Raw genomic sequence first — 57,671 nt, 5'->3', positions numbered from 1 at the left:
CGACATGCTGATCGCGGTGACCAACTCCGACGCGGTCAACATGATCGCCTGCCAGGTCGCTTACACCATTTTCCATACCCCGACCCGGATCGGCCGGGTGCGCGGGCACGACTACCTGGCGGACAAGGACAAGCTGTTCTCCGACAAGGCCGTACCGATCAACGTGCTGATCAGCCCCGAGCAACTGGTGACCCGCCACGTGAAGCGGCTGATTCAGCACCCCGGCGCCTTGCAGGTGCTCGATTTTGCCGAGGGCCAGGCCCAGCTGGTCGCGGTCAGAGCGTACTACGGAGGCCCCCTGGTGGGTCACGAGATCGCCTACCTGCGGGCCCACATGCCGGCGGTGGACACCCGGGTCGCAGCTATCTTCCGCCGTGACCGTCCCATCATTCCCCAGGGCGACACCGTCATCGAGGCCGACGACGAGGTCTTCTTTATCGCCGCCCGCAAGGATATCCGCGCGGTGATGAGCGAGCTGCGCCGCTTGGACCACCCCTACAAACGCATCATCATCGCCGGCGGCGGCAATATCGGCGCCAACCTGGCCCGCAGCCTGGAGCGGGACTACCAGGTCAAAATCATCGAGCGCAATATCAAGCGCTGCAACCAGCTCGCCAACAACCTCGATCGCACCATCGTGCTGCAGGGCAGCGCTTCTGACCAGGAGCTGCTGCTGGAAGAGAATATCGAAGGCACCGACGTGTTCTGTGCTCTCACCAACGACGACGAGGCCAATATCATGGCCTCCATGCTGGCCAAGCGACTCGGCGCCCGCACCGTGATGACCCTGATCAACAACCCGGCCTACGTGGACCTGGTGCAGGGCGGCGTGATCGACATCGCCATCTCCCCGCAGCAGGCCACCATCGGCAGCCTGCTTACCCATGTAAGGCGAGGAGACGTAGTAAATGTTCACTCACTTCGCAGAGGAGCGGCCGAAGCCATGGAGGCGATCGCCCACGGCGACCGCCGCTCGTCCAAAGTGGTAGGCCGCGCTATCGAGGAGATCGACCTGCCGCCGGGCACCACCATCGGCGCCATCGTGCGCAACGATCAGGTACTGATCGCCCACGATGACGTGGTGGTGGAGAACGGCGACCATGTCATCCTCTTCCTTGTGGACAAGCGCCGCATCACCGAGGTGGAGCAGCTGTTCCAGGTCGGATTGACCTTCTTCTAAACGCGAGGCGGAGCATGCATTTTCGAGTCATCCTGCGCATTCTCGGCATTCTGCTGATGCTGTTCAGCTTCAGCATGCTCCCTCCGGTGCTGATCTCCTGGCTCTACCAGGACGGCGCTCACCTGCCGTTTCTCATCGCCTTCGGCATCACCCTGATCACCGGCTTTTTGATGTGGGTCCCGGTTTACCGGGTGCGCCAGGACCTTAGAACCCGCGACGGCTTTCTGATCACCGTGCTGTTCTGGACAGTACTGGGCCTGTTCGGCTCCATCCCCCTGCTGCTCTCCCAGGAACCGCATCTGAGCGTCGTGGATGCGGTCTTTGAGTCCCTGTCCGGGCTGACCACCACCGGGGCCACGGTCATCACCGGCATCGATGCCCTGCCCAAGTCGATCCTCTGGTACCGGCAGCAGCTGCAGTGGTTCGGCGGCATGGGGATCATCGTGCTGGCGGTGGCGATTCTCCCCATGCTCGGTATCGGTGGCATGCAGCTCTACCGGGCGGAAACCCCCGGGCCGGTCAAGGACTCCAAGCTGACGCCGCGCATCACCGAGACCGCCAAGGCGCTCTGGTACATCTACCTGTCCCTCACAATACTGTGTGCGCTGGGCTACTGGTTGGCCGGCATGAGTCTGTTCGACGCCGTGGCGCACGCCTTCTCCACCGTCGCCATCGGCGGCTTCTCCACCCACGACGCCAGTATCGGCTACTTTGACAACGCCCTGATCGAGACCGTCGCGGTGTTCTTCATGGTGATCTCGGCGGTCAATTTTGCCCTCCACTTCGGTGCCTGGCGGGTGCGTAGCCTCCGCACCTACTGGCAAGACCCGGAGTTCAAGTTCTACCTGGGGATCCTCGGCGTCACCACGCTTTTCACCACCGTGGTCCTGGAGCTGACCGGCACCTTTGCCGGGACCGAGGCCTTTCGCAAGGCGATATTCGAGGTGGTCTCCATCGCCACCACCACCGGCTACGCCACCGCCGACTTTTCCCAGTGGCCCACCATGCTGCCCTTTATGCTCTTCATCGCCGCCTTTGCCGGAGGCTGCGCTGGCTCCACCGGCGGCGGCATGAAAGTCATCCGCATCCTGATTATCCTCAAGCAGGGGCTGCGGGAGGTGAAGCGACTGATGCACCCCAACGCAGTTATTCCCATTAAAGTCGGCAACCGCCCCATCTCCGATCGCGTTGCCGAGGCCGTCTGGGGCTTCTTCTCCGTCTACCTGATCGTGTTCGTGATCATGCTGATCGCCCTGCTCGGCACCGGGCTGGACCAGGTGACCGCCTGGACCGCGGTCGGCGCTACGCTCAACAACCTGGGACCGGGACTCGGTGAAGTAGCCGGCCATTACGGCGACCTCAACGACACCGCCAAGTGGATCCTCTGCTTCTCGATGCTGCTGGGACGCCTCGAGGTGTTCACCCTGCTGGTGCTTTTTACCCCCGTGTTCTGGAAGCGCTGATGACTCTGTTGCAGGGGGCTCCGATGGACCTGCTTCAGGCGGCGCCGATGGCTCTTTTCCGGAGGTGCCGATGACACCCGCCGTCAACCTGCTGAAAAAAGCCCGCGTGGCCTTCCAGGTCCACCAGTACCACCACGAGCCCGGTGTCGACTCTTACGGTGCCGAAGCAGCCCGGGAGCTGGGCGTCGACCCGAGCCGGGTCTTTAAGACCCTGCTGGTAGCGCTGGACAACAGCCCCAAACAACTCGCGGTTGCCATCGTGCCGGTGGACGGCACCCTGAACCTCAAGGCCGTCGGAGAGGCCTTGAAGTGCAAAAAAGTCGCCATGGCCGACGCCCTCGAGGCCCAGCGGGCCACCGGCTACCTGGTGGGCGGTATCAGCCCCCTGGGGCAGAAAAAACGCCTGCCGACCCTGATCGACAGCAGCGCCGAACAGCTCGAAAGCCTCTTCATCAGCGGCGGTAAGCGGGGGCTGGATATCGAGCTGGCGCCCAGCGATCTCGCTCGACTGACCGGCGCACGGTTCGCCCCCATTGGCCGTGGCTGAGCACCCCCGCCAAATGCGCTGGGACCGGCGCTATCAGGAGGCCGAGGCACCCAACAGCCCGGCCCGGGTGCTGGTGTGCAACCTCCACCTGCTTCCGCCCAAGGGAGATGCCCTGGAGCTGGCCTGCGGGCTCGGTGGCAACGCCCTGGCCCTGGCCCGCCATGGCCTCAGCACCCAGGCCTGGGACCTGTCGCCGGTGGCGGTGGACAAGGTCAACGCCTTCGCCGCTGCCGAAGGCCTTCCCCTGGCAGCCCGCGTCGTCGACCTGGAAGCCAGCCCCCTCCCCTCCGGCGCCTTCGACGTAATCTGTGTCAGCCGCTACCTGGAGCGCGCCCTCTGCCCGGCGATTGTCGAAGCCCTGCGGCCCGGCGGGCTGCTGTTCTACCAGACCTTTACCCGCCAGCGACTCGGCACCAGCGGACCGGACAACCCGGCCTTTCGCCTCGCACCGGGCGAGCTGCTGCGGCTTTTCGCGGCCCTTGAGCCGCTTGTGTACCGGGAGGATCGAGACTGCGGCGATACCACCCAGGGACTGCGCGACGAAGCCTACCTGGTTGCCCGACGCCCCTGACGGCGCGCTCCGTTTCACCACTTTTCCACGCTATTTCACAGCTTATCCACAGGGCGACCTTGGTCGTCCTGCGGCCGCAACCCCGGGGGAATCATGTATAATGCGCGGTTTCCCAACAGCCCTACAAACGACCATAGATGGTGAATTAAGTGAGTGACCAGTTAACCGCAGACGTCAGTACCTTCCAGGGTCTGATTCTCGCCCTTCAGCAATACTGGGCCAACCAGGGTTGCGTCATCGTGCAGCCGCTGGACATGGAGGTGGGCGCGGGCACCTTTCACCCGGCCACAACCCTGCGCGCGGTTGGCCCGGAGAGCTGGAACGCGGCCTATGTGCAGCCGTGCCGACGCCCCACCGACGGGCGCTACGGCGAGAACCCCAACCGTCTGCAGCACTACTACCAGTTCCAGGTGGTGATGAAGCCCTCCCCGGACAACATTCAGGAGCTCTACCTGGGCTCGCTTAAGGCCCTGGGTATCGACCCGGCCGTCCACGACATTCGCTTCGTCGAGGATAACTGGGAATCCCCCACCCTGGGCGCCTGGGGCCTGGGCTGGGAAGTCTGGCTCAACGGCATGGAGGTGACCCAGTTCACCTATTTCCAGCAGGTGGGCGGACTCGAGTGCTACCCCGTGACCGGCGAGATCACCTACGGCCTCGAACGGATCGCCATGTACCTGCAGGGGGTGGACAGCATCTACGACCTGGTCTGGACCGAAGGGCCCCAGGGCAAAGTCACCTACGGCGACGTTTTTCACCAGAACGAGGTGGAGATGTCCACCTACAACTTCGAAGAAGCGGACGTCGAATTCCTGTTCCAGTGCTTTGACAACTACGAGAAGGAGAGCCGGCGCCTGGTGGAAAAGAACCTGCCCCTGCCCGCCTACGAGATGGTGATGAAGGCCTCCCACACCTTCAACCTGCTGGATGCGCGCCACGCCATTTCCGTCACCGAACGCCAGCGCTACATCCTGCGGGTTCGCACCCTCGCCCGGGCGGTTTGCGAAACCTATTTTGAAGCCCGAAAAGCCGCCGGGTTCCCGCTCGCCAGCGAGGCCCTGAAGGCTGAAGTACTCGCTGCCCAAGGGGAGGAAAAGTAATGTCCCAGCGTGATTTTCTGGTCGAAATCGGCACCGAAGAGCTACCGCCCAAGGCGCTGAAATCCCTCTCCGAGGCCTTTGGCAACGGTATCCGCCAGGGGCTTGAAGAAGCCAACCTGGACTACGCCAGCGTCAAACTCTTTGCCAGCCCCCGACGTCTGGCCGTGCTGGTGGAGGGGCTCAGCGAAGCCCAGCCCGACCAGCAGATTGAGAAGCGCGGCCCCTCGGTCAAGGCACCGGAGCAAGCCATCCTGGGTTTCGCCCGTTCCTGCGGCGTCACGCCCACCGAGCTGGAAACCCTGAGCACCCCCAAGGGCGATTACTTCCTGTTCCGCAGCGAGCAGCCCGGCCAATCCAGCCAGGCCCTGCTGCCGGAAATCGTCCGCCACAGCCTGGCGCGTTTGCCCATTCCCAAGCGCATGCGCTGGGGCGCGCGCCGGACCGAATTCGTACGCCCGGTCCACTGGGTGCTGATGCTGTTCGGTGACGAAGTGGTGGAGGCCGAGATCCTCGGCCGCCCCACCGGGCGCAAGACCTTCGGCCACCGTTTCCACTACAACAAGCCCATCGAGCTGATCGCCCCCGGTGACTACGAACGAGTCCTCGCCGAAGACGCCTACGTGATCGCCGACTTCGCCACGCGACGGGCCAACATCGAGGAGCAGGTTACCCTTGCTGCCCGGCAGCTGGACGGCGAGGCGGTCATTGATCCGGACCTGCTGGACGAGGTCACCGCGCTGGTTGAATGGCCCGTGGCCCTGGCCGGTCGCTTTGAAGAGCGCTTCCTGGCGGTGCCCGCCGAGGCGTTGGTCTCCTCCATGAAGGAGCACCAGAAGTATTTCCACGTGGTCGACGCCGAAGGGGCCATCAAGCCCTACTTTATTACCGTCTCCAATATCGAGAGCCAGGATCCGCAGCAAGTGATCGCCGGCAACGAGAAGGTGATCCGGCCCCGCCTCGCGGACGCCGCCTTCTTCTACGAGACCGACAAGAAGCGCAGCCTTGAGTCCCGTATCGAGCAGCTCAAGCCCATCGTATTCCAGGCCCAGCTCGGCACCGTCCACGATAAGGCGCAGCGTGTGGCCACTCTCGCCGCCGCCATCGCCGAACGCATCGACGGCAACCCGCAGTGGGCCGAGCGCGCCGGGCAACTGGCCAAGACCGACCTGGTCACCGAAATGGTGCTGGAGTTCACCGACCTGCAGGGGCTGATGGGTTACTACTACGCCCTCAACGACGGCGAGCCCGAAGAGGTGGCCAAGGCCCTGCTCGAGCAGTACCAACCCCGCTTCGCCGGCGACCAGCTCCCCACTACCCGCACCGGTAGCGCCCTGGCCATCGCCGATCGTCTGGATACGCTGGTAGGCCTGTTCGGCATCAACCAACCCCCCACCGGCAGCAAGGACCCCTTTGCCCTGCGCCGCGCGACCCTGGGCGTACTGCGGATCATCGTCGAGCAGCAGCTCGGCCTGGACCTGCGCGAGCTGCTCGCCCTGGCCGCCGACCAGCACCGGGAGCTGCCCGCCCGCGAGGGGCTAGAGGAGACCGTACTCAGCTTCATGCTGGAGCGGTTCCGCGCCTGGTACGCCGACGAGGGCGTGCCCGCCGAGGTGTTCCTGGCGGTCATGGCCAACCCCTCCAGCAAGCCCCTGGAGTTCGATAAGCGGGTCCAGGCGGTGAATCACTTCCGCACCCTGCCCGAGGCGGAGGCGCTGGCTGCCGCCAACAAGCGGGTCGCCAATATCCTCAGCAAGCAGCCGCAGCTGGACGGACAGAGCCCTGACAGCCGCCTGTTCCAGGAGGAGGCCGAGCGGGTACTGCACCAGGAGATCGAGGCTCTCAACGCCACCGTCGACGCCCTCGCCGAACAGGGTGAGTTCAAAGCGATCCTGGAGAGGCTCGCAAGCCTGCAGCCCACCGTCGACCGCTTCTTCGACGAGGTGATGGTCATGGCGGAGGATAGTGCCGTGCGGGACAACCGCATGCGCCTGCTCGACCAATTGCGCCAACGCTTCCTCAAGGTCGCGGACATCGCCCTACTGGGGTAAGCGGCAGGGAACTCGCTCCATACAGCCGGCGCTTCGCGCCGGTTTTTTTTGCCTACTCGTTGAGTAGCCTTCTTCCCTCCTCCCCCGCTCCACCGCGAGCGCTCCCCTTTATCGGTGGGTCGCTGCGATTCGCGCTTAGGCTAAGCAACTGTTGTCGACGGCGGCTAGCAAGACCATCGCTGCCCATGACATTCCGGTTGTGGCAGAATGGCTCGATCTTTTCTGGCCACCGATGTTTGATTGACCATGAACCAGCTGCTTATTCTCGACCGCGACGGCGTTATCAACGAAGACTCGGACCACTACGTAAAGAGTGTCGACGAATGGATTCCGATTCCCGGTAGCATCGAGGCGATTGCCCGCCTGTCGCAGGCCGGCTACCAGGTCGTTGTTGCGACCAATCAGTCAGGATTGGCCCGTGGCTATTTTCAACTCGACGACCTCGTCGCGATGCATGAAAAGATGAGCCGACTGGTCGAGGCTGCGGGCGGCAAACTGGAAGGCGTCTTTTACTGCCCGCATGGCCCAGACGACGGCTGTGATTGCCGCAAACCGGCGCCAGGCCTCATTGATCAGATCGAGCGGGCGCTGAACTGCTCGGCGAAGGATTCCTTTATCGTCGGCGACAGTCTGCGCGACTTGGAAGCCGGCCTGGCCAAGGGCTGCCGGCCGGTTCTGGTGAAGACGGGTAAGGGTAAACGAACCCTTGCCAAGGGCCTACCCTTCCCCGATGTTGCTGTCCACGAGAGCCTCACGGACTTCGTCGACCATCTACTCCGCTAGTCGGCGCGGTCACGGGGCGGGACCAATTGGGCTCATAGGTTTCACGTGAAACATGGCTTATCCATATCCAGGCAGGAGAGGGTTCCACGTGAAACACCCCGACCTCCCCATCGTCTATAGCCCCCACTACAGCATCCCATGGGACCCGAAGCACCGTTTCCCGATGTCCAAGTACCAGCGCCTGTATGAACTCCTGGTAGCGGAAGGACTCGCGCACAGGGGAAACGTCAAGGTGCCTTCCCCCTGCCCGAGAGACACCCTCGCCCTCGCCCATAGCCTGCCCTACATCGATCGATTCCAGCGGGGGGAGCTAACCGAACGGGAGCTGAAGCATTTGGGGCTGGTCTGGTCGGAGCCCCTGGTAAGAAGAACCGTCACCGCCGTAGGGGGCACGCTGTTGACCTGCCGGCTCGCGCTCGAGGCTGGCCTGGCTTGCCACTTGGCCGGCGGCACCCACCACGCGTTCAGCAACCGTGGCAACGGATTTTGCGTGTTCAACGACCTGGCCGTCGCTGCCCGATATTGCGTTGAGCACCTGGGCCTGAACCGAGTTCTGATTCTCGACTGTGACGTACACCAGGGAGACGGCACCGCAGCCATTCTGGGTAACGAGCCCCGCTGTTTTACCTGCTCGATCCACGGTGCCCGAAACTACCCCTTTGAGAAGCAGCGCAGCGACCTGGACGTCCCCCTCCCCTGCGGAACGGACGATACGGGATACCTGGCGGCGCTGGAGCAGACATTGGCGCAACTGGATCAGAGCCCCCTACCAGAACTCCTGATCTACGACGGGGGATCCGATGTCCACCAGGAGGATCGCCTGGGCCGCATGAACTTGACTGATCGGGGCGTCATCCAGCGGGACCACCGCGTCCTGGCGTGGGCCCGAAAGCGGGGCATACCGGTCGCCTGCGTCATCGGCGGTGGTTACGACCATGACCACCAGCGCCTCGCCGAGCGTCATGCACTGCTAGTGCGAACGACCCACCGCTTTTACCGGGACTATTTTTCCCAGTCTGATTTCGCCAACTAAACTCCGCCGACGCCTGCCTGTGAAGCATCGATGCAGGCGCCGCATTGCACATGGAGCAAGTGGACCCTGACCGGGTCTACTCGCCCTACCCCGAACAGGCCTTTCCGAACACGGTGTATTTCGGTGATACCCACCTGCACACCTCCTATTCCGTGGATGCCGGTATGGCCGGGAACACGGTAACGCCAGAAGGCGCGTACCGGTTTGCCCTCGGCTATGAAGTGGAGAGCAGTACGGGCCTTCACGCCAGGCTTAAACGGCCTTTGGATTTTCTTGTGGTCGCTGATCACGCCGAGAACCTTGGCCTGGCGCCGCTGATCGACAAGAGCGCCAGATCGTTTTGGACAACCCCCAGGCCAAGCGCTACCACGACATGGTGAAAGCCGGTAACGGTTACGACGCTTTCCTCGACTGGCTGAGTTACCAGGGGCGCGCAGAGGACCCGATCAAGGACCTGTCGATGACTCGCACCGCCTGGGACGAGATTCTCGACATGGCGGAAAAGTACAACCAACCGGGCCGCTTTACCGCGATGATCGGCTTTGAATGGACCACCAACGTCGAGGGTAACAACCTCCACCGCAACGTGCTGTTCCGGGGTGACAAGACCAGCGCGTCCCAGATTGTCCCTTTCTCTCAGTACGACAGTCGCGACCCGGAGGATCCTTGGGCCTGGATGGCCGAGTACGAAAAAAAGACCGGCGACCAACTCTTGGCGATCCCCCATAATGGCAACCTCTCCAACGGCATGATGTTCGCGTCGACCACCCAGACCACCAACGAGGCGTTGGATGCCGACTACGCCGTGCGGCGCAGCCAGTGGGAACCGGTGGTCGAGATTATCCAGCCCAAGGGCTCCGGTGAAGCACACCCCTTTCTCTCGCCAAACGACGAATTCGCGGACTTTGCCCTGATTGACGGCACCAACCTCAACGGCACCGCGGCCAAAACGGACGAGATGTACCAGTACGAGTACGCCCGGGAAGCCCTCAAGCGCGGCTTGGCCTAAGAGGAGAAGCTCGGTGCAAACCCGTTCAAGTTCGGCATGATCGGCAGTACCGACGCCCACGGCGGCCTCGCCTCGACTGAAGAGAGCAACTGGTTGGGCAAGGCCAACATCGTCGAACCCAGCCCGGAGCGATGGAAAGATGTGTCGATCAAATCATCGGTGGATGACAGCCTCTCCATCACCGCACTCAAGCTCAATGCCTCGGGACTCGCCGCGGTCTGGGCCCGGGAGAATACCCGCGAAGCGATCTGGGACGCCTTCAAGCGCGCGAGGTGTTCGCCACCTCCGGCACCCGCATCCGGGTACGGGTCTTTGCCGGCGTCGACTTCAACGAAGAGGACCTCTACAAGTCGAACCTCGCCGAATATGGCTATGAACACGGTGTGCCCATGGGCGGGGACCTCTCCAGCGCGCCCGCCGGCAAAGCGCCGGGTCTCCTTGTAATGGCGCTTCGCGACCCCGACGGCGCCAACTTGGACCCTGTGCAGGTGATCAAGGGCTGGCTCGACGCCGACGGCAATCCCCAGGAGAGAATCTTCGATATCGCGCTATCCAATGATCGCAAAGTCGGCAGAGACGGGCGGGCTAGAAAAGCCGTGGGCAATACCGTCAATATTGACGAAGCCAGCTATGACAACTCCATCGGCGCAGCGAGCCTGGGCGGCTACTGGAAAGACCCCTGATTTCGATCCCGCTCAGCGGGCGTTCTACTACGTGCGGGTCATCGAGATTCCAACCCCGACCTTCTTGGCCTACGACCGAAAGTTCTACGGCCTAAGGGACGAGATGCCGGAAGATGCAACCTACTTTTCCCAAGAGCGCGCAATCACCAGCCCAATCTGGTACACGCCCTGAGGGGGAGGCTGAAAAAGCACAAAGCTGCGACAGAAAAGCCAGAGCCACGTTCAGGGTTTTTATCTGGGGGCGGCTTGTCGGGGGCCGGGGGCCGCGCCGTATTGGACGCCGCCTCTCATAAACGCCCCATTTGCCAGTGTTAAAGCCGATAAATTCGCTTTGAGGAATCAGAGACTGCGGAAGTGGTCGGGTCCGCCCTTGGAACACCGCTGGCCCAAACGAGAAAAGCCCGGCATCGCCGGGCTTCTCCTGAGCCTGTCAGCCTGTAAAGAGGGCTAGACGTCCAGGTTGGTGACGCTCAGGGCGTTGCTCTCAATAAAGTCACGCCGCGGCTCCACTTCATCGCCCATCAGGGTGGTGAACATCTGGTCGGCCGCGATGGCATCCTCGATGGTCACCCGCAGCATGCGGCGCGAACCCGGATCCATGGTGGTCTCCCACAGCTGCTCGGGGTTCATCTCCCCCAGCCCCTTGTAGCGCTGTACGTAATAGCCGCGCTTGGCCTGGTTCATCAGCCACTCCAGCCCTTCGTCAAAGTTCGCGATCGGCTTCACCCGCTCGCCCCGACGGATATAGGCCCCCTCCTCCAGCAGCCCGCTCAGAGTCTCTCCCAGCTTCACCATGGCCCGGTACTCGGCGGAGAGGAAGAAGTCGTGGCCAAAGGTGTGCACGTGGGGCACGCCGTGGGCCACCACGGTGATCTGGGGCAAAAAGAGTTTGCGCTCTTCGTCTACCGCGACACCGGACTCGAAGGTACTGGCGCTGCTCTGAGCGATATCGATGGAATCCACCAGGTTGCGGGTCCAGGCGGCGACCTTTTCCCGGTCCCTGAGGCCCTCTTCATCGAGTGCCGGGGCGTAGACAAGCTGGTTGAGCACGTCCCGCGGGTAGATCCGCGAGATCCGGCCGATCAGCGACTGCACACTGCGGAACTCCGCGATCAGGGTCTCCAGCGCTGAGCCTGTGATGCCCGGGGCGGTCGGATTGACATGCAGGTGCGCGTCGCTGAGCGCGGCCTGGATCATGAAGTTCTCCAGCGCCTCGTCATCCTTCAGGTACTGCTCCTGCTTGCCCTTCTTGATCTTGTAGAGGGGCGGCTGGGCGATAAAGACGTGACCCCGTTCAACCAGCTCGTGCATCTGCCGGAAGAAGAAGGTGAGCAGCAGGGTCCGAATGTGGGAGCCGTCGACGTCGGCGTCGGTCATGATGATGATGCTGTGGTAGCGCAGCTTGTCGGGATTAAACTCCTCCCGACCGATGCCGCAGCCCAGGGCTGTGATCAGGGTGCCCACTTCAGCGGAAGAGAGCATCTTGTCAAAGCGCGCCTTCTCCACGTTGAGAATTTTACCCTTGAGGGGAAGGATCGCCTGGGTCTTACGGTCACGGCCCTGCTTGGCGGAACCACCGGCCGAGTCACCCTCCACCAGGTAGATTTCAGAGAGTGCCGGGTCCTTCTCCTGGCAGTCGGCCAGCTTGCCGGGCAGGCCGGCAATATCCAGCGCCCCCTTGCGTCGAGTCATCTCCCGGGCCTTGCGCGCCGCTTCCCGCGCCCGCGCCGCGTCGATCATCTTGCCGACGATGGCCTTGGCCTCGGCGGGCTGCTCGTGGAGGAAATCGGTGAGCGACTTGTACATCGCCTGTTCGACCGCGGTCTTCACCTCGGAAGAGACCAGCTTGTCCTTGGTCTGCGAAGAGAACTTGGGATCCGGCACCTTCACCGAGATGATCGCGGTCAGGCCTTCACGGGCGTCGTCCCCGGAGGTGTTGACCTTGGACTTCTTCTGCACCCCTTCCTGCTCGATGTAGCTGTTGAGCGAGCGGGTGAGCGCTGCGCGAAAGCCCGAGAGGTGAGTACCGCCGTCCCGTTGCGGAATGTTGTTGGTGAAGCAGTGAATGCTCTCCTGGAAACCGTCGTTCCACTGCATGGCGACCTCCACCGCGATGCCGTCCTCGCTGGTCTCGGTGAAGTGGAAAACACGGTTGATGGTGTTCTTGTTCTGGTTCAGATACTCCACGAAGGCGCTGACCCCGCCCTCATACATGAAGGTCTCTTCCTTGCCGCTGCGCTCATCCTTGAGGTTGATGCAGACACCGGAGTTAAGGAAGGAGAGTTCGCGCAGGCGCTTGGCCAGGATATCGTACTGGAACTGGATGTTGGCGAAGGTCTCCGGTGAAGGGTCGAAGTGAATCCGGGTACCGGTGCTGCTGGTCTCGCCGACCACCTGCATGGGCGTGGCGGGAACCCCCTGGTTGTAGACCTGCTCGTGGACTTTGCCTTCGCGGCGGATGGTGAGTTTGAGCTTGCTGGAGAGGGCGTTGACCACCGACACCCCGACCCCGTGCAGTCCACCGGACACCTTGTAGGAATTATCGTCAAATTTCCCCCCGGCGTGCAGCACGGTCATGATGACTTCTGCCGCGGAAACCCCCTCCTCTTCGTGGATGTCCACGGGAATACCGCGGCCGTCATCCGCGACGCTGATGGTCTCGTCGGGGTGAATGATCACGTCAATCTTGGAGCAGTGGCCGGCCAGCGCCTCGTCGATGGAGTTATCCACCACCTCGAACACCATGTGGTGCAGGCCGGTGCCATCGTCAGTGTCGCCGATATACATGCCAGGGCGTTTGCGTACGGCATCAAGCCCTTTCAACACCTTGATACTGGATGAGTCGTAAGCGTTAGTGTTGGCGTCGCTCATTCTTTGCTCCCATTGACAGGGTTGTTCGCCAGTTTCCCGTCGCGAATCGGGAACTCCTGGACATCGGTATCGTTACTCCAACAGCCGGCAAAAGCACTGGCGTCGGTGCAGGTGACGAGCACCTGGGTATTCATCCGTTCGAGCAGCATGCACAGTCGCTGTCGGTGCTGTGCGTCGAGCTCCGCCGGCAGGTCGTCGATCAGGTAGATGCAGTGGCGACCCATCAGCTCCTTGAGCAGGTAGCCCTGGGCCACCTTAAGTGCACTGACCACCAGCTTCTGCTGTCCCCGGGAGAGAATCTCTGCGGCGGCAACCCCGCCCACCTTGACCCTCAGGTCCGCCCGCTGCGGCCCCTGCTGGGTAAAGCCCTGGGCACGATCCCGCTCAAGCCCCTCGGCCAGAACCTGATCAAGGGGGCGGTTTCGATCCCAGCCCCGGTAATACTGCAAACGCAGTCCTTCAAGCTCTACCAGCTCGGCCAGCAGTCGCTCAAAACAGGGAATCAGGGCTTCGATATAGCGGGTGCGGTAGCCATCCAACTCCTCGGCCCGGGCCACCAACTGGGCATCCCAGGCGGCTCGAACGGAAGGCTCAAGTTTACCATATTTCAATAAGCTATTGCGCTGCTTAAGGGCCCGCCGAGTGGCCTTCCAGGCACTAAAAAAGCGCGGTTCCAGGTGAAACCCACCCCAGTCCATAAACTGGCGCCGAACCCCCGGACTCCCCTCCAGAAGCGCAAAGGTGTCGGCATTGATCAGCTGCACCGGCAACAGTTCTGCAAGGGTGGCCAACGACTCCACGGTCTCCCCGGCAATGCGCACTTTCAGTGTCCCGCCCTGGTCACGCTGCACCCCCACCGGCAAGACGCCCCCCTCTGGAGCCGCCACCCGACCAAACAGGGTACAGTGCGGCTCTTCGTGACGAATGTAGTGCTTGTACTTGCTGGTGCGAAAGGAACGGGCCAGGCTCAACAGGTGAACCGCCTCGAGAATGCTGGTTTTGCCGCTGCCGTTGGGGCCACTAAAGATATTGGTTCGGGGAGCGAGCACCAGCTGCAGGGAAGCGATGTTGCGCAGCCCGCTGATGGTGAGCGATTGCAGGCTCATAGGAGCGGCTCAGACAAGGTAGGCAGGAGTAAAGCAGCAGCAAAAGGAGGGGCCTGCCGTGCAGGCCCCTCAAGGTTCACATGCGCATCGGCATAATAACGTAGAGGCTGTCGGTGGCCTCGACCGCTTCCACCAGGGCACTGCTGTTGGGGTCCTGCATGGTGAGCTTGACCATCTGCTCAGGCAGAATCTGCAACGCATCCAGCAGGTAGTTGACGTTAAACCCGATCTCCAGGGAAGGCCCTGCGTAGTCCACCGCCAGGGTCTCCTCGGCCTCTTCCTGCTCGGGATTGTTGGCGGTGACCTGCAGGTAGCCGTCGCTGAGCGCCAGCCGCACGCCGCGGTACTTCTCATTGGAGAGGATAGCGATCCGGCTCAACACCGAGCGCAGCTCCTGGCGGTCGGCGATGAGCAGCTTGTCGCCCCCACGGGGAATCACCCGCTCGTAATCGGGAAACTTGCCGTCCACCAGCTTGGAGGTGAAGATGAAGGTGCCGGTATTGACCCGGATGTGGCTGCTGCCCACCACAAGCCGCGCTTCCTTATCGCTGTCCTCCAGCAGGCGGCCCAGCTCCAGGATACCCTTACGGGGCACGATCACCTGCTGCTTCTGATCGATTTGCGCTTCCACATCGCAGATGGACGTGGCCAGCCGATGGCCGTCGGTGGCCACCGTGCGCAAGCGGGTGCCTTCCAGCTCCAGCAGCATGCCGTTGAGGTAGTAGCGGACGTCCTGCTGCGCCATGGCGAAACTGGTGCGTTCGATCAGGTGACGCAACTTGTCCTGGGGGATGCCGATCTCCAGGTTCTCCGGACCGTCTTCCACGTTGGGGAACTCGGCCGCCGGCAGGGTGGCGAGGGTGAAGCGGCTACGCCCCCCCTTGATGGTGACTTTCTGTCCGGTCAGGGTCAGTTCGATATCCACGTGATCGGGAAGCGACTTACAAATATCCATCAGCTTCTTGGCAGGCACGGTGATGGAGCCCGACTCGGCCTCCTGCTCCAACTCGATGCGCGCCACCATCTCCACCTCGAGATCGGTACCGGTCATCGACAACTGGTGCCCCTCGACCACGATCAGGATGTTGGACAGCACCGGCAGGGTCTGCCGCCGCTCCACCACCCCGGCCACCAGCTGCAGGGGCTTCAACAGTGCTTCTCTGGATATCGTAAATTTCATGCTTCCTACCCTTCGATAGAGGTTCCTCAAGAGGACAGCAGCCTCAGGAGATTCTTGTAATCTTCGCGAATATCGGTGTCGGTTTCCCGCAATTCTGCCACCTTACGGCAGGCATGCAATACCGTGGTGTGATCCCGGCCACCGAAGGCATTGCCGATTTCCGGCAGGCTGTGGTTGGTCAGCTCCTTGGAGAGCGCCATGGCCACCTGCCGGGGCCGGGCCACGGATCGGCTGCGCCGCTTGCTGTGCAGATCCGCGACCTTGATCTTGTAGTATTCGGCCACGACCCGCTGAATATTATCGATACTGACCAATTTATCCTGCAGGGCCAGCAGGTCCTTGAGCGATTCGCGGATAAACTCCGTGGTGATGCGCGAGCCGGTGAAGTGAGCATTTGCTATCACTCTTTTTAGCGCACCTTCTAACTCACGTACATTTGAGCGTATTTTCTGAGCGATAAAAAAGGCGGCGTCGTGCGGCAGTCGGACCCGCGCCTCCTCGGCTTTTTTCATCAGGATCGCCACCCGGGTCTCCAGCTCCGGCGGCTCCACGGCCACGGTAAGCCCCCAGCCGAACCGGGACTTGAGCCGGTCCTCCAGACCGCTGATCTCCTTGGGGTAGCGGTCACAGGTCAGGATCATCTGCTGCCCACCCTCCAGCAGCGCGTTGAAGGTGTGGAAAAACTCCTCCTGGGAGCGGTCCTTGCCAGCAAAAAACTGAATATCATCGATCAGCAGCGCGTCGACCGTGCGGTAATAACGTTTGAAGTCATTGATGGCATTGAGCTGCAGCGCCTTGACCATATCCGCCACAAAGCGCTCGGAATGCAGGTAGACGATCTTGGCGTTGGGGTTGCGCTCCAGCATCGCGGCACCCACCGCGTGCATCAGGTGCGTCTTGCCCAGCCCCACCCCGCCGTAGATAAAAAGCGGGTTATACGAGCTGCCCGGGTTCTCTGCCACCTGTTGCGCGGCGGCCAGCGCCAGCTGGTTGGATTTACCCTGGACGAAGGTTTCAAAGGTAAAGAGGTTGTTGAGGTGGGTCTGGTGGCGGATACCCCCTTCGACATCCGCCTGCCGCTCCTTCTTCTTGGCACTGGCCCCGCTCTCTTTCATCAACATGTCCGGCTGCACCGGCTCGCTGGCCTGTCGCAGCTGGTCGGCGCTGGGCTGGACCCGCTCCACCCGACTGGGGGCGCGAGGGGCGCTGGTACGCGCCGGACTGGTGCTCGCCGGACGAGCCCGCTGCGGAGTTCGAGCCGGGCGGCGGGCGCTGGACGCGGCCCCGGTGCGGACCTCCAGCACCACCTCGGTTACCCGGTCGCCGCCCACCTCGGCCAGCAGTTCGCGAATGCGCTGCAGGTACTTGTCCGAGACCCAGTCCATCACGAACCGGTTGGGCGCCAACAGGCGCAGCTGGCGGTCACCACCGCTTTCCGCCTTCAAGGGACGGATCCAGGTATTGAACTGTTGGGAGGGAAACTCTTCCTGTAGATAGCCCAAGCAGGTTTGCCAAAGTTCAATCGCCATGCAGCCGGTCCCGAGTCCTCGCCGAAAAATGAGGGGGACATTCTATCGCCTCGGGACCCAGTTATCCACAGTGAAAAGACCCTTCACTGGAAACATTTTTACCTTTTTGCCGCTCGGCTAATTTTCGTCGCCCCCTAGGTAACGCACGGCTTTGCAAGGCTTTATCACAGCTTTATCAGATCTTATCAGCAGCAAGCACACACATTTATCAACAGCGTTAATGGCGATATATCCACGTAAATTTTCGCTTATCCACAAAAAGCATTAAAACGAGACACGGGTGCTGCTTGACTCTGCCATTCCTCTATAGCGACGAAACAATTGCAGTTGGCTGCGGATTTCACTAGAATTCCGCTCTTGTTTTCACGTGGTGGGGAGAAAGCTCCCTGTTAATTAATGTAGGACTGAGTGATGAAAAGAACCTTTCAACCCAGCGTATTGAAGCGCAAGCGTACCCACGGCTTCCGTGCCCGTATGGCCACCCAGAACGGCCGCAGCGTACTGCAGCGCCGTCGCGCCAAAGGCCGCAAGTCTCTCGCCGCCTGATCGGCTACGGTGACTGATTCGGCCGTTTAGTTGATGACCAGTTTCGGCTTCCCCCGCTTTTCGCGCCTGTTGAACGCGGGGGACTACCGACAGGTCTTTAACGGCGCCAAGATAAAAGTATCGGATAAGCATCTGCTTATTCTGGCAAGTCCGAACCCTCTTTCCCGTCCCCGCCTTGGCTTGGTGATTGCGAAAAAAAACATTCGCCTGGCCGTTCACCGCAACCGGGTCAAACGCCTGGTTCGTGAGACATTCCGGCAGCAAGATCCGGCACTTCCGCCGCTGGATATTGTGGTACTGGCACGCAGAGGGTTAGGCGAGCTGGATAACCAGGCGCTGCACCAACTGCTCAACAGCAGCTGGAAGCGGTTAGTAAAATACTCTCGCCGGCATCTGGACAGACCCACGCCGACATGAGACGTTGCCGTTTCCCCGCGGGCTTAGCCGCGATCGCAGCCCGACTCAAATTCTAAAATTACACGGCATCGGCAAATTCAAGCATGGATATCCAACGTATCATCCTGATCGGCGCCCTGGCCGTCATTTCCTACGTCCTGGTTCTTCAGTGGCAGCAGGATTATGGCCAGCCCGCTGCGCCTTCCGAACCGGTCACCTCGGTCTCCTCCTACAGCGGCGCACCCGAGATCAGCACGCCCCAGGCCGGGAATAGCGCAGCCTCAGATGTGCCCAGCAGCGCCAACGACAGCGGGGCCTCCTCCACCCCCACGACCGCCTCCAACGAGAGCGGCGAGCTGATCCGGGTTCAGACCGACGTCCTGGATCTGCGCATCGACCCCTACGGCGGCGATGTGATTCATGCCGAGCTCGAGGCGTACCGGGCCGACCTCAACTCCGAGCAGCGTTTCGTGCTGTTGGAGCAGAACGCAGCCCGCACCTACATCGCCCAGAGCGGCCTGACCGGTCGCAACGGCCCCGACGCTTCGGGTAAACGTCCGCTGTACCAAAGCGAAGGCGCGGTGTTCGAGCTGGCCGACGGCCAGGACGAGCTGCAAGTGGCGCTGACCTTTACCCAGGAGAACGGCGCGCAAATCACCAAGCGCTACACCTTCCACCGCGGCAGCTACCTGGTGGAGCTGAGCTACGAGATCGACAATAAGAGCGATCAAAGCTGGGAAGGCGCCCTGTTCGGGCAGATCAAACGCGACGCCAGTGAAGATCCCTCCTCGCAGACCAGCATGGGGATGCAGTCCTACCTGGGCCCGGCCTTCTCCACCACCGAGAGCAACTACGAAAAGGTCAGCTTCGAGGATATCCAGGACGACGGTAAGTTCGCCCGTAAGTCCGAGGCCGGCTGGGTCGCTATGCTGCAGCACTACTTTGTCAGCGCCTGGATCCCCGAGAAGAGCAGCGCTCACAGCTACTTCGCCCGCGAGCGCAACGGCAACTACTTCGCCGGCTTTGTCTCGCCGACCATGACCGTGCAGCCCGGTGCGCAAGGCGTAACCTCCGCCGAGTTCTATGTCGGCCCCAAGATTCAGGACCGCCTCGCGGAAGTGGCCCCGAACCTGGAACTGACCGTGGACTACGGCTGGCTCTGGTGGATCGCCCAACCCCTGTTCTGGCTGCTGAAGACCATCCAGGCCGTGGTCGTCAACTGGGGCGTGGCCATCATCCTGGTCACCGTCGTGGTCAAGGCCTGCTTCTTCCACCTCTCGGCAAAGGCTTACCGCTCCATGGCCAAGATGCGTGCCGTGGGACCGGAGATGCAGCGCCTCAAGGAGCTCTACGGGGATGATCGCCAAAAGATGTCCCAGGCGATGATGCAGCTCTACCAGAAAGAGAAGATCAACCCGCTGGGCGGCTGCCTGCCCATTCTGGTGCAGATGCCGGTCTTCATCGCCCTCTACTGGGTGCTCATGGAGAGTGTGCAGCTGCGCCACGCGCCCTTCATGCTCTGGATTCAGGATCTGTCCCGGATGGATCCCTACTTCGTGCTGCCGATCCTCATGGGCGCCACCATGTACGTCCAGCAGATGCTGAACCCCACCCCCCCCGACCCCATGCAGGCGAAAGTGATGAAGATGCTGCCCTTTGTCTTCACTTTCTTTTTCCTCTGGTTCCCGGCGGGACTGGTCCTGTACTGGGTGGTCAACAACATTCTCTCCATCGCGCAACAGTGGGTCATCACCCGCAAGATCGAAGGGGAGACGGCGACCAAGAAGGCCTGACCCGTACGTCAAACGTGACAAAGGCTCCCCCTGGGAGCCTTTTCTTTATGCCCCGCAATGGGCACTATGCCGCGAGAGACCCTGAACGGCCGGAACAGCTTTGGAGCTTGTCATGAGCCTGATCAATACCGACACCATCGCCGCTTTAGCCACGCCCCCGGGGCGTGGCGGGGTGGGCATTATCCGGGTCTCGGGACCCAAGGTCCCGGCCATCGCCAGCGCCATACTGGGTGCGCCCCTGCAAGCGCGCTACGCCCACTACGGCCCCTTCCTGGATGCCGACGGCACCCAGCTTGACCAGGGGATTGCCCTCTTCTTCTCCAACCCCCACTCGTTCACCGGCGAGGATGTGCTGGAGCTGCAGGGCCACGGGGGTCCGGTGATTCTCGATCTGCTGCTGCGCCGGGTGCTGGAACTCGGCGCCCGCGCGGCCCGGCCGGGCGAATTCTCAGAGCGCGCCTTTCTTAACGACAAGCTCGACCTGGCCCAGGCCGAAGCCATTGCCGACCTGATCGACAGCGCCTCCGAACAGGCCGCGCGCTCAGCCCTGCGTTCGCTCCAGGGGGCTTTCTCGGCCCGCATCGATGCCCTGGTGGAGTCCCTGGTCCAGCTGCGGATTTACGTCGAGGCGGCAATCGACTTTCCCGAGGAGGAGATCGATTTTCTCGCCGACGGAAAAGTCGCCTCGGACCTGGACGCCGTCTACGGGTCACTGGAGGCCGTGCTGGCCGAAGCCCGCCAGGGGGCGCTACTGCGCGAGGGCATGAACGTGGTGATCGCCGGGCGTCCCAACGCCGGCAAATCGAGCCTGCTCAACGCCCTTGCCGGCCGGGCTTCAGCCATTGTCACCGACATTGCCGGCACCACCCGGGACGTGTTACGTGAACATATCCACATCGACGGCATGCCCCTGCACATTATCGACACCGCCGGGCTGCGTGAAGGCGCGGACGAGGTGGAGCGCATCGGCATCGAGCGCGCCTGGAAAGAGATTCAGCAGGCCGATCGGGTACTGCTGATGGTGGACGCCACCCGTACCCCGGAAACGCGGCCTGAACGCATCTGGCCGGAATTCATCAACCGCCTTCCCGATCCCGATAAAGTCACGGTGATCCGTAACAAAATCGACCTCAGCGATGAACAACCGGGGCTGGACGACCAGGCCGACTGCCACCTGATCCGACTCAGCGCCAAGGAGCAACGGGGGATCGAGCTGCTGCGCGAACACCTCAAGCAATGCATGGGCTTTGACAGTACCAGCGAAGGGGGTTTCATGGCCCGACGGCGTCATATCGAGGCACTGCACCAGGCTCGACGCTTTCTGGAGAACGGGCGCGACCAGCTCGAAAGCTTCGGCGCCGGAGAGCTGCTCGCCGAAGACCTGCGCCAGGCGCAAAACGCCCTGAATGAGATTACCGGTGAATTCAGCAGTGACGATCTGCTGGGCCGCATCTTCAGCAGTTTCTGCATCGGCAAATAGCCGTAAGCGAACACTCACACTTTTGGCGAGTGTTCGCTCACTTTGACTAGAAAAGCCATATTCAGGCTACCGTGCGGACAAGCAGCTTCAATTGGGTCAGGATTCTGTCACCGGACTGACACCTGGCTACACTACCCTAGGGAACTGAAGGAACAGGACTTCGGACTAATCAATGTCCGACCAATAAAAGGAGATACCCACCCCATGCTCGAGATCAACGATCAACTTCGATTGGTATGCCATCCGGGAAAAGCCGGTGGTGTCTGGCGCATTGAGGAGCGCCTCGAGACCCACAGCGGTACCTTCAAGGGCGCGCTCTGGAAGCCTGTAGGCACCTTGCTGACCCCCGAACAGGCTGAACACTGGCTCATCAGCACCCAACCCATGCCGGAAACCGCCGTCGCCCGTTTCCGGGCCTGCAACGCCTGAGCCCACTCCTCTTATCCCAATAAACGGCGGCCTTACGGCCCTCCACCGGCTTTACTCGGTCCGCCACCTCCCCCGCCTTACCGTCATCGCTCTACCGCCTTATTTAAGCGGCCGTTCGCCCACAAACAACGGTTTACCCCTATATTTTATCCACAGCCCCTTGTTGGTAATATGTATAAGTACGCAGGTAGAACTCCGTCCCGAACCTGTGAACAAAATCAGCCTGTGCATAACCACCCCACTTATCCCCGCTTCACCCACAATCCACACAGAGGCATTCAACCAGGATCCCCCGTGTTTATAATAGACGCATGTAACTGTTTTGTAACGATAATTATGACTTACACACAGATTAGCGGGGGACTATAAATAACAAACATAATCATCTCTTCTTCATATACATTTCTTAATCTATTTTTTTATTCAGCAGGCAGAGACATTTTTTGGATGGATGAACAAACGAAGACATGACCTGTGCCGCCTTAGATAGCTTTTCCCGGCCTTGGACAAACCGATATAATCAGCCCTTTTCTTCTTCGGGTGCCGAGGCGCCAACGAGGTTCTAGTGGATTTTCCCAACGGTTACGACGTCATCGTGGTCGGCGGAGGTCATGCGGGTACTGAAGCTGCCCTGGCTGCCGCCCGCACCGGTGCACAGACACTGCTGTTAACTCAAAACATCGAGACACTGGGTCAGATGTCATGCAACCCGGCCATCGGTGGTATCGGTAAGAGTCACCTGGTCAAAGAGATCGACGCGCTTGATGGGGCCATGGCCCGTATCACCGACCGTGCCGGCATTCAGTTCCGTACCCTCAACTCCCGCAAGGGGCCAGCGGTACGTGCCACCCGTGCACAGGCTGACCGCCAGCTCTACCGCCAGGCGTGCCGTGCAATCCTGGAATCCCAGCCCAACCTGGAGCTGTTTCAGCAAACGGTGGACGACCTGATCATGGAGGGCGAGCGGGTTACCGGGGTCGTGACCCAGATGGGACTGCGCTTTCATGCGCCCTGCGTGGTACTGACCACCGGTACCTTTCTCGGCGGAATCATCCATATCGGACTGGAGAATCATGCGGGCGGTCGTGCAGGCGACCCGCCCTCTTCCACGCTGGCACGGCGGTTACGGGAAACCGCGCTGCGCATTGATCGCCTGAAAACCGGTACGCCGCCGCGGATAGATGCCCGCAGCGTCGACTTTTCGGTGCTCGAGGAGCAGCCCGGCGACACGCCGCTGCCGGTGATGTCCTACCTTGGCAGCGTTGATGAGCATCCCCGGCAGATCAGTTGCTACATCACCCATACCAATGAGCGCACCCATGACATCATTCGCGGCGGCATGGATCGCTCACCGCTCTACACCGGGGTGATCGGCGGCGTTGGGCCCCGCTACTGTCCGTCCATCGAAGATAAGATTGTGCGCTTTGCCGACAAGCAGTCGCACCAGATCTTTGTCGAACCCGAGGGACTCAACAGCCAGGAGCTCTACCCCAACGGCATCTCCACCAGTCTGCCTTTTGACGTGCAGCTGGAGCTGGTGCGCTCCATGAAGGGCTTTGAGAACGCCCACATCACCCGCCCTGGGTACGCGATCGAATACGATTACTTCAATCCTCAGGATCTCAAGCACAGCCTGGAGAGTAAAGTCGTACCGGGGCTGTATTTCGCAGGCCAGATCAATGGCACCACCGGTTACGAAGAGGCCGCGGCCCAGGGGCTGCTGGCCGGCCTTAACGCCGCCCTGGCCGCGCAGGGGCGTGAGCCCTGGTGCCCGCGTCGCGACGAAGCCTATATCGGGGTGATGGTGGATGACCTGATTACTCTCGGCACCTCAGAGCCTTACCGCATGTTTACCAGCCGCGCCGAGTACCGGCTGATACTGCGCGAGGACAATGCCGATATGCGCCTGACCGAAAAGGGGTATGAACTCGGGTTGGTGGGAGAAGAACGTTGGCGGGCCTTTGGTGAAAAGCGTGAGGCGATTGAGCACGAGACTCTGCGCCTTAAGCAACGCTGGGTGCAGCCCCAGAGTCCGGAAGCGGAGGCCCTGGCGCCCCGGCTGAAAGCACCCCTGGGGCGTGAGTACAACCTGCTTGACCTGCTCAAGCGGCCGGAACTTGGCTACCGGGACCTGGCCGCCATCGACGCTGCTGCAGCGGTGGATGAACGGGTGGCCGAACAGGTGGAGATCCAGGCCAAGTACGCCGGCTACATCAACCGTCAGTCCGAGGAGATCGAGCGTCTGCGCCGGCAGGAGGGCACCGCCCTACCCGATACCCTGGACTACGAGCGGATCGACGGGCTCTCCAATGAGATCCGTCAGAAGTTGGCCCAGGCGCGGCCGGAGACCCTGGGCGCAGCCGCCCGGATCCAGGGGGTGACCCCCGCCGCGGTATCGTTGCTGCTGATCCATCTCAAGAAACTCAACAAGCTCGCGCCGCGGGCGGAGGGTAGCTGAGTGGATCCCCGTTGGGAGTCGCGCCTGAGACAGGGGCTTGAGACACTGCAGCTGGCGCTCAGCGATACCCAGGTGGCGCAATTACTGCGCTACCTGGCCCTATTGCACAAATGGAACCAGGCCTATAACCTGACGGCGGTGCGTGAGCCCATGCAGATGATCGAGCGCCATCTGCTGGACAGCCTCAGCGTCGTCCCCTACGTGCAGGGCACGCGCATTGCCGATGTCGGAACAGGCCCCGGCCTGCCAGGCATTCCCCTGGCCATCGTCTATCCGGACAAGGCCCTGGTGTTGATGGACAGCAACGGCAAAAAAACCCGCTTTTTGCAGCAGGTAAAGCTGGAGCTGGGACTGCAGAATATCGAGATTTACCATGGCCGCGTGGAGCGTTACGAAGCCCCGGGCGGTTTCGATGCTGTTATCTCCCGTGCGTTTGCCTCCCTGGCCGACATGCTCACCTGGGTTGGCGATCTCTGCCATGAGGACGGTGTCTTTATGGCCATGAAAGGACTTTACCCCGAGGCTGAGCTGGCCCAACTGCCGTCCGGCTTCGCGTTGCGCGAGAGTCATCGTCTGCAGGTGCCCGGTTGCGATGGCGAACGGCACCTGCTGTTGCTGCAGCGCTCTTGAGTCTGACCCCGAGCGAGGAGGAGATATCCGCGGTGGTTCATATACTGGCTGTGACTAACCAGAAAGGCGGGGTGGGTAAAACCACATCCTGCGTTAATCTGGCCGCGTCGCTGGCGGCGACCAAGCGCCGGGTGCTGCTGGTGGACCTGGATCCCCAGGGCAATGCCACCATGGGTGCCGGCGTCGACAAGAGTGATCTGGAACTCTCCGTTTACGACGTCCTCACGGGGCGGGTCGATATCAACGAGGCGATCCGCAGCGACACCAGCGGCGGTTTTGACCTTCTTCCTGCCAACGGAGACCTCACCGCCGCTGAAGTGGAGCTGATTCCGGTCAAGCGTAAGGAGTTTCGCCTCAAGCAGTCCCTTAACCTGGCCCAGGAAAAGTACGACTACGTTCTTATCGACAGTCCCCCCTCGCTGAACATGCTCACCGTTAACGCTCTGGTGGCCGCCAACGGTGTGATCATTCCCATGCAGTGCGAATACTACGCCCTTGAAGGGATCTCGGCGCTCATGGGCACCATCGAGAAAATCCGCCGGGCGCTGAACCCGCAGCTGAAGATCGAGGGCATCCTGCGCACTATGTTCGATCCGCGCAACGGCTTGACCCGGGATGTCTCCAGCCAGCTGCTCGAGCACTTTGGCGACAAGGTCTACCGCACCGTCATCCCCCGTAACGTGCGCCTGGCCGAAGCCCCCAGCCACGGTCTGCCGGCGGTCCAGTACGACCGTTATTCCCGCGGTGCGGTGGCCTACCTCGCCCTGGCCGGCGAAGTTAACCGGCGCTGTGATGCGGCGACTGTCCAAGCTGAAACTGTCTGATACGGAAACCCTGAGAAATGGTCAAAAAACGTGGTCTTGGTCGTGGTCTGGATGCGCTTTTGGGCAGTACCGGTGTCGAGGACAGCCCGGTGGAGCTGGCGGCGTCCGGTGGCGAAGAGGCGCTTCGGCATATGGCCGTGGACAAGATCCAGCGGGGCATCTACCAGCCGCGCCGGGACATGGACCCGGACGCCCTGGAGGAGCTGGCCAATTCCATCCGCGCTCAGGGGGTGATCCAGCCCATCGTGGTCAGGCCGGTGGATATGGGGCGCTACGAGATCATCGCCGGTGAACGGCGTTGGCGGGCGGCCCAGCTGGCCGGACTCACCGAAATCCCCGTGACCGTGCGCGAGGTGCCGGACGAGGCCGCCATCGCCATGGCCCTGATCGAGAACATTCAGCGCGAGGACCTGAATCCCATCGAGGAGGCCACGGCCCTGCAGCGGCTGATGGACGAGTTTGAGCTGACCCAGCAGAAAGTCGCCGAAGCGGTGGGTAAGTCCCGCACCACCGTGACCAACCTGCTGCGGCTGATCAAACTGACCCCCGAGGTCAAGCGGATGCTGGAGTACGGCGACCTGGAGATGGGTCATGCCCGCGCCCTGCTGGCGCTTAACGATCACGACAAGCAGGTCACCACCGCCAAGGAGGTGGTGGGCAAGGGGCTTTCCGTGCGCCAGACCGAGGAGCTGGTCAAGAAAGTCCAGGCCGGCAAGACCAAGCCGGCCAGACCCGAGCCCGATCCAGCCCTGGCGGCGTTGGAAGAGCGACTGGCCTCCAGCCTGGGCCTCAAGGTGAAGATCAACGCCGGGGAAAAGGGCGACGGGCGCCTCACCATCCAGTACCAGTCCCTGGCCGAGCTTGAGGCCATTCTGGGCCGCATCCAGTAGTCCTGTTGACCCCGCGTCAATCCCGCATGAGCCGTGGCGAAAGCCCCGGTTTGCGGGGTTACGACCTTAGTGCTAAAAGCCAGTTTTAAGTTGATGTGCCAAGGCGAACTCCCTATAATCGCTGGTCGGTTGAGGGGGGCCTTGGGGCTCCGAACCGTGAAGTTTACTGCTCGGAACGCGCGCGTGGGATCGAATCTAAAGCCCCAGTTCAGAGGCAAAACGACCCGCAGGCAGGCGCGTTTGATTCAGCGGATTCTGGCTGTCCAGGTTCTGCTGACGCTGTCCATCAGCGCCGCCATCGCGGTACTGAAAGGGGCCGTTCCGGGGTACTCGGCACTGTTGGGTGGATTGATTTATCTGCTGCCTAACCTCTACCAGGCGAAACAGGTTCTGACCGCTCGCCACTCAGACAACGTTCGTCAGACCCTGCGGGATCTGTATAAAAGCGAAATATGGAAAATGGCCCTGACCATGGTGCTGTTCGGCACCGTCTTTACCCTGGTCGAGCCGGTTGAGCCCTTTTCCCTATTTGGCGTTTTTATATTGATGCAAGTGATCGCATGGGCTGCGCCGGTAATACAGAATCAACAATTTTTAAGATAATTGACTGAGAGGAAATCATGGCTGCAGAAGGCGGACTCACGACTTCCGGGTATATTATCCACCACCTGACCAACCTCACCTTCGGCAAGCTGCCCGAGGGCTTTGTCCGTTATAACGGCGAGGTGGTCGGTGAGGGCGGTACCTGGACCATTGCGCATGGCAACGAAGCGGCAACGATGGGCTTCTGGGCGATCAACCTGGATACCATGTTGTTCTCCGTAGGCTTGGGCATGCTGTTTATCTGGCTGTTCAAGAAAGCGGCAACCAAGGCCACCACCGGTGTGCCCGGTAACCTGCAGAACTTCTGCGAGTGGATCGTCGAGTTTGTTGACGAGCAGGTTAAATCCTCCTTCCACAGCCGCAACCAGGTGGTCGCGCCCCTGGCCCTGACCATTTTCGTCTGGGTTTTCCTGATGAACCTGATGGACCTGATCCCGGTTGACTGGATTCCCTACCTGGCCCAGCAGATGGGCGTGCCCTACCTGAAAATCGTGCCTTCCACCGACGTCAACGCCACCATGGGCATGTCCCTGAGCGTGTTCGCGCTGATCATCTACTACAGCCTGTCGGTCAAGGGTCCCAAAGAGTTTATCGGTGAGCTGACCCTGCAGCCGCTGGGCAAGTGGGCGCTGCCCGCCAACCTCTTCCTGGAAGGGGTTAACCTGCTGGCCAAGCCGGTCTCCCTCGGCCTGCGACTGTTCGGCAACATGTATGCCGGTGAAATGATCTTTATCCTGATCGCGTTGCTACCGTTCTGGATTCAGTGGGTGTTGTCCGTACCCTGGGCGATCTTCCACATTCTGGTGATTACGCTGCAGGCGTTCATCTTCATGGTGCTGACCATCGTGTACCTGAGCATGGCTCACGAGTCGCACTAAGCGTTCAAACTAACTAAACCTTTAACTTTCAAAACTTAACTCTTAATAGGAGAAAACAATGGAAGCTGCTCTGCTATACCTGGCTGGTGCTCTGGTAATGGGTCTGGGTGCAACTGGTGCTGCAATCGGTATCGGTATTCTTGGTGGTAAGTTCCTGGAAGGCGGCGCCCGTCAGCCTGAGCTGATCCCCATGCTGCGTACTCAATTCTTCATCGTTATGGGTCTGGTTGACGCGATCCCCATGATCGGCGTTGGTATCGGTATGTACATCATGTTCGTGGTTGCTGCAGGCTAAGCCGATACTTTTCAACTCACATAAACGAGAAGAGGTGTTGGTGTGAATATCAATGCAACCATCATCGGCCAAGCCATCGCGTTTTTCTTCTTCGTCTGGTTCTGCATGAAGTTCGTATGGCCCCCCCTGACCGGGGCCCTGCGCGAGCGCCAGAAGAAGATTGCCGAAGGTTTGGACGCGGCAGACCGCGCCTCACGTGACCTGGAGCTGGCCAAAGAAAAGGCCACCCAGGCACTGCGTGAAGGCAAGGAAGAGGCTGCGGCCATTATCGAGCAGGCCAACAAGCGTGCTAACCAGATTGTCGACGACGCCAAAGAGCAAGCGATCGAAGAGGGCAACCGCCTGAAAGAAGCTGCCAAGGCTGAAATCGAGCAGGAAGTAAACCGTGCCAAAGAGGCCCTGCGGGCCCAGGTCGCCGTTCTGGCGGTCGCCGGTGCGGAGAAGATCCTGGGTAAATCGGTAGACAGCAAGGCCAGTGCAGAACTTGTCGACAAGCTTGCAGCGGAGCTTTGAGCAACTGGAGAGGTGAACGATGGCTGAATTAAGCACAGTCGCTCGACCCTATACGAAAGCTGCGTTTCAAACTGCCCTTGAGCAGAAGGCTTTGGACAAGTGGTCAGAGATGCTCTCCCTGGCAGCTCAAGCAACCCAGGATGAACAGGTCGCCCAACTGCTGGCCAACCCGGGGCTTGCCGCCGCGGAAAAGGCCGGCTTGGTCCTGGACATCTGTGCGGAGAAGCTGGACGAGCAGGGCCGGAACTTTATCAACCTTCTGGCCGAGAACAAGCGCCTGCCCGTACTACCTGAAATTTCTGTGTTGTTCGATCGGCTCAAGGCCGAGCAGCAAAAGAGCGTTCAGATCCAAGTGACCTCTGCGTTCAAACTGACTAAAGAGCAACAGACCAAGCTAGCTCAGGCTATTGGTAAGAAGCTGGACCGTGAAGTAGAGATCAGTGCCGAGGTAGACCAGGCCCTGATCGGCGGTGTGGTGGTTCGTACCGAGGACCTGGTAATCGACGGTTCGGTGCGCGGCAAGCTGCAGAAGCTGGCCGAAGCCATGAACTCCTGAGCGAGAGGGATTAAAGCATGCAGCAACTGAATCCATCTGAGATCAGCGAAATTATCAAGAAGCGCATCGAGAAATTCGATGTGTCTTCTCAAGCCCAGAACGAGGGTACCGTCGTCAGCGTGTCTGACGGCATCGTTCGTGTCCACGGCCTGGCCGACGTCATGTACGGGGAGATGGTTGAATTCCCCGGCAGCATCTACGGTATGGCCCTGAACCTGGAGCAGGACTCCGTCGGTATCGTTGTCCTGGGTGACTACCTGGGCCTGAAAGAAGGGATGACCGCCCGTTGTACCGGCCGCATCCTGGAAGTACCGGTGGGTGAGGAACTCCTGGGTCGCGTCGTTGACGCCCTGGGTAACCCCATCGACGGTAAGGGCCCCATCGACGCCAAGCAGACCGACGCCATCGAGAAAGTGGCGCCGGGCGTTATCTGGCGTAAGTCGGTCGACCAGCCGGTCCAGACCGGTTACAAGGCCATCGACTCCATGGTGCCGATCGGTCGTGGTCAGCGTGAGCTGATCATCGGCGACCGTCAGACCGGTAAGACCGCCGTGGCTGTTGACGCCATCATCAACCAGAAAGGCACTGGCGTTAAGTGTGTCTACGTGGCCATCGGCCAGAAGCAGTCCACTATCGCCAACGTGGTGCGCAAGCTCGAAGAGCACGGCGCTCTGGAGCACACCATCGTAGTTGCGGCCGGCGCTTCCGACTCCGCCGCCATGCAGTTCCTGGCCGCCTACGCCGGCTGCACCATGGGCGAATACTTCCGTGACAGCGGTGAAGACGCCCTGATCGTCTACGATGACCTGACCAAGCAGGCCTGGGCCTACCGTCAGATCTCCCTGCTGCTCAAGCGTCCCCCGGGACGTGAGGCCTACCCCGGTGACGTGTTCTACCTCCACAGCCGTCTGCTGGAGCGTGCGGCACGGGTATCCGAGGAGTACGTCGAGAAGGAGACCGAGGGCAAGGTGAAGGGCAAGACCGGTTCTCTGACCGCTCTGCCGATCATCGAGACCCAGGGTGGTGACGTATCTGCGTTCGTACCGACCAACGTAATCTCCATCACCGACGGTCAGATCTTCCTTGAGACCGACCTGTTCAACGCCGGTATCCGTCCTGCGATGAACGCCGGTATCTCCGTATCCCGAGTCGGTGGTGCGGCCCAGACCAAGGTGATCAAGAAGCTGGGCGGTGGTATCCGTCTGGCCCTGGCCCAGTACCGCGAGCTGGCGGCCTTCTCCCAGTTTGCATCTGACCTGGACGAGGCGACCCGCAAGCAGCTTGAGCACGGTGAGCGCGTCACCGAGCTGATGAAGCAGAAGCAGTACTCGCCCATGAGCCTGGCTGAAATGGGTCTGGTCCTGTACGCGGCCAACGAGGGTTACCTCGAGGATGTCGAACTGAACAAGATTCAGGATTTCGAAGCCGCACTGCTGGCCTACTTCGCCTCCGAGCACGCTGACCTAGTCAAGAAGGTCGACGAGTCCGGCGATTATAACGACGATATTGCTGCCGAGTTCAAGGCCGGTATCGAGAAGTTCAAGAGCACCCAGACCTGGTAATTGGCCGGGGGCTCAGGCCCCCGCTTTACCCGCGGGTAGAACTTCAACGTATATAAAGGCAAAGAGATATGGCAGTCGGAAAAGAGATCAAGACCCAGATTGCGAGTATCCAGAGCACGCGTAAGATCACCAGCGCCATGGAAATGGTGGCTGCGTCGAAGATGCGCAAGGCTCAGGACCGCATGCAGGCGAGCCGCCCTTACGCGGACCGCATGCGCGGTGTGATCGCACATCTGGCGAAATCGAATCCCGAATACAAGCACCTGTACCTGCAAGAGCGGGACGTGAAGCGGGTTGGCTATATCGTTGTATCAACTGACCGTGGACTCTGCGGTGGCCTGAACATCAACGGGTTCAAGGCCATGGTCAAGTCCATGTCCGAGTGGCACGAGAAGAATGTCGAGATCGACATCTGCGCCATCGGCTCCAAGGCGGGCGGTTTCTTCCGCAGCTACGGCGGGAACGTGGTTGCGGCCACCTCCGGCCTGGGCGACGCCCCGGAGATCAGCAGCCTCATCGGCAGCGTCAAGGTCATGCTGGACGCGTACGGTGAAGGCAAGCTGGACCAGTTGAACATCGTATACAACAACTTCGTTAACACGATGACCCAACAGCCGGTCGTTGAACAGCTCCTGCCCCTGAAGGCGGAAGAAGACGACGACAGCCTCAGCCACCACTGGGACTACATCTACGAGCCCGACGCCAAGGAGCTCCTGGATGGTCTGCTGACTCGCTACATCGAGTCACTGGTCTACCAGGCCGTGGTTGAAAACAACGCCTGTGAACAGGCTGCGCGAATGATCGCGATGAAGAACGCCACCGATAACGCCGGCAACCTCATCGACGATCTGCAGATGGTTTACAACAAGGCGCGTCAGGCTGCGATCACTCAAGAGATCTCCGAGATCGTGAGTGGCGCGGCAGCTGTTTAACAGGTGAAAAAGGTTTAAGAGGAAACAAACATGAGTAGCGGACGTATCGTACAAATCATCGGTGCCGTTATCGACGTTGAGTTTCCGCGCGAAGATGTACCCAAGGTATATGACGCGCTGACGGTAAACTCAAGCGACCTGACCCTCGAAGTCCAGCAGCAGCTGGGCGACGGCGTCGTTCGCGCCATCGCCATGGGCCAGACCGAAGGTCTCAAGCGTGGCCTGGAAGTAAGCAACACCGGCGCACCGGTTTCCGTACCCGTTGGTAAGGAAACTCTGGGCCGGATCATGGACGTACTGGGCAACCCCATCGACGAGGCGGGCCCCATCGGTGAGCAGGAGCGCCTGCCCATCCACCGCAAGGCGCCCTCTTACGAGGAGCAGGCCGCGTCCAACGAACTGCTGGAAACCGGCATCAAGGTAATCGACCTGGTTTGTCCTTTCGCCAAGGGCGGTAAGGTCGGCCTGTTCGGTGGCGCCGGTGTAGGCAAGACCGTAAACATGATGGAGCTGATCCGTAACATCGCCATCGAGCACAGCGGTTACTCAGTATTTGCCGGTGTGGGTGAGCGGACTCGTGAAGGTAACGACTTCTATCACGAGATGAAGGACTCCAACGTACTGGACAAGGTATCCCTGGTTTACGGCCAGATGAACGAGCCCCCCGGAAACCGTCTGCGTGTGGCCCTGACCGGCCTGACCATGGCAGAGAAGTTCCGTGACGAAGGCCGCGACGTACTGCTGTTCGTCGACAACATCTACCGTTACACCCTGGCCGGTACCGAGGTATCTGCACTGCTGGGCCGTATGCCCTCAGCGGTAGGTTACCAACCCACTCTGGCTGAAGAGATGGGTGTACTGCAGGAGCGGATCACCTCCACCAAGACCGGTTCTATCACGTCTATCCAGGCGGTATACGTACCGGCGGACGACTTGACCGACCCGTCTCCGGCAACCACCTTCTCGCACCTGGATGCGACCGTGGTACTGTCCCGTGACATCGCGTCTCTGGGTATCTACCCGGCTGTAGACCCGCTGGACTCCACCTCCCGTCAGCTGGATCCGCTGGTGATCGGTCAGGAGCACTACGATGTGGCCCGTAACGTTCAGGGCACCCTGCAGCGTTACAAGGAGCTGAAGGACATCATCGCCATCCTGGGTATGGACGAACTGTCCGAAGAGGACAAGCTGACCGTATCCCGGGCGCGTAAGATCCAGCGCTTCCTGTCCCAGCCCTTCTTCGTGGCCGAGGTCTTCACCGGTTCTCCCGGTAAGTATGTGCCCCTGAAGGACACCATTGCCAGCTTCAAGGGTATCCTGGCCGGCGACTACGACGACATGCCCGAGCAGGCATTCTACATGGTTGGTGGCATCGAAGAGGCGGTGGAAAAAGCCAAAGAGATGTAATCTCTGAGCGACTTCCACCTGTGGTGAGGGCCCTGGCCCTCACTTCACCCCAAAGAGGCAACTAAACATGGCTATGACTGTTCACTGCGATATCGTCAGCGCCGAGAACGAAGTGTTCTCCGGTCTGATCGAGTTCGTATCTCTGACCGGCAGCCTGGGCGACGTGGGTATCACCCCCGGTCACGCCCCGCTGCTGACAGAGATCAAGCCCGGTCCGGTCGAGCTGAAAAAGCAGGGCGGCGCCGAAGAGGTGTTCTACGTCTCCGGTGGTTTCCTCGAGGTTCAGCCTCACAAGGTCACCATCATGGCGGACACCGCGCTGCGGGCCCACGACATGGACGAAGCGGCGGCCGAAGAGGCCAAGAAGCAGGCCGAGCAGGCGCTCAAGAACCAGAACGCCGAGTTCGAGTACTCCCTGGCCAGCACGCAACTGGCGGAAGCCTCCGCCCAGCTGCGTACCCTGCGCGCCATTCGTAAGAAAATGGGCAAATAACGGGACCTTTGGTCTCCAATTTGCTAAAAAGGCGGCCCACAAGGCCGCCTTTTTTCGTTCCGGAGCGCCCGTCGCCGGGGCGAATGCTATTTTAAAGCGGGCGGCGTTTGTCTGAGTATGCCAAGCGCGTCACAATCACTGCCGAGTTGAGTTCAAAGGATCTTTTCTATGTCCCTGGAAGTGATCATCCTGGCCGCCGGCCAGGGAACACGGATGAAATCACAGTTGCCCAAGGTGCTGCACCCCCTGGCCGGAAAGCCCATGGTGGGCCACGTTCTGGATACCGCCGCCGCCCTCAAACCCGCACACATGCACCTGGTGGTGGGCCATGGCAGCGACCAGTTGCGCGGTTACTTGGCCGGACGGAAAGATGCCGATGCAATCAATATCGTGGAGCAGACCGAGCAGTTGGGAACCGGTCACGCGGTGGACCAGGCGATGCCCCAGGTCGACCCCAACAGCACGGTGCTGGTGCTCTATGGCGACGTTCCCCTGACCACCCTCGCCACCCTGCAGCAGTTGGTTTCTCTGGCCGACGCGCAGCGCCTGGGACTGCTCACCGTGACCCTGGAGGATCCGACCGGCTACGGACGCATCGTCCGCGACCACGATCACCAAGTGGTGGCTATCGTCGAGCACAAGGATGCCAGCGAGGCGGAGCTGGCCATTGCCGAGATCAATACCGGCATCCTGGCCCTGCCCGCGGCCTGGCTCAAGCAGTGGCTGCCGGCGCTCTCGGCCGATAACGCCCAGGGCGAGTACTACCTGACCGACATCATCGCCATGGCCGCCGCTGCCCGGCACACCATCGATGCGGTGCAGCCCGGCGCCGAGCAGGAGGTGCAGGGGGTCAACAACCGTCTGCAGCTGGCGGCGCTTGAGCGCTGGTACCAGCAACAGCAGGCCGAGCACTGGATGACCGAGGGGGTCACCCTGATGGATCCGGCCCGGGTCGACTTCCGGGGCGACATCCACATCGGCCAGGACGTCACCCTGGATGTGAACGTGATTCTCGAGGGACGGGTGCGGATCGGTGACGGCGTGGAGATCGGTGCCAATTGTGTGATCCGAGACTCCGAAATCGCCCCGGGGACGGTAATCAAGTCCCACTCCCTGCTGGATGGCGCCAGCGTCGCCGAGGGCTGCGACGTGGGCCCCTTCGCCCGCCTGCGTCCCGGCACCGAACTGGCTCGCGGGGCCAAGGTAGGGAATTTCGTTGAGACCAAGAAAGCGAAAGTTGGCGAGGGTTCCAAGATCAACCACCTGAGCTACGTGGGGGATGCTGACCTTGGCCGCGAGGTCAACGTGGGTGCCGGCACCATCACCTGCAACTACGACGGGGTCAACAAGCACAAGACCGAGATCGACGACGGCGCCTTCATCGGCTCCAACACCTCCCTGGTGGCGCCGGTGCGGGTCGGCAAGGGGGCTACCACCGCGGCGGGTTCCACCATCACCAAGGCGGTGGCCGACGGTGCTCTCGGGGTCGCACGGGGCCGGCAGGTTTCCCTGGCCCAGTGGCAGCGGCCCAAAAAGCAACAGTAAGCGAGGCAAGAGTTTATGTGTGGAATCGTGGGCGCCATCGCGCAAAGGAATGTGGCCGCCATTTTGTTGGAGGGGCTGCGTCGCCTCGAGTACCGGGGGTACGATTCGGCCGGGATGGCGGTACTGGACAACGGCACCGGGCAGCTGGGCTGCACCCGCCGTTCGGGTAAAGTGGCGGAGCTGGCCGCGGCGCTGGAGGCCGCGCCCCTGAACGGTACCCTGGGGATCGCTCACACCCGTTGGGCCACCCACGGAAAACCCGAAGAACGTAATGCCCACCCTCACCTGGCCAGCGGGCGGGTGGCGGTGGTGCACAACGGCATCATCGAGAATTTTGAACCCCTGCGCCGAGCGCTGGAGGCTAAAGGGGTGCGATTTGCCTCGGACACCGACACCGAAGTGATCGCTCACCTCGTCTACGAGAAGCTGGAGGAAGGGCAAAGCTTTCCTCAGGCGGTGCGCGATACCATTGCTCAATTGGACGGGGCCTATGCGCTGGCGATCCTCGACCGGGAGAACCCAGAGCGGTTGATGGCGGCTCGCATGGGCAGTCCCCTGGTGATCGGTGTCGGAATTGGTGAGAACTTTATCGCCTCTGACCCCCTGGCCCTGCTGCAGGTGACCGACCAGTTCATCTACCTGGACGAGGGCGAGCTGGCCGAGGTGGAGCGCGAGCAGGTGCAGGTATTTGACCGGAACGGTCAGCCGGTTAGCCACAGCGTGCAGCGTTTCGAGCACGGCCACGACGCCGCCGATAAGGGCGAGTACCGTCACTACATGCTCAAGGAGATCTACGAGCAGCCGGCGGTGGTCAACGCCGTACTGGAAGGGCGCATCGGCCGCGAGCGGGTATTTGAAGCGGCCTTCGGAGCCGGCGCCGAAGCGATCTTCGACCGTGTCCAGGCGGTGCAGATCATTGCCTGCGGTACCAGCTACCACGCCGGCATGGTGGCCAAGTACTGGATCGAGGAGCTGGTGGGTATTCCCTGCCAGGTGGAGGTGGCCAGTGAATACCGCTATCGCAAGCCGGTGGCGCTGCCCAACAGCCTTTTCCTCACCATCTCCCAGTCCGGTGAGACCGCCGATACCCTTGCCGCCCTGCGCGAGGCCAAGCAGAACGGGTTTCTGGCCTGCCTGACCATCTGTAACGTGCCCGGAAGCTCCCTGGTGCGCGAGTCGGACCTGGCCTTGATGACCAACGCCGGTCCCGAGATCGGGGTCGCCTCCACCAAGGCCTTTACCAGCCAGCTGGTGGCCCTGCTGCTCACCACCCTGGCCCTGGGTCGCCGCCACGGCCTGGCGCCGGAGCTTGAAGCGGAGCTGGTGCGCGAACTTCACGGCCTGTCGGCACTGCTGGAGCAGGTGCTGGGCATGGACGAGGCGATTCAGACCCTCTCCCAGCGCTTTGCGGAAAAGCATCACAGTCTGTTCCTGGGGCGCGGGGCCATGTACCCGGTGGCCATGGAGGGGGCGCTCAAGCTCAAGGAGATCTCCTACATTCACGCCGAGGCCTATCCCGCCGGGGAGCTTAAGCACGGCCCGCTGGCGCTGGTGGATAAGGAAATGCCGGTGATCGTGGTGGCGCCACACAACAACCTGCTGGAGAAGCTCAAGGCCAACATGCAGGAGGTGCAGGCCCGTGGTGGCGAGCTTTACGTCTTTGCCGACGCCAAGGCGCAGATGGAAAGCGGTAACGGATTCTACAAGCTGGATCTGCCCCACACCCACCGGGTGCTGGAGCCGATCCTCTACACGATTCCCCTGCAGCTGCTCTCCTACCACGTGGCGGTGCTCAAAGGCACCGACGTGGACCAGCCCCGCAACCTAGCCAAATCGGTGACCGTCGAGTAGGGGAAGTCAGAGGAAACGATTTCTCGAATTCGCATCCACAAGCAAAACTAAAAAGCCCGGTAACCCCGGGCTTTTTAGTTTTTTAACCGAGCAAAATTTTCGCCGCCCATCGTTCTGGTGGGAGGCTATTCGGGTGGCCCGAGCCTGGCTTGCAGGCAAGTGCTATTTTTTCTTGATGCGCTCCCTGCTCTTTTTCGATCCATCTGCTTAACTATCTGAATGCAAATAAAATTAAAGCCATCCTCTTTGAGCGCTTGTCTGGCCGTCATTCCTTTGTCCCGGGAGCTCAAGGGGTTGAGGCCAGCCACGATTTTCCGATGTTTCCTATCAAGTCCGAGGGCCGAGTGAGCTTTCTTCAACCGTTGTCGCCGCTTAAATCGTGCCGTGTCTTTAGGGGAGTTACGAGAGGGGTGGCGCCACCTTCCGGCCAACCCAATACCGCGCACCCAGGATTAGGGCCATTCTGGGGGCAAGTAAAAAAAGTACTCCTCCTGTCGGTGCTGCTCATCGCCAGGGCGTTTGGCATCGAGCCACCGCAAATGGCAACCGAGGCCATGGGCTATGCGCCAGAAGGGAGTTGCGCCGGCTGCCACGCGGCCCAGCACGAGGCGTGGCAGGATTCGGATCACGGTTGGGCGATGCGTGAAGCAACCGCGGGTAATGTGCTCGGCAATTTTGCCGGTGCCCGCTTTGAAGACGGGCCGGTCAAGGCCGTCTTTGGCCGTGACGGGGAGCGGTTTGTGGCTACCTTGGAAGGGCCGGAGGAACCAGCGCAGAGCTACGAGATCGCCTATACCTTCGGCTTTTACCCGCTGCAGCAGTACCTGGTTGAGCTGCCCGGGGGGCGGTTGCAAAGCCTTACCATTGCGTGGGATGCGCGCTCGAAGGCGGAAGGGGGGCAGCGCTGGTTCTCCCTCTACCCGGGCCAGGCGTTCACGCCGGACGATGCCTTGCATTGGCGCGGGCGCTACCAGAACTGGAATGCGATGTGTGCCGATTGTCACTCGACCAACCTGCAAAGGCACTACGATGCGACCACGGACACCTTTGCAACCACCTGGCACGAGCTGAACGTGGGGTGCCAGAGTTGTCACGGGCCCGGCCAGGGTCACATAGATTGGGCTGCGCAGCAGGCGAAAGCCGCCGATGGGGATAGCGCGATAACGCCGAATAATGGCCTCGCGGTTAATTTGTCATCGCTGTCGGGCCCTCAGTTGGTCGAGCAGTGCGCCCGCTGCCACAGCCGCCGGCAGACCCTTGGAGTAGGACCGCAGCCGGGAGCGCCCCTGCTGGACAGCGTCTTGCCCGCCTTGTTGAAGCAGGGAATGTACCACGCCGACGGTCAGATCCAGGGGGAGGTCTATGTGTACGGCTCCTTTGTACAGAGCCGCATGCATCAGGCAGGGGTCAGCTGCACCGACTGCCATGACCCTCACACCAATAAGCTGCGCGTGACGGGGAATGAGCTGTGCACGCAGTGCCACAATCTTTCACCGCCGGTGCGTTTTTCATCCCTCAAGCCTGCCGATTATGACGGACCCGGACACCACCATCATGCGCCGGGCAGCGAGGGAGCACGGTGCGTCAATTGCCATATGCCCGCCACCACCTACATGGTGGTGGATCCGCGCCGCGACCACAGTCTTCGCGTGCCACGCCCGGATCTCGCTGAGCAGACCCAGAGCCCGGATGCCTGCACCCGTTGCCATGAAGGGATGAGCCCCCGGGAGGCGGCGCAAAGCATTACGAAGTGGTTCGGTGAGCGGCCAAGGGCGCCGCACCACGGTGAAGTCCTGGCCGCCGCCCGACAGGGTGATCCATCGGCGCCGAGTGCACTGATTAAGCTGATCGGGGATGACAGCGTGCCCGAGATCGTCAGGGCGACCGCGGTCAGTGAGCTGAGGTCTTTTGGCGCGCAGGGATTGCCTATCCTGGCGTCTGCCCTCGACAGCGGGTCGGCCCTGGTGCGGGCCAGCAGTGCGCCGGCTTTCGCCGAAGCGCCCCTGCAACTTCAGCTCGAGCACCTGCTGCCCCTGCTGGATGACCCCCGGCTTGCCGTTCGGGATGAGGCCTTGAAAGCGCTGGCCGGGATCCCGCTGCAAGCGTTACCTAAGACAAGGCGCGGGGCCTATGTCGAGGCGATGGCCGACTACGAGCGTCGGCTGTACGAGAGCGCCGACCTACCGGGTAACCGGCTCAACCTGGCCGTGGTGCTCGGGCGCAGCGGTCGGGAAGACGACGCGATTGAGCACTATCAAGCGGCACTGGGCATGGATCCATACTTTCTGCCGGCGAGAAGCAACCTGGCGACGTTGTTCAGCCAGCGGGGGGAGGTTGATCGCGCTCAGCAGGTGCTGCAGGAGGGGGTCAGCCTTTCTGAGGCGCCGCCGGCTGACCGGGGACACCTGGCCTACCTGCTGGCGCTGGTGCAGGTGGAACAGGGCGATGCTGCCGCGGCGCTGCACTGGCTGGAGAAAGCCAGCGTATGGCGCCCCGGCCACGTGCGCACCTACTACAACCGTGCGCTGTTGCTGGACCGTGTCGGACGCAAGGACGAGGCTGTAGCGGCTATCGAGGAGGGACTGGCGCGGGCCCCGAACTCTGCCGATTTGTTGGATGTGGCTGTTTACCTGCACCTGGGAAGCGGGGATGTGGCCCAGGCCCTGGACGCGGTTTCGCGGTTGCGCGCGGTTCGTCCGAATGACCCGCAGCTGATCCAGCTGGAACGGAAGTTACGGGGGAGCCCGTAGAGAAGCCCACAGCAGACAGTGGACACCCGGACGTGCAAGGCTGGCGGATCCGCGGGTAGCAACCATAAAAAAAGCCTCCCGAGGGAGGCTTTTTTGCGTAAGGCGGTGGGGTTACTTGCCCATCCCCTCAACGTAAGTGGCGACGGCCTTCATGTCCGCGTCGCTCATGTTGGCGGCAACGCCGCGCATCATGCCGTTGGGATCGTTGGCGCGGGCGCCGTCGCGGAAGGCCTTCAGCTGGGCCTCAACGTAGGTGGCGTACTGGCCCTTGAGGGTGGGGAAGCCGGCCAGGGCATTGCCCTCGCCTTGGGTGCCGTGGCAGGCGCCGCAAGCGGCAACGCCTTTATCAGCCAGGCCCGCTTCGTAGATTTCCTGGCCACGGGCGTCGCTGGTGTCGCCCAGCTTGACTTCCAGGCTGCCGAAGAAGGCGGCGAGGTCGGCCATATCGTCTTCGGAGAGGCCCGCGGCAAAGCCGGCCATCGTGGCGCTGGGACGGTCGCCGCTTTTGAATTCTTTCAGCTGCTTGACCAGGTAGTTCTCATGCTGAGCGGCCAGCTTGGGGAAAGTCGGGGTGGTGGCGTTGCCATCGGCGCCGTGACAGCCAAAGCAGACAGCCGCTTTTGCCTGGCCCGCTTCTGCATCACCCTCGGCGTGTGCGAAACCAGCAATACCCAAAGAAACTAACAGGCTAATCAGTAGTTTGTTCATCGACCAGTCCAATCCAAAGTTTAAATTTTAAGTTTGGCCGCTGACGGCGTCAGCGCGATTCGTATGCTGCGGAGTGTCCGGAGAGGGGCTGGCGGCAGCGAAGGACGCAGACCGCACGCTACCACCCGGACAAAATTTTCGGCATTATACACAAATCTGTTCTCGAACGGGAACGAATCCTTCTTGCACTGCAGCAAAGCCAAACCAAAGTCTATGATCTCTCAGCCGATTCAGTACAACCGCGCCCGCTACCTGACCAGCGCTAGCCGTTTTGACCAGTGTCCCGCGGATGAGGGCGCCGAAGTGGCCTTTGCCGGCCGCTCCAACGCCGGCAAATCCAGCGCTATCAACACCCTGACTGGCAATGGCAAGCTCGCCCGCACCTCCAAGACCCCCGGACGGACGCAGCTGATCAACTTTTTCGACCTGGGCGAGCCCGAGATCCGGCTGGTGGACCTGCCCGGTTACGGCTACGCCAAAGTGCCGGTGGCGATGAAGCAGCACTGGCAGAAGCACCTGGATATCTACCTGCAAAAGCGCCGCTGCCTGCGGGGGGTGGTGCTGGTGATGGATATCCGCCACCCCATGAAACCTTTCGACCAGATGATGGTGGACTGGTGCGGCAGCTCGCAGATGCCCCTGCACATCATCCTGACCAAGGCCGACAAGCTGAAAAAAGGACCGGCCCAGAGCGCGCTGATGCAGCTGCGCAAGACCCTGCAACCGACCCTGGGGGAACTGCTCAGCGTGCAGACTTTTTCGGCCCTGAAGCAGCAGGGGGTGGACACCCTGCGCCAGCGTCTCGACCAGTGGCTGCGGGTTCCTGATGACACCGCGGAGGTTGTGTCATGACCCGTGTCCTGTTGGTGCTCGCCCTGTTGCTGGCAGCCCAGGCGCCGCTGGCCTGGCAGGCTTACGAAAAGACCCGGCAGTGCGAAGGCTCGGTGGCCAAGCAGGCCAGCAGCAAACTGGCGTCCCTGGCGGTGGAATTGGATGTGGTGGACTGTGCGTTCAGCCGCTACTACCGGGCGGCCTGGCAACAGCTGCTGGAAGGCTGATTCTGGCTTTAGCGGGCATTCGGACAGGCCCTGAAAATAACAGGCCCGGCGGCATGGGCGATGCCGTCGGGCCTGCGTTTTCTTACCAGAGAAGAATGTTCAAAAAAGGCCCTATCATCGGAAGGGGAGCGATCGGTAGGGCCAAGTTGGAACGTAATTCTCCAAGAGAGCCCACTGTACACGTCAGATGTCGAGAATGACTTGGCTCTCGAGTATAAAGACTCTCCGGCTGCAAGGGAGTTCCAGCCGGAGGTAAAAAAATGGTTGAAATTTGTTCAGCTATTGAACAGGGGTGGCCGGGTCAGTGAGCCTGTTCCCAGTTGTCACCCACGCCCGCTTCCACCAGCAGGGGGACATCGAGCTCGGCGGCGCTGGCCATGCGCTGTTTCACTTCGCGACTAAAGTCCTCCACCGCTTCGGCGCGCACTTCAAACACCAGCTCGTCGTGGACCTGCATGATCATGCGGGCGTCCACGCTGCCCTCGCCTAGCCAGGCGTCCACCTCAATCATCGCCTGCTTGATAATGTCCGCCGCGGTGCCCTGCATGGGTGCGTTGATCGCGGTGCGCTCGGCGGCCTGGCGACGCATGCCGTTGCGCGCGTTGATCTCCGGCAGGTAGAGCCGTCGTCCCCGCAGGGTCTCCACGTAGCCCTTTTCCGCCGCCGCGGCGCGGGTGCTGTCCATGTAGCGCTGCACCCCGGGGTAGGTGGCGAAATAGTGGTCGATGTAGGTGGCGGCATCCTTGCGCGCTATGCCCAGTTGCCGGGCCAGGCCAAAGGCGGACATGCCGTAGATCAGGCCGAAGTTGATCGCCTTGGCGCTGCGACGCTGGTCCGCGGTGACCGCCTCCAGTTCAACCCCGAACACCTCGGCGGCGGTGGCGCGGTGGATATCCTCGCCCTTGGAGAATGCCTCCAGCAGCCCCCGGTCCTGGGAGAGGTGGGCCATGATGCGCAGCTCGATCTGGGAGTAGTCCGCTGCCACGATGCGATAGCCCTCGGGCGCGGTGAAGGCCTGGCGAATGCGGCGGCCTTCCGGGGTGCGCACCGGTATGTTCTGCAGGTTGGGATCGGAGGATGAGAGGCGGCCGGTGGCGGTGACCGCCTGGTGGTAGGAGGTGTGGATACGCCCGGTTCCCGGCTTGATCAGCAGGGGCAGCTTGTCGGTGTAGGTGGACTTGAGCTTGCTCAGTCCCCGGTGTTCCAGGATCAGCTTGGGCAGGGGGTAGTCCAGGGCCAGCTCCGCCAGCACCTCCTCGGCGGTGGAAGGCGCGCCCTTGGGGGTCTTCTTGATGACCGGCAGCTTCAGCACCTCGAAGAAGATGCGTTGCAGCTGCTTGGTGGAGGCGAGGTTGAACTCCTCACCCGCCAGCTCGCAGGCCTCCTGCTCCAGCTCCGCCAGGCGCGCGCTGATCTCCCGGCTCTGCTGGCCCAGCAGCGTCGCGTCCACCTGGGTGCCGGTCTGCTCCATGCGTGCCAGCACCGGGATCAGGGGCTTTTCCAGCTCCTCGTACACTTTGAGCAGGGAGGGGGTTTGCTCCAGCTGCGGGTAGAGGGCCTGGTGCAGGCGCAGGCTGACATCGGCATCCTCCGCCGCGTAGGGGGCCGCCTGCGCCAGCTCGATCTGGTTGAAGGTGAGCTGTTTCTTGCCTTTGCCGGCGATCGCCTCGAAGCTCACCGTGGGCAGTTGCAGGTACTTCTCGGCCAGGCTGCCCATGTCGTGGCGGGTGGCCGTGGAGTTGAGCACGTAGGACTCGAGCATGGTGTCGAAGGCGACGCCCCTCAGGGTGATGCCGTAGCGGGCGAGCACGTTCATGTCGTACTTGAGGTGCTGGCCCACCTTGGGCCGCGCGGCGTCCTCCAGCAGGGGCTTGAGGCGGGCGAGGACGGCGTCGCGGTCGAGCTGGGCCGGGGCGCCCATGTAATCGTGGGCCAGGGGCACGTAGGCGGCCTCTCCCGGCTCCACGGCGAAGGAGACGCCGACGATTTCGGCGGCGGTGTAGTCAAGGCCCGTGGTCTCGGTGTCGAAGGCGAATAGCGGCGCGGCCTCGAGCTTATCCAGCCAGGCATCGAACTCGGACTCGGTGAGCAGCGTCTGGTAGTCGGTCGCCACGGGCGCCGCTGCTTCGGCGCTGGCCTGGGGATCACTCAGCTCCTCCACCCAGGTGCGGAACTCGAACTGCCGGAAGAGCGCCAGCAGGGCTTCGTTATCGGGCTCGGGCAGGGCGAAATCGTCGATCCCCAGCTCCATCGCCACGTCGGTCTTGATGGTGGCCAGCGTGTAGGAGAGCTCGGCCTCTTCCCGGTGCGCTTCCAGCTTTTTCGGCAGGCTCTTGGCGCCACGGAAGCCCAGCTCCGGGATCTTCCCCAGGTTGGCGTAGAGGGCGTCGAGGCCGCCCAGCCCCTGCAGCAGCCCCAGCGCGGTTTTCTCCCCCACCCCCGGTACCCCGGGAATGTTGTCCGCCTTGTCACCCACCAAGGCCAGCAGGTCGATGATCAGCTCGGGGGGCACGCCGAAACGCTCGATCACCCCCTCCCGGTCCAGCCGGGTGTCGTTCATGGTATTGATCAGGGTGACGTGCTCATCCACCAGCTGGGCCATGTCCTTGTCGCCGGTGGAGATCAGGGTGTCGCGTCCGGCGGCGCTGGCCTGGCGGGCCAGGGTGCCGATGACGTCGTCCGCCTCCACCCCCTCGACGCTGATCAGGGGCAGCCCCATGGCGCGGATGATGTCGTGAATGGGTTCGATCTGCTGGCGCAGGTCGTCGGGCATCGAGGGCCGGTGCGCCTTGTACTCGGCGTAGAGCTCGTCCCGGAAGGTCTTGCCCTTGGCATCGAAGATCACTACCACCGGGCTTTCGGGATACTCCTTGAGCATGCGGCGCAGCATGCTGGTGACCACCCGCACCGCCCCCGTGGGAAAGCCCTCCGCGGTGCGCAGATCCGCCTGCTGGGAGGCGAAGAAGGCGCGGTAGAGGTAGGAGGAGCCGTCGACGAGGATCAGGGGTGCGGTCATAGGGGTTACGCTTCCGACATGGGGGATTGAAGCCGATATCATAAAGAATCCCACCGACAATATCAGCGCCTGCTGTCACCGGGGCGGGCGCACGTTTACACTGTCAGTAGACCGAGTCACTCCATGTAAGGACGCCGCGATGACTGCCAAACCCCTCGTTCTGCTCTTCACCCTGGCCCTGGCGCTGGGCGCCCCGCTGACCTTTGGCGCCAACCACGACCAGCCGGAGGACATTCGCATTCGCCCGGGGGAAAACGGGGAGGTGTGGTACGAGTACCGGATCAACGGCGAGATCCAGGAGATCAAGGTTGTCCCCAAGAACGGCAAACCTTACTATCTCGTCCCGTCCGAGGGGCACGACGGCTATATTCGCCTTGATCGCTCCCAGTTGCTGGTGCCCAAGTGGGTTTTGTTCAGGTGGTAGTCATTCGTTCAGGTGGTAGTCAATGGCGGTATACACTCAGCTCGAGCGGGCAACCCTTGAGGCTTTTCTAAGCGACTATTCCCTCGGGGAGCTGGCCCGGTTCGAGGGGATCGAAGGGGGCATCGAGAACACCAACTACTTCGTCGATACCCTCCAAGACGGCCAGACAAGGCGCTTCGTCCTCACCCTGTTCGAGGAGCTGTCCCAGGATGAGATGCCCTTCTTCGTCGAGCTGACAGCCTACCTGGCCGAGCGCGGCCTGCCGGTTCCGGCGCCGCTGAAGGACCGCCACGGCATCGCCCTCAAGACCCTGGCCCGACGCCCGGCACTGTTGCTGCCGCGCTTTGCGGGCCGCAGTCTCGTTAATCCCGGTCCCGAGCACTGTGCCCAGATCGGCGAAGCTCTGGGCCGTTTCCACGTGGCCGGGCGTGACTTCTTCATCACCCGCCAGGCCCATCGCGGCGTGTTCTGGTGGCGGCGGGAGTCGCACAACGTCGCCGCCCACCTGAGCGCCGACGACGCGGCGTTGCTGCAACAGGAGGTGGCGCTGTTCGACCACCTGCGCGAGCAGTCGCTGGATCTGCCCCAGGGGGTGATTCACGGCGATCTGTTTCACGACAACGCCCTCTTCGACGCGGGGCGGCTGAGCGCCATTATCGATCTCTACAACGCCTGCACCGGCTACCTGCTCTATGATCTGGCTATCGTGGCCAACGACTGGTGTATCGGCGAGGACAGTGCCTTTGATCCACAGCGGCTGCAGGCCCTGCTCCAGGCTTATAACGGGGTGCGTCCCTTTACTCCCGGCGAGCACCAGGCCTGGCCGATACTGATCCGTACCGCCGCCATGCGCTTCTGGCTCTCGCGCCTGATCAGCCAGTATGGCCTGGAGGAGACCCGCTACGAGGGTGAGCAGGTGGTGAAGGACCCGGACGTGTTGAAGCGGATCTTGCTCAACCACATCGCACGGCCCAGCCACCTGCCAACAGCCTAGGTTGCCGGGGCGGGGGCCGCGGTTGCGATCAACCGCCCCCTGCTTAGCGCGCTGCGCACTGGTATAATCTCCCTCCGCATTTTTCTCACCGCGACACTCGGACGGCCCTATGGATGTATCCCCCATTCTCGACCCCCTTAACGAAGCCCAGCGCGAAGCCGTGGCCGCTCCGCCCGTCAACCTGCTGGTGCTGGCCGGGGCCGGCAGCGGCAAGACCCGGGTGCTGGTGCACCGCATTGCCTGGCTGATTCACGCCGAGCGGGTTTCGCCCCACGGCATCATGGCCGTCACCTTTACCAACAAGGCGGCGCGGGAGATGCGCGGGCGCATCGAGGAGATGCTGGGGATCAACCCCTTCGGCATGTGGGTGGGCACCTTCCACGGTCTGGCCCACCGCCTGCTGCGGGCCCACTGGGCTGATGCCGAGCTGCAGGAGAATTTCCAGATCCTAGACTCGGACGATCAGCTGCGGCTGATCAAGCGGTTGATGAAAGAGATGAACCTGGACGAGAACCGCTGGCAGCCCAAGCAGCTGCAGTGGTACATCAACGCCCAGAAGGACGAGGGGCGGCGGGCGCGTCATATCGAGCATTTCGGCGACCCCTACCAGCGGACCCAGATCGACTTCTACCGCTACTACGAGGAGACCTGCCAGCGCTCGAGCCTGGTGGACTTCGGCGAGCTTCTTCTGCGCGCCCACGAACTCTGGCTCAACAAGCCCGAGATCCTGGCCCACTACCAGGAGCGCTTTCGGCACATCCTGGTGGACGAGTTCCAGGATACCAACGACATACAGTACGCCTGGCTGCGGGTGCTGGCCGGCAACCAGAGCAAGCTGATGGTGGTGGGCGATGACGACCAGTCCATCTACGGCTGGCGCGGGGCCAAGATCGAGAATATTCAGCAGTTCAGCCAGGACCACCCCGACACCCAGGTGGTGCGCCTGGAGCAGAACTACCGCTCCACCGGCACCATCCTTCGCGCCGCCAACACCCTGATCGCCAACAACCAGGGGCGTCTGGGCAAGGAGCTCTGGACCCAGGGAGCAGACGGTGACCCCATCTCCCTCTACGCGGGCTTCAACGAGCAGGACGAGGCGCGCTTTATCGTCGATACCATCGAGAGCTGGGTCAACAAGGGCAACGCTCGCGCCAGCAGCGCCATTCTTTACCGCTCCAACGCCCAGTCGCGGGTGCTGGAGGAGGCCCTGATTCGCGCCGGGGTGCCGTATCGCATCTACGGCGGCCAGCGCTTCTACGAGCGCCTGGAGATCAAGAACGCCCTCTCCTACCTGCGCCTGGTGCAGAACCGCCTCGACGACAGCGCCATCGAGCGGATTATCAACGTGCCGGCCCGGGCCATCGGCACCAAGACGGTGGAGGTGGTGCGTCAGCACGCCCGTGATCAGGGCATCAGCCTGTGGCAGGCGCTGAACGAAGTGGTGGAGCTGAAGCTGCTGCCGGGACGGGCCAGCAATGCGCTCAACGCCTTCGCCCAGCTCATCTCGCGGCTGGACGATGAAACCGAGGGTCTGCCCCTGCACGAGCAGACCGAGCACGTGATCAAGCACAGTGGCCTGATCGAGCACCATCTCAAGGAAAAGGGCGAGAAGGCCCAGTCGCGGATTGAGAACCTGGAGGAGCTGGTGAGCGCCGCTCGCCAGTTCGCCAATCAGTGGGAGCGCAACGAGGAGCAGCAGGACGTGCCGGTGCTGGCCGCTTTTCTCGACCAGGCGGCGCTGGATGCCGGCGACGCCCAGGCCGACGAGTTCGAGGACAGCGTGCAGCTGATGACCCTGCACTCGGCCAAGGGGCTGGAGTTCCCGCTGGTGTTCCTGGCCGGGGTGGAAGAGGGGCTCTTCCCCCACAAGATGTCCATGGAAGACCCCACCCGGCTCGAGGAGGAGCGCCGCCTCTGCTACGTGGGAATCACCCGGGCGATGGAGAAACTCTATATCACCTATGCCGAATCCCGCCGGCTGCACGGGCAGGACAATTACAACGCGCCCTCGCGCTTTATCCGCGAGATTCCCGAATCCCTGCTCGAAGAGGTTCGCCTGCGCAGCCAGTTCTCGCGGCCGGTGAGCTTCAACCGGCCCAGCCCGCGCCGGGAAAGCAGCCTGTTCGGCGGCAGCGAGGTGCCCGAGACCGGGCTCAGCCTCGGCCAACGGGTGCTGCACGGCGTGTTCGGCGAGGGCACGGTGCTCAATTACGAAGGGCAGGGCAGCAATGCCCGGGTGCAGGTGAACTTTGACAGCGAGGGCAGCAAGTGGCTGGTGGTCGGCTATGCCAAGCTCCAGCCCCTCTGATCTGGACTACATCACAGGCCTGCGCCAGCCCCGGATCAGTGCAGTCAGCGCCACTATGGTGCACCGCAACAAGAGAGTAAATTCAGGTATTTAAGGTAACTGTCGGAATATTATAGGTATTAACTTTTTGGCACAGTTTGTGATTCATCCCATGGGAGAATCCACTCAACTGCAGGCAGCCGGGCAGAGACCGGACGCCCCAAGGAGAATGCCTATGAAAGCCACTAAATCCATTCCTTTCCTGCCGGCGCTACTGGCTTGCGCCGTAACGGCACAGGCCGACGTCAGCGGCAATGTCGCCTTGACTACCGACTACGTCTGGCGCGGGGTGTCCCAGTCCGACGAAGACATGGCCGTCCAGGGCGGCTTTGATTACAGCCACGACAGCGGTCTCTACGCGGGTGTCTGGGGGTCCAACGTGGACTTCGACGAAGGGGTCGATGATCCCGCGGATATGGAGCTGGATCTTTATGGCGGCTACGCCACCGAGATTGAGGGCATCAGCGCCGACGTGGGGGTCATTCACTACCGCTACCCCGGCACGGACGCGGACCTGGACTGGACCGAGTTCTACCTGAGTCTGGGCTTTGACGCCTTCAGCGCCAGTATCAACTACTCCAACGATGTCTTTAACGCCGACGAGGACGGTATCTACTACAGCCTGGGCTACGGGCGCGAGATCGGCAGCACCGGCTTCAGCGTCAGCGCCCACGTCGGTTACTACGATTTCGACAACGACCTCACCGGCAGCGGCAACCCCGACAGCTACACCGACTGGCAACTGGGCGTCGCCACCACCCTGGCCGGGCTCGACCTCGACCTGAGCTACTTCGATACCGACAGCGACGGTGAGGACCTGTTCGGCAACTGGGCCGAAGAGCGCCTGGTGCTGACGGTCTCCAAGAGCCTCTAAGTGCCCCATAACAGACACAAAAGCGCTTAGCGCAGACACAAAAGGGCCGCCATCGAGGCGGCCCTTTTCGTTTTACCGGGGTGGTTCAGGTGTCAGCTGTCAGTGGCTTGGCCCCAGCTTGCCGCCGGAGCCTAATCCCTGAGGGTCGCCTTGATCTCCTTGAGGGAGGCGTGGCTGACGTTGATGCCCTTGACCAGGTAGATCAGGTGCTGGCAGATGTTGCGGGCGTGGTCGCCGATCCGCTCCAGGCTGCGCAGCACCCAGATGATATTGAGGATACGGCTGATACTGCGCGGGTCCTCCATCATGTAAGTGGCGAGCGCGCGCATGGCGCTCTTGTATTCGTCGTCCACGTCCCGGTCCATCTTGGCCACCTTGTAGGCAAGGTCCGTGTCATAGCGGGCAAAGGCGGTGAGCGAGCCGTTCAGCATCTCGCGGATCAGGCCGCTGATGTGGCGGGTCTCTGAGTAGCCCCGGGGGGACTCACCTTCGGCGGCCAGTTTGGCGGCCTGCTGGGCGATGCGGGCCGCCTCGTCGCCGACCCGCTCCAGGTCGTTCACCGCCCGGCTCACCGCCATGATCAGTCGCAGGTCGCTGGCCGCCGGCTGGCGGCGGGCGATGATCTGGGTGCACTGCTCCTCGATCTCCACCTCCCAGGCGTTGATCAGCTTGTCCGACTGCCGGGCCCGCTCGGCCAGCTCGGAATCGCCGTCCAGCAGGGCGGTGACGGCATCCTGCAGCTGCTTCTCGACGATGCCGCCCATGGTCATCAGGTGGCTCTTGATTCCTTCCAGCTCCTCGTTGAACTGGCGCGAGATATGGTCGGTGTGGGCGTCTTTCTGAAATTCCATGGTTTGCTTCCTTAACCGTAACGACCGGTGATGTAGTCTTCGGTCTGCTTCTTGCCGGGGGTGGTGAAGAGGGAGTCGGTGTCCCCGAACTCGATCAGATCACCCATGTACATAAAGGCGGTGTAATCGGAGACGCGGGCCGCCTGCTGCATGTTGTGGGTGACGATGACGATGGTGAAGTTCTGCTTCAACTCGTGGATCAGCTCCTCGATTTTCAGGGTCGAGATCGGGTCCAGGGCCGAGGCCGGCTCGTCCAGCAGCAGCACCTCGGGCTTGACCGCGATGGTGCGGGCGATCACCAGCCGCTGCTGCTGACCGCCGGACATGCCCAGGGCGCTCTCGTGGAGACGGTCCTTGACCTCGTCCCAGAGGGCGGCCGAGCGCAGCGCCCACTCCACGGTCTCGTCGATCAGGCGCTTCTTCTTCACCCCCTGGATGCGCAGGCCGTAGGCGACGTTCTCGTAGATGCTCTTGGGAAAGGGGTTGGGCTTCTGGAACACCATGCCCACCCGGCGGCGCAGGTCCGCCACCTCCACGCTGCGGTCGTAGATGTTGCTGCCCTCGAGCAGGATCTGGCCGTCAACCCGGCAACCGTCCACCAGGTCGTTCATGCGGTTGAAGCAGCGCAGCAGGGTGGACTTGCCGCAGCCGCTCGGGCCGATGAAGGCGGTGACCCGGTTCTTCGGGATATCCATGTTGATCCCGTGCAGGGCCTGCTTCTCGCCGTAATGCAGGTTGAGGTCGCGCACCTCCAGGGCGATATGCTCCCGCTCCAGGGAGAGGGTTTCGCGCCCCTGGGGCAGGGCGTCAAGGCTTACCCCGTGGGCCCTGGGTGCGGTTGTTGCGGTGGTCTTGGTCGCGTTGGTCATATCAGCAGTTGCAGTCGTCATGATTCAGCTCGCATCAGTGCTCAAGGGCCTTGTACTTCTCCCGCAGGCGGTTGCGGATCGCCACTGCGGTCAGGTTCAGCAGGGCGATTACCACCACCAGCAGCAGGGCCGTGGCATAGACCAGGGGGCGGGCGGCTTCCACGTTGGGACTCTGGAAGCCCACGTCGTAGATATGAAAGCCCAGGTGCATGAACTTCTGGTCCAGGTGAATGTAAGGGTAGTTAGTGTCCAGGGGCAGGGAGGGGGCCAGCTTGACCACGCCTACCAGCATCAGGGGAGCCACCTCGCCGGCGGCGCGGGCCACCGCCAGGATCACCCCGGTCATCATGGCCGGGCTGGCCATGGGCAGTACCACTTTCCACAGGGTCTCGGCCTTGGTGGCGCCGAGGGCCAGGCTGCCCTCGCGCACGGCGCGGGGAATCCGCGCCAGCCCCTCCTCGGTGGCGACGATCACCACTGGCACGGTCAGCAGGGCCAGGGTCAGGGACGCCCACATCAACCCGGGGGTGCCGAAGGTGGGTGACGGCAGTGCCTCGGGGAAGAACAGCGGGTCGATGGTGCCACCCAGGAAGTAGATGAAAAAGCCCAGCCCGAACACCCCGTAAACGATGGAGGGCACCCCTGCCAGGTTGTTGACGGCGATGCGGATCAGTCGCGTGAGCGGACCTTGGCGTGCGTATTCGCGCAGGTAGACCGCGGCGATGACGCCGAAGGGGGTCACCATGATCGACATCAGCAGCACCATCATCACGGTGCCGAAGATGGCCGGGAAGACCCCGCCCTCGGTGTTGGCCTCGCGGGGCTCGTCGCTGAGAAACTCCCACAGCTTGGACAGGTAGTGGCCGGCCTTGTCGACCATTCCCATGGCGTTGGGCCGGTAGGCCCGCACCACGTGGCTGACCGCTATTTCCATTTCGCGGCCGTTGGCTACCTCGGCTAGGTAGTGGTCGCGGTTGAAGGCGCGGTAAAGCTCGGTGAGCTCGCCCTGCAGCCCCTCGTAGCGGCGGTTGAGTTCATCGCGCTGGCTCTGGATGTCGGCCTGGACCTGTGGGGTCAGGTCGCCGTCGAGTTCATGGCGGCGCTCCTTGAGGCGCAGGCGCTCCAGCTCGTAGTTGATGGCGCCGATGTCACCTTTTTCGATCGTCTTGATCTGTTCGTGAATCGACAGGGCGCGCTCGACCCGCTGCAGGAAATCGTTCCACAGCTGCTCGTAGTCGGCGTCGTCGTCCGTGGCCGGGTCAAACCGGGCCACCTCCTCGCCGTCCTGTTTCAGCCCGCGCAGGTAACCGTAGAAGTTGCCCCACTCGCGCCGTTCGGCGGCAAACAGGCGTTCAGGGTACTGGACCTCTTCGAGGTTGTCCTTGAGCGCCCACTGGAAATCAAGGCCGGTAACGTCGCGGTTACCCACCTTGAGCAGGTGACGGGCCATGGTCTCGGTGCCCTCGGGCACCGGCACGCCGGCCTGGCGCAGCTGCTCGGCCGGCACCCGCTCCGTGTCCGCCACTTCGCCGATCACGCGCACGGCTTCACTGTTAGGAACCTGGTAGTGCGCCTGGAGAATATCCGCGGGCCAGAAGTGACCCAGCCCGCGCCAGGCGATCAGGATCAGCAGGCCGGCCACCATGATCACGTTGATGGCGACGGCGCCGCCGGTCAGCCAGACCCAGGGGGCGCCGGACCTGAACCAGTCGTTGAAAGAAGTGTTCATCGTCAAAAACCTTAAAACTTAACCTGAACCAAAACGTCGTCCGCACCGAAACCTAGAGCGAGCCGTACTTGCGTCGCAGGCGCTGGCGGATCAGCTCGGCCAGGGTGTTGACCACGAAGGTGAACAGGAACAGCACCAGGGCCGCCAGGAACAGGATGCGGAAGTGGGAGCTGCCGACTTCGGATTCGGGCATCTCCACGGCGATGTTGGCCGCCAGGGTACGCATACCCTCGAAGATGTTGACGTCCATGATCGGGGTGTTGCCGGTGGCCATCAGGACGATCATGGTCTCGCCCACGGCGCGGCCCATGCCGATCATCACCGCCGAGAAGATCCCGGGGCTGGCGGTGGGCAGCACCACCCGCGACAGGGTCTGCCAGGGGGTCGCGCCCAGCGCCAGGGAGCCGTTACTGAGGTGCTTGGGCACGCTGAAGATGGCGTCCTCGGTGATGGAAAAAATGGTGGGAATCACCGCGAAGCCCATGGCCAGCCCCACCACCAGGGCGTTGCGCTGGTCAAAGCTGATGCCCAGCTCGTTGGTAATGTAGGTACGCATGTCGCCGCCGAAGAGCAGCGCTTCTACCTGCTCGGCCAGGGGCATGCAGGCCAGGGTCAGGAGCACGATCACCGGGATCAGCAGGGCCGCGTCCCAGCCGTCTGGCACCAGCCAGCGCAACGCCTTGGGCGCCCTGCTCCAGAGGTAGGCGAACACCAGGATGCCCACCGGTACCAGCAGCAGAATGGTGAAGATGCTGGCCAGTCGGTCTTCCACGAAGGGGGCCAGCCAGAGACCGGCCAGAAAGCCCAGGATGACCGTGGGCAGCGCCTCCATCAGCTCGATAAAGGGCTTGATCTTGCGCCGTAATCCCGGGGCCATGAAATAGGCCGTGTAGATGGCGCCGGCGATCGCCAGCGGGGTCGCCAGCAGCATGGCGTAAAAGGCCGCCTTGAGGGTGCCGAAGGCCAGGGGGGCCAAGCTGTACTTGGGCTCGAAGTCGTTGGTGGAGGCCGAGGACTGCCACACGAACTCCGGTTCCTGGTAGCCCTCGTACCAGACCTTTTCCCAGAGGGCGGACCAGGAGACCTCGGGGTGCTCGTTGTTGACCCGCCAGAAGCTCATGCGGTGATCGTCGGTTTCCAGCAGCAGTCCGTTGGCCCGGGGTGAGATTGTCATGCGGGTGATGGTGGCGCTGCCGAGGTCGGCGCTCAGCACCTTGTTATGGGCGGTGGCGTTGTAGAAGCTGACGCTGTGCCCGCCCTCGGCCACCACGAACCCCTTGCGCCGTTGCTCGGGAACGATCAGGCTCGCGGGTTGCCCACGGGTGCCGTCGAAGCTGCGTATTTTCTGCAGGTGGTATTCGTTGCTGTCGTCCCGCACCAGGAACCATTGGCTGACCGTCCCCTGATCATCGCCCACCAACAGGGAATTTCCGCCCAGCAGAAAGGCTACCGACGCGATCCTGCCGGTGGTTGCTTGCTCGGTCGCATGCAGCAGCGGCTCTTGCGGGTCGCGCAGGTCCACCGGGGTCAACTGGCCCTGGGGCCCCACCGCGTAGAGCCAGCGTTGGTCGGGGCTGATCAGCAGCTTATCCACCGGGTGCGGCAGCCGGGGCAGCGCGTAGTGCTCGCTACTGATCTCGATTTCCTCTGTGATGAAGTTCTCTTCCTTGCTGAAACGGGTCAGGTGCAGCGCTTTGCCGTCCAGGGCCACGGCGCTCATTCGCTCCTCGCCGTCACGGAAGGCCAGTTGGTCGATCTGGCTCAGGGCCGGACTCAGCGCCAGCGCGGTCTCCCCGTAGGGATACTGGAGCTGGGGGGTAATCAGCCTTACATCGTTGGGGTAGGTCACCTTGTAGTGGTGCTTGGCCACCGTCAGGGTGCCATCGGCGTGGCCCAGGGCGAACAGCTGGCTATGGTCTGAGTTGAGGGCGAAGGCGCCCACCGGGGCCTCGCTCAGTCCCACCTCGATCTGTTCGATCAGCTCGCCGCTGGTCACGTCGAAGAAGTAGGCCTGGCCCTCGGTGTCGAGGCGCATCGCCACCTCGTTCTGCTCCTCCACCCCCAGGTACAGGGTATCTGCCTCGTCGCCGGGGCGGGCGTAGGCGGCCACCGCGCCGCTCTGCTGCTGCCAGGGCTCGATGGAGGCGGACTCGAACAGCGGCAACACCTCGTAGAGGAGGTAGATAAAAATCAGCATGATGGCGATGATCACGCTGACGCCACCGATGCCCACGGAGGCGGTGGTCAATTGATCCTTGAAGCGACGCACCCGGCGCAGGCGGGCCGCGGCCGGGGTGTCGAACTGAAGGTCGGGGGCGGAAAAGGTCACTGGCTTATTCATGCCGCTAGGTTATCGCTACTCTGTGACAGTTGTATGACAGGCTGTCATCTGGGTGACACGAGACCGTCACGAAGCCGCACAGCATAGCTGACGGTCCAGACGGCTATGCAGACGGACTCGTCGCGAGGCGGGGCGGAAACGAAAAAGGGGAGCATCCCGCTCCCCCGTTCATCCATGAACCGGAAACTGTTACTGAATGGCGGCCAGGGTCTTGTCCACCACGCTCTTGGGCAGCGGAATGTAGCCATCCTTGACCACCACTTCCTGGCCGGTCTTGGACATCACCATCTTGATGAACTCGCGCTCCAGGGGCGCCAGGGGCTTGTTGGGCGCCTTGTTCACGTAGACGTAGAGGAACCGAGAAAGCGGGTACTTGCCGGTGGCAGCCATCTCGGGGGACGCCTCGATGTAATCGTCACCCTTCTTGGCCAGCGGCAGGGCGCGGACGCTGGAGGTCTTGTAGCCGATACCGGAGTAGCCGATGCCGTTGATGGAGGTGGAGACGGACTGCACCACGGAGGCGGAGCCGGGCTGCTCATTCACGCTGTTCTTGAAGTCACCCTTGCACAGGGCCTTGCTCTTGAAGTAGCCGTAGGTGCCGGAGACGGAGTTGCGGCCGTAGAGCTGAATATCCTGGTTACCCAGGCTGCCCTGGATACCCAGGTCGCCCCACTTGGTAGCGTCGCGCTCGTAACCGCACTTACGGGTGCTGGAAAAGACCGCGTCGACCTCGGCCAGGGACATGCCCTTGATCGGGTTGTCCTTGTGGACGAACACCGCCAGGGCGTCGATGGCCACCGGAATGGCGGTGGGCTTGTAGCCGAAGCGCTTCTCAAAGGCTTCCAGCTCCTTGTCTTTCATCTTGCGGCTCATGGGGCCCATGTTGGAGGTTCCCTCGGTCAGCGCGGGGGGAGCGGTGGAGGAGCCGGCGGCCTGAATCTGGACGTTGACGTTGGGGTAGTTGCGCTTGAACTCTTCGGCCCACAGGGTCATCAGGTTGGCCAGGGTGTCGGAACCCACGCTGGAAAGGTTGCCCGAAACACCGCTTGCCTTGGTGTAGGTGGGCAGGTTGGGGGCCAACAATTCGGAGGCCTGGGCGCCGGTAGTCAGGCCGGTGGTGGTCAGGGCGACGGCGGCCAGCAGTTTTTTCGCGTTCATGGACTTCTCCTGAGGTCTTGAGGTTTTGCCTTCCGGGCATGTTCTGGAAGCGACTTGTTCTGGAAGCGACTTGTTCTGGAAGCGACTATAGGGGCCCTGTATGACAGTTAGGTTAAAGCTGCTAAAAAAACGCTGATCGGCGCCGATGAAGGAGAAGAGGCGGCTGTGTTATGATCCTCCGCCCTGAACTTCCCTAGCCTAGAGAAAAAAAATAATGGGCCACGATGAAACCCTCGCTCCGGAAGGCGAGCTGACCCTGCAGTTGCCGGCCACCGCCCGCGACACCAATACCTTTGGCGACATTTATGGCGGCTGGCTCGCCGCGCAGATAACCACTGCGGCCGAGATCCGCGCCGCGCGTCGCGCCCAAGGCCGGATCGCCACTGTCTCCATCGGCGCCATGGACTTTGTCTCGCCGGTGCTGATTGGCACCCTGTTGAGCTTCTATACCCGAATAATTGAAACCGGCAGCAGCTCCATGCGTATCTGCGTGGAAGTCTGGGGCCAGTGTCCCGACGGCAGCGGCGCCCGCAAGATCACCGAGGCCGAGCTGGTGCAGGTGGCGATCGATCCGGAGGGGCGTATCCGGCCGTTGCCGGATACGCAGGCCTGTGCCGCGGTGGGAGGTGCTCGCGCTATCTCAGGATGTTGAGATAGCCGTTGGAGGCGAGGGCGTAGAAGCGGCCGTTATCGCCAAAGCCGAGCCCGTAGATGGTGGCCCCGGTGGGGCGGAAGGGGTCGCGTAGGTGCGCCTTCCAGCGCCGCAGCTCCTCACCGGAGCGGATATCCCAGAGCTGAATCAGGCCCGCGCTGCTGCCGGTAAGCAGCCGGTCGCTGGCCGGGGAAAACCGGGCGGCGGTGTAGGTCAGTCGTTGTGAGGCAAAGGTCGCCGGCCCCGACAATGTCTGCAGAATCTCACCGGAGGAGGTGTCCCAGATCACCGCCTTGTCCAGCTGCCCGGCGCTGAAGGCGTAGCGTCCGTTGGGAGCAAGGGCCACCGTGTTGACCCCGTTGCCGTGGCCCACGCTGAGCAGCTCTGCGCCCCGGCTGAGATCCCAGAGGCGCGCCAGGTTGTCGTCGCCGCCGGTCAATGCCAGCTGACCGTCGTCGCTGAGGTCCACCGCGCGGACCGGCCCCTCGTGAAAGAAGGTCTGTCGGACTCCGCCGTTCTTGATGTCGAAATAGACCGCCGTATGATCGTCCAGGCCCAGGAGGGCGAAGCTGCCGTCAGCGGCCAGGGCGACGTCCTGAATGCCGCCGGGGGCGTTCCAGAACCCCTGGGCGAGGCCGGAGCTGACCTCCCAGAGCACCAGGTCGCGTTGGCCGGCGGTGACCGCATAGTCGCCGTCCGGCGAGAAGTCCGCGGCC

50 protein-coding genes and 1 pseudogene (2 of these 51 cut by a window edge) are annotated in these 57,671 nt (G+C 62.1%); 39 read left to right on the top strand and 12 right to left on the bottom strand.

The window, feature by feature from the left end:
* The 11 genes and pseudogenes from trkA to JGZ97_RS01050 form a co-directional block, all read left to right on the top strand.
* Positions 1-1,180, top strand: partial view of a Trk system potassium transporter TrkA gene (gene trkA / locus JGZ97_RS01110; RefSeq protein ID WP_207060749.1) — the 3' portion only. 197 nt of this gene lie to the left of the window's left edge; 1,180 of the gene's 1,377 nt are visible here — the last part of the coding sequence; its start codon lies off the left edge, out of view; the stop codon is at positions 1,178-1,180.
* Positions 1,181-1,194: 14 nt separating this feature from the next.
* A complete protein-coding gene (locus JGZ97_RS01105; protein ID WP_207060748.1) occupies positions 1,195-2,643 on the top strand; it encodes a TrkH family potassium uptake protein in 1,449 nt (482 codons plus the stop codon).
* Between the two features lie 70 nt (positions 2,644-2,713).
* On the top strand, positions 2,714-3,190 hold the full coding sequence (gene ybaK, locus JGZ97_RS01100; protein ID WP_207060747.1) for a Cys-tRNA(Pro) deacylase: 477 nt from the start codon (positions 2,714-2,716) through the stop codon (positions 3,188-3,190).
* A gap of 13 nt (positions 3,191-3,203) precedes the next feature.
* Positions 3,204-3,761, top strand: a complete 558-nt coding sequence (locus JGZ97_RS01095; RefSeq protein WP_207060746.1) for a bifunctional 2-polyprenyl-6-hydroxyphenol methylase/3-demethylubiquinol 3-O-methyltransferase UbiG — start codon at positions 3,204-3,206, stop codon at positions 3,759-3,761.
* A 149-nt stretch (positions 3,762-3,910) separates the two neighbouring features.
* Positions 3,911-4,861: a glycine--tRNA ligase subunit alpha gene (gene glyQ / locus JGZ97_RS01090; RefSeq protein ID WP_207060745.1), complete on the top strand. Its 951-nt coding sequence runs from the start codon at positions 3,911-3,913 to the stop codon at positions 4,859-4,861.
* The gene (glyS, locus tag JGZ97_RS01085; protein ID WP_207060744.1) at positions 4,861-6,909 is read left to right on the top strand and encodes a glycine--tRNA ligase subunit beta; all 2,049 of its coding nucleotides are present in this window, start codon (positions 4,861-4,863) and stop codon (positions 6,907-6,909) included. The genes glyQ and glyS overlap by 1 nt, the downstream gene beginning before the upstream one ends.
* A 246-nt stretch (positions 6,910-7,155) precedes the next feature.
* Positions 7,156-7,692: a D-glycero-beta-D-manno-heptose 1,7-bisphosphate 7-phosphatase gene (gmhB, locus tag JGZ97_RS01080; protein ID WP_207060743.1), complete on the top strand. Its 537-nt coding sequence runs from the start codon at positions 7,156-7,158 to the stop codon at positions 7,690-7,692.
* A gap of 88 nt (positions 7,693-7,780) precedes the next feature.
* Positions 7,781-8,725: a histone deacetylase gene (locus JGZ97_RS01075; RefSeq protein WP_370583975.1), complete on the top strand. Its 945-nt coding sequence runs from the start codon at positions 7,781-7,783 to the stop codon at positions 8,723-8,725.
* A gap of 50 nt (positions 8,726-8,775) precedes the next feature.
* Positions 8,776-9,105, top strand: coding sequence for a DUF3604 domain-containing protein (locus JGZ97_RS18310; RefSeq protein ID WP_207060741.1), 330 nt, complete (start codon positions 8,776-8,778; stop codon positions 9,103-9,105).
* A pseudogene (locus tag JGZ97_RS18415) lies at positions 9,099-10,417 on the top strand (DUF3604 domain-containing protein). The gene JGZ97_RS18310 and the pseudogene JGZ97_RS18415 overlap by 7 nt, the downstream one beginning before the upstream one ends.
* On the top strand, positions 10,365-10,589 hold the full coding sequence (locus JGZ97_RS01050) for a DUF3604 domain-containing protein (RefSeq protein ID WP_207060737.1): 225 nt from the start codon (positions 10,365-10,367) through the stop codon (positions 10,587-10,589). The pseudogene JGZ97_RS18415 and the gene JGZ97_RS01050 overlap by 53 nt, the downstream one beginning before the upstream one ends.
* 275 nt (positions 10,590-10,864) lie before the next feature.
* On the opposite strand, the gene gyrB is transcribed toward JGZ97_RS01050, so the two are convergent.
* The 4 genes from gyrB to dnaA all read right to left on the bottom strand — a co-directional run bounded on the left by gyrB (position 10,865) and on the right by dnaA (position 17,103).
* On the bottom strand, positions 10,865-13,288 hold the full coding sequence (gyrB, locus tag JGZ97_RS01045) for a DNA topoisomerase (ATP-hydrolyzing) subunit B (RefSeq protein ID WP_207060736.1): 2,424 nt from the start codon (positions 13,286-13,288) through the stop codon (positions 10,865-10,867).
* Positions 13,285-14,394, bottom strand: coding sequence for a DNA replication/repair protein RecF (gene recF, locus JGZ97_RS01040; protein WP_207060735.1), 1,110 nt, complete (start codon positions 14,392-14,394; stop codon positions 13,285-13,287). Before recF ends, gyrB begins: the two co-directional genes overlap by 4 nt.
* A gap of 76 nt (positions 14,395-14,470) precedes the next feature.
* Positions 14,471-15,574, bottom strand: a complete 1,104-nt coding sequence (dnaN, locus tag JGZ97_RS01035) for a DNA polymerase III subunit beta (RefSeq protein WP_207060734.1) — start codon at positions 15,572-15,574, stop codon at positions 14,471-14,473.
* Positions 15,575-15,600: 26 nt separating this feature from the next.
* A complete protein-coding gene (gene dnaA, locus JGZ97_RS01030; RefSeq protein ID WP_207060733.1) occupies positions 15,601-17,103 on the bottom strand; it encodes a chromosomal replication initiator protein DnaA in 1,503 nt (500 codons plus the stop codon).
* 411 nt (positions 17,104-17,514) lie between these two features.
* Here dnaA and rpmH point away from each other — a divergent pair, with 411 nt between their 5' ends.
* The 21 genes from rpmH to JGZ97_RS00925 all read left to right on the top strand — a co-directional run bounded on the left by rpmH (position 17,515) and on the right by JGZ97_RS00925 (position 39,934).
* Positions 17,515-17,649, top strand: coding sequence for a 50S ribosomal protein L34 (gene rpmH / locus JGZ97_RS01025; protein WP_207060732.1), 135 nt, complete (start codon positions 17,515-17,517; stop codon positions 17,647-17,649).
* A 33-nt stretch (positions 17,650-17,682) separates the two neighbouring features.
* On the top strand, positions 17,683-18,066 hold the full coding sequence (gene rnpA / locus JGZ97_RS01020; protein ID WP_207060904.1) for a ribonuclease P protein component: 384 nt from the start codon (positions 17,683-17,685) through the stop codon (positions 18,064-18,066).
* A gap of 83 nt (positions 18,067-18,149) precedes the next feature.
* The gene (gene yidC / locus JGZ97_RS01015) at positions 18,150-19,838 is read left to right on the top strand and encodes a membrane protein insertase YidC (RefSeq protein WP_207060731.1); all 1,689 of its coding nucleotides are present in this window, start codon (positions 18,150-18,152) and stop codon (positions 19,836-19,838) included.
* Between the two features lie 112 nt (positions 19,839-19,950).
* Entirely contained in the window at positions 19,951-21,318 is a 1,368-nt protein-coding gene (gene mnmE, locus JGZ97_RS01010; protein WP_207060730.1) for a tRNA uridine-5-carboxymethylaminomethyl(34) synthesis GTPase MnmE, read from the top strand.
* Between the two features lie 204 nt (positions 21,319-21,522).
* Positions 21,523-21,747 (top strand): hypothetical protein, encoded by a 225-nt coding sequence (locus tag JGZ97_RS01005; protein ID WP_207060729.1) that lies wholly within the window; start codon positions 21,523-21,525, stop codon positions 21,745-21,747.
* A gap of 565 nt (positions 21,748-22,312) precedes the next feature.
* Complete coding sequence (gene mnmG, locus JGZ97_RS01000; RefSeq protein ID WP_207060728.1) at positions 22,313-24,205, top strand: tRNA uridine-5-carboxymethylaminomethyl(34) synthesis enzyme MnmG; 1,893 nt, start codon at positions 22,313-22,315, stop codon at positions 24,203-24,205.
* A complete protein-coding gene (gene rsmG, locus JGZ97_RS00995) occupies positions 24,206-24,835 on the top strand; it encodes a 16S rRNA (guanine(527)-N(7))-methyltransferase RsmG (RefSeq protein WP_207060727.1) in 630 nt (209 codons plus the stop codon).
* Between the two features lie 32 nt (positions 24,836-24,867).
* The gene (locus JGZ97_RS00990; RefSeq protein ID WP_207060903.1) at positions 24,868-25,659 is read left to right on the top strand and encodes a ParA family protein; all 792 of its coding nucleotides are present in this window, start codon (positions 24,868-24,870) and stop codon (positions 25,657-25,659) included.
* Between the two features lie 17 nt (positions 25,660-25,676).
* Entirely contained in the window at positions 25,677-26,549 is an 873-nt protein-coding gene (locus JGZ97_RS00985) for a ParB/RepB/Spo0J family partition protein (RefSeq protein ID WP_207060726.1), read from the top strand.
* A 183-nt stretch (positions 26,550-26,732) separates the two neighbouring features.
* Complete coding sequence (locus JGZ97_RS00980; protein ID WP_207060725.1) at positions 26,733-27,152, top strand: ATP synthase subunit I; 420 nt, start codon at positions 26,733-26,735, stop codon at positions 27,150-27,152.
* Positions 27,153-27,169: 17 nt separating this feature from the next.
* Entirely contained in the window at positions 27,170-28,030 is an 861-nt protein-coding gene (atpB, locus tag JGZ97_RS00975) for a F0F1 ATP synthase subunit A (protein WP_207060724.1), read from the top strand.
* 58 nt (positions 28,031-28,088) lie between these two features.
* Positions 28,089-28,325: a F0F1 ATP synthase subunit C gene (atpE, locus tag JGZ97_RS00970; protein WP_114696438.1), complete on the top strand. Its 237-nt coding sequence runs from the start codon at positions 28,089-28,091 to the stop codon at positions 28,323-28,325.
* Between the two features lie 42 nt (positions 28,326-28,367).
* Entirely contained in the window at positions 28,368-28,838 is a 471-nt protein-coding gene (locus JGZ97_RS00965; protein WP_207060723.1) for a F0F1 ATP synthase subunit B, read from the top strand.
* Between the two features lie 19 nt (positions 28,839-28,857).
* Positions 28,858-29,394, top strand: coding sequence for a F0F1 ATP synthase subunit delta (locus tag JGZ97_RS00960; RefSeq protein WP_207060722.1), 537 nt, complete (start codon positions 28,858-28,860; stop codon positions 29,392-29,394).
* Positions 29,395-29,411: 17 nt separating this feature from the next.
* The gene (gene atpA / locus JGZ97_RS00955) at positions 29,412-30,956 is read left to right on the top strand and encodes a F0F1 ATP synthase subunit alpha (RefSeq protein ID WP_207060721.1); all 1,545 of its coding nucleotides are present in this window, start codon (positions 29,412-29,414) and stop codon (positions 30,954-30,956) included.
* 68 nt (positions 30,957-31,024) lie between these two features.
* Positions 31,025-31,888 carry a F0F1 ATP synthase subunit gamma gene (atpG, locus tag JGZ97_RS00950; RefSeq protein WP_207060720.1) on the top strand — a complete coding sequence of 288 codons (864 nt, stop codon included), beginning with the start codon at positions 31,025-31,027 and terminating at the stop codon, positions 31,886-31,888.
* A gap of 30 nt (positions 31,889-31,918) precedes the next feature.
* Positions 31,919-33,295: a F0F1 ATP synthase subunit beta gene (atpD, locus tag JGZ97_RS00945; protein ID WP_207060719.1), complete on the top strand. Its 1,377-nt coding sequence runs from the start codon at positions 31,919-31,921 to the stop codon at positions 33,293-33,295.
* Positions 33,296-33,362: 67 nt separating this feature from the next.
* On the top strand, positions 33,363-33,788 hold the full coding sequence (locus JGZ97_RS00940) for a F0F1 ATP synthase subunit epsilon (RefSeq protein ID WP_207060718.1): 426 nt from the start codon (positions 33,363-33,365) through the stop codon (positions 33,786-33,788).
* A gap of 168 nt (positions 33,789-33,956) precedes the next feature.
* Positions 33,957-35,333 (top strand): bifunctional UDP-N-acetylglucosamine diphosphorylase/glucosamine-1-phosphate N-acetyltransferase GlmU, encoded by a 1,377-nt coding sequence (gene glmU, locus JGZ97_RS00935; protein WP_207060717.1) that lies wholly within the window; start codon positions 33,957-33,959, stop codon positions 35,331-35,333.
* Between the two features lie 15 nt (positions 35,334-35,348).
* Complete coding sequence (glmS, locus tag JGZ97_RS00930; protein WP_207060716.1) at positions 35,349-37,184, top strand: glutamine--fructose-6-phosphate transaminase (isomerizing); 1,836 nt, start codon at positions 35,349-35,351, stop codon at positions 37,182-37,184.
* A gap of 539 nt (positions 37,185-37,723) precedes the next feature.
* A complete protein-coding gene (locus tag JGZ97_RS00925) occupies positions 37,724-39,934 on the top strand; it encodes a tetratricopeptide repeat protein (RefSeq protein WP_207060715.1) in 2,211 nt (736 codons plus the stop codon).
* Positions 39,935-40,045: 111 nt separating this feature from the next.
* Here JGZ97_RS00925 and JGZ97_RS00920 read toward each other — a convergent pair whose 3' ends face one another.
* Positions 40,046-40,642 carry a cytochrome c gene (locus JGZ97_RS00920; protein WP_207060714.1) on the bottom strand — a complete coding sequence of 199 codons (597 nt, stop codon included), beginning with the start codon at positions 40,640-40,642 and terminating at the stop codon, positions 40,046-40,048.
* 213 nt (positions 40,643-40,855) lie between these two features.
* Between JGZ97_RS00920 and yihA the strand changes: the two genes are divergently transcribed.
* On the top strand, positions 40,856-41,494 hold the full coding sequence (gene yihA / locus JGZ97_RS00915) for a ribosome biogenesis GTP-binding protein YihA/YsxC (RefSeq protein ID WP_207060713.1): 639 nt from the start codon (positions 40,856-40,858) through the stop codon (positions 41,492-41,494).
* Positions 41,491-41,700 (top strand): hypothetical protein, encoded by a 210-nt coding sequence (locus JGZ97_RS00910; protein ID WP_207060712.1) that lies wholly within the window; start codon positions 41,491-41,493, stop codon positions 41,698-41,700. The genes yihA and JGZ97_RS00910 overlap by 4 nt, the downstream gene beginning before the upstream one ends.
* Before the next feature lie 301 nt (positions 41,701-42,001).
* On the opposite strand, the gene polA is transcribed toward JGZ97_RS00910, so the two are convergent.
* The gene (gene polA / locus JGZ97_RS00905) at positions 42,002-44,716 is read right to left on the bottom strand and encodes a DNA polymerase I (protein ID WP_207060711.1); all 2,715 of its coding nucleotides are present in this window, start codon (positions 44,714-44,716) and stop codon (positions 42,002-42,004) included.
* Between the two features lie 139 nt (positions 44,717-44,855).
* Here polA and JGZ97_RS00900 point away from each other — a divergent pair, with 139 nt between their 5' ends.
* From JGZ97_RS00900 to JGZ97_RS00885, 4 genes are all read left to right on the top strand, one after another.
* Positions 44,856-45,140 carry a DUF2782 domain-containing protein gene (locus tag JGZ97_RS00900; RefSeq protein ID WP_207060710.1) on the top strand — a complete coding sequence of 95 codons (285 nt, stop codon included), beginning with the start codon at positions 44,856-44,858 and terminating at the stop codon, positions 45,138-45,140.
* A 22-nt stretch (positions 45,141-45,162) separates the two neighbouring features.
* Complete coding sequence (locus JGZ97_RS00895; protein WP_207060709.1) at positions 45,163-46,134, top strand: homoserine kinase; 972 nt, start codon at positions 45,163-45,165, stop codon at positions 46,132-46,134.
* A 109-nt stretch (positions 46,135-46,243) separates the two neighbouring features.
* The gene (gene uvrD, locus JGZ97_RS00890) at positions 46,244-48,442 is read left to right on the top strand and encodes a DNA helicase II (RefSeq protein WP_207060708.1); all 2,199 of its coding nucleotides are present in this window, start codon (positions 46,244-46,246) and stop codon (positions 48,440-48,442) included.
* Between the two features lie 214 nt (positions 48,443-48,656).
* Positions 48,657-49,355 (top strand): TorF family putative porin, encoded by a 699-nt coding sequence (locus JGZ97_RS00885; RefSeq protein WP_207060707.1) that lies wholly within the window; start codon positions 48,657-48,659, stop codon positions 49,353-49,355.
* Between the two features lie 131 nt (positions 49,356-49,486).
* Here JGZ97_RS00885 and phoU read toward each other — a convergent pair whose 3' ends face one another.
* From phoU to JGZ97_RS00860, 5 genes are all read right to left on the bottom strand, one after another.
* Complete coding sequence (gene phoU / locus JGZ97_RS00880) at positions 49,487-50,206, bottom strand: phosphate signaling complex protein PhoU (protein WP_207060706.1); 720 nt, start codon at positions 50,204-50,206, stop codon at positions 49,487-49,489.
* Positions 50,207-50,217: 11 nt separating this feature from the next.
* Positions 50,218-51,096 carry a phosphate ABC transporter ATP-binding protein PstB gene (gene pstB / locus JGZ97_RS00875; RefSeq protein WP_242521445.1) on the bottom strand — a complete coding sequence of 293 codons (879 nt, stop codon included), beginning with the start codon at positions 51,094-51,096 and terminating at the stop codon, positions 50,218-50,220.
* A 13-nt stretch (positions 51,097-51,109) separates the two neighbouring features.
* On the bottom strand, positions 51,110-52,804 hold the full coding sequence (gene pstA, locus JGZ97_RS00870; RefSeq protein ID WP_207060705.1) for a phosphate ABC transporter permease PstA: 1,695 nt from the start codon (positions 52,802-52,804) through the stop codon (positions 51,110-51,112).
* A 52-nt stretch (positions 52,805-52,856) separates the two neighbouring features.
* A complete protein-coding gene (locus JGZ97_RS00865) occupies positions 52,857-55,145 on the bottom strand; it encodes an ABC transporter permease subunit (RefSeq protein ID WP_207060704.1) in 2,289 nt (762 codons plus the stop codon).
* Positions 55,146-55,334: 189 nt separating this feature from the next.
* Positions 55,335-56,303, bottom strand: coding sequence for a PstS family phosphate ABC transporter substrate-binding protein (locus JGZ97_RS00860; RefSeq protein WP_207060703.1), 969 nt, complete (start codon positions 56,301-56,303; stop codon positions 55,335-55,337).
* Positions 56,304-56,517: 214 nt separating this feature from the next.
* On the opposite strand from JGZ97_RS00860, the gene JGZ97_RS00855 reads away from it, so the two are divergent.
* Positions 56,518-56,955 (top strand): acyl-CoA thioesterase, encoded by a 438-nt coding sequence (locus tag JGZ97_RS00855; protein WP_207060702.1) that lies wholly within the window; start codon positions 56,518-56,520, stop codon positions 56,953-56,955.
* Here the strand turns inward: JGZ97_RS00855 and JGZ97_RS00850 are convergent.
* Positions 56,939-57,671, bottom strand: partial view of a WD40 repeat domain-containing protein gene (locus JGZ97_RS00850; RefSeq protein WP_207060701.1) — the 3' portion only. The gene runs 242 nt beyond the window's last position; the window shows 733 of its 975 coding nt (coding positions 243-975); its start codon lies off the right edge, out of view; the stop codon is at positions 56,939-56,941. The genes JGZ97_RS00855 and JGZ97_RS00850 overlap by 17 nt on opposite strands.

Origin of the sequence: Motiliproteus sp. SC1-56 (assembly GCF_017309075.1) — a bacterium.
Taxonomy (GTDB): Bacteria; Pseudomonadota; Gammaproteobacteria; order Pseudomonadales; family Balneatricaceae; genus Motiliproteus.
Note: the sequence above shows the minus strand (reverse complement) of the source record. Positions and strands in the feature narration are given on the sequence as shown.

What these genes read in the sequence shown, in the direction of transcription:
- JGZ97_RS01105 (WP_207060748.1), top strand. Translation starts at nt 1,195, where the DNA reads ATGCATTTTCGAGTCATCCTGCGCATTCTCGGCATTCTGCTGATGCTG.
- ybaK (WP_207060747.1), top strand. Translation starts at nt 2,714, where the DNA reads ATGACACCCGCCGTCAACCTGCTGAAAAAAGCCCGCGTGGCCTTCCAG.
- JGZ97_RS01095 (WP_207060746.1), top strand. Translation starts at nt 3,204, where the DNA reads ATGCGCTGGGACCGGCGCTATCAGGAGGCCGAGGCACCCAACAGCCCG.
- glyS (WP_207060744.1), top strand. Translation starts at nt 4,861, where the DNA reads ATGTCCCAGCGTGATTTTCTGGTCGAAATCGGCACCGAAGAGCTACCG.
- gmhB (WP_207060743.1), top strand. Translation starts at nt 7,156, where the DNA reads ATGAACCAGCTGCTTATTCTCGACCGCGACGGCGTTATCAACGAAGAC.
- JGZ97_RS18310 (WP_207060741.1), top strand. Translation starts at nt 8,776, where the DNA reads ATGGAGCAAGTGGACCCTGACCGGGTCTACTCGCCCTACCCCGAACAG.
- JGZ97_RS01050 (WP_207060737.1), top strand. Translation starts at nt 10,365, where the DNA reads ATGACAACTCCATCGGCGCAGCGAGCCTGGGCGGCTACTGGAAAGACC.
- gyrB (WP_207060736.1), bottom strand. Translation starts at nt 13,288, where the DNA reads ATGAGCGACGCCAACACTAACGCTTACGACTCATCCAGTATCAAGGTG.
- recF (WP_207060735.1), bottom strand. Translation starts at nt 14,394, where the DNA reads ATGAGCCTGCAATCGCTCACCATCAGCGGGCTGCGCAACATCGCTTCC.
- dnaN (WP_207060734.1), bottom strand. Translation starts at nt 15,574, where the DNA reads ATGAAATTTACGATATCCAGAGAAGCACTGTTGAAGCCCCTGCAGCTG.
- dnaA (WP_207060733.1), bottom strand. Translation starts at nt 17,103, where the DNA reads ATGGCGATTGAACTTTGGCAAACCTGCTTGGGCTATCTACAGGAAGAG.
- rpmH (WP_207060732.1), top strand. Translation starts at nt 17,515, where the DNA reads ATGAAAAGAACCTTTCAACCCAGCGTATTGAAGCGCAAGCGTACCCAC.
- rnpA (WP_207060904.1), top strand. Translation starts at nt 17,683, where the DNA reads ATGACCAGTTTCGGCTTCCCCCGCTTTTCGCGCCTGTTGAACGCGGGG.
- yidC (WP_207060731.1), top strand. Translation starts at nt 18,150, where the DNA reads ATGGATATCCAACGTATCATCCTGATCGGCGCCCTGGCCGTCATTTCC.
- mnmE (WP_207060730.1), top strand. Translation starts at nt 19,951, where the DNA reads ATGAGCCTGATCAATACCGACACCATCGCCGCTTTAGCCACGCCCCCG.
- JGZ97_RS01005 (WP_207060729.1), top strand. Translation starts at nt 21,523, where the DNA reads ATGCTCGAGATCAACGATCAACTTCGATTGGTATGCCATCCGGGAAAA.
- JGZ97_RS00985 (WP_207060726.1), top strand. Translation starts at nt 25,677, where the DNA reads ATGGTCAAAAAACGTGGTCTTGGTCGTGGTCTGGATGCGCTTTTGGGC.
- atpB (WP_207060724.1), top strand. Translation starts at nt 27,170, where the DNA reads ATGGCTGCAGAAGGCGGACTCACGACTTCCGGGTATATTATCCACCAC.
- atpE (WP_114696438.1), top strand. Translation starts at nt 28,089, where the DNA reads ATGGAAGCTGCTCTGCTATACCTGGCTGGTGCTCTGGTAATGGGTCTG.
- JGZ97_RS00960 (WP_207060722.1), top strand. Translation starts at nt 28,858, where the DNA reads ATGGCTGAATTAAGCACAGTCGCTCGACCCTATACGAAAGCTGCGTTT.
- atpA (WP_207060721.1), top strand. Translation starts at nt 29,412, where the DNA reads ATGCAGCAACTGAATCCATCTGAGATCAGCGAAATTATCAAGAAGCGC.
- atpG (WP_207060720.1), top strand. Translation starts at nt 31,025, where the DNA reads ATGGCAGTCGGAAAAGAGATCAAGACCCAGATTGCGAGTATCCAGAGC.
- atpD (WP_207060719.1), top strand. Translation starts at nt 31,919, where the DNA reads ATGAGTAGCGGACGTATCGTACAAATCATCGGTGCCGTTATCGACGTT.
- JGZ97_RS00940 (WP_207060718.1), top strand. Translation starts at nt 33,363, where the DNA reads ATGGCTATGACTGTTCACTGCGATATCGTCAGCGCCGAGAACGAAGTG.
- glmU (WP_207060717.1), top strand. Translation starts at nt 33,957, where the DNA reads ATGTCCCTGGAAGTGATCATCCTGGCCGCCGGCCAGGGAACACGGATG.
- glmS (WP_207060716.1), top strand. Translation starts at nt 35,349, where the DNA reads ATGTGTGGAATCGTGGGCGCCATCGCGCAAAGGAATGTGGCCGCCATT.
- JGZ97_RS00925 (WP_207060715.1), top strand. Translation starts at nt 37,724, where the DNA reads ATGGCAACCGAGGCCATGGGCTATGCGCCAGAAGGGAGTTGCGCCGGC.
- JGZ97_RS00920 (WP_207060714.1), bottom strand. Translation starts at nt 40,642, where the DNA reads ATGAACAAACTACTGATTAGCCTGTTAGTTTCTTTGGGTATTGCTGGT.
- yihA (WP_207060713.1), top strand. Translation starts at nt 40,856, where the DNA reads ATGATCTCTCAGCCGATTCAGTACAACCGCGCCCGCTACCTGACCAGC.
- JGZ97_RS00910 (WP_207060712.1), top strand. Translation starts at nt 41,491, where the DNA reads ATGACCCGTGTCCTGTTGGTGCTCGCCCTGTTGCTGGCAGCCCAGGCG.
- polA (WP_207060711.1), bottom strand. Translation starts at nt 44,716, where the DNA reads ATGACCGCACCCCTGATCCTCGTCGACGGCTCCTCCTACCTCTACCGC.
- JGZ97_RS00900 (WP_207060710.1), top strand. Translation starts at nt 44,856, where the DNA reads ATGACTGCCAAACCCCTCGTTCTGCTCTTCACCCTGGCCCTGGCGCTG.
- JGZ97_RS00895 (WP_207060709.1), top strand. Translation starts at nt 45,163, where the DNA reads ATGGCGGTATACACTCAGCTCGAGCGGGCAACCCTTGAGGCTTTTCTA.
- uvrD (WP_207060708.1), top strand. Translation starts at nt 46,244, where the DNA reads ATGGATGTATCCCCCATTCTCGACCCCCTTAACGAAGCCCAGCGCGAA.
- JGZ97_RS00885 (WP_207060707.1), top strand. Translation starts at nt 48,657, where the DNA reads ATGAAAGCCACTAAATCCATTCCTTTCCTGCCGGCGCTACTGGCTTGC.
- phoU (WP_207060706.1), bottom strand. Translation starts at nt 50,206, where the DNA reads ATGGAATTTCAGAAAGACGCCCACACCGACCATATCTCGCGCCAGTTC.
- pstB (WP_242521445.1), bottom strand. Translation starts at nt 51,096, where the DNA reads ATGACGACTGCAACTGCTGATATGACCAACGCGACCAAGACCACCGCA.
- pstA (WP_207060705.1), bottom strand. Translation starts at nt 52,804, where the DNA reads ATGAACACTTCTTTCAACGACTGGTTCAGGTCCGGCGCCCCCTGGGTC.
- JGZ97_RS00865 (WP_207060704.1), bottom strand. Translation starts at nt 55,145, where the DNA reads ATGAATAAGCCAGTGACCTTTTCCGCCCCCGACCTTCAGTTCGACACC.
- JGZ97_RS00860 (WP_207060703.1), bottom strand. Translation starts at nt 56,303, where the DNA reads ATGAACGCGAAAAAACTGCTGGCCGCCGTCGCCCTGACCACCACCGGC.
- JGZ97_RS00855 (WP_207060702.1), top strand. Translation starts at nt 56,518, where the DNA reads ATGGGCCACGATGAAACCCTCGCTCCGGAAGGCGAGCTGACCCTGCAG.